The organism is Amycolatopsis sp. QT-25, from assembly GCF_029369745.1.
Classification (GTDB): Bacteria; Actinomycetota; Actinomycetes; order Mycobacteriales; family Pseudonocardiaceae; genus Amycolatopsis.
The window spans coordinates 7143886-7199693 of record NZ_CP120210.1; the positions used below are offsets into that span (position 1 = coordinate 7143886).

56 protein-coding genes, 1 pseudogene and 2 riboswitches (2 of these 59 only partly in view) are annotated in these 55808 nt (G+C 69.1%); of the genes and pseudogenes, 26 read left to right on the forward strand and 31 right to left on the reverse strand.

The genetic code is table 11. From position 1 onward, the window contains the following. Together P3102_RS33460 and P3102_RS33465 are read right to left on the reverse strand one after the other, a co-directional pair. Positions 1-67: the start of an MFS transporter gene (locus tag P3102_RS33460; RefSeq protein ID WP_276364655.1), read on the reverse strand. Its footprint begins 1169 nt before the window's first position; only the first 67 of its 1236 coding nucleotides appear in the window; it begins with the start codon at positions 65-67; its stop codon lies beyond the left edge, outside the window. After that, positions 64-627 carry a helix-turn-helix domain-containing protein gene (locus P3102_RS33465; protein WP_276364656.1) on the reverse strand — a complete coding sequence of 188 codons (564 nt, stop codon included), beginning with the start codon at positions 625-627 and terminating at the stop codon, positions 64-66. The genes P3102_RS33460 and P3102_RS33465 overlap by 4 nt, the downstream gene beginning before the upstream one ends. A gap of 168 nt (positions 628-795) precedes the next feature. On the opposite strand from P3102_RS33465, the gene P3102_RS33470 reads away from it, so the two are divergent. From P3102_RS33470 to P3102_RS33485, 4 genes are all read left to right on the forward strand, one after another. After that, the gene (locus tag P3102_RS33470) at positions 796-1077 is read left to right on the forward strand and encodes a GlsB/YeaQ/YmgE family stress response membrane protein (RefSeq protein ID WP_276364657.1); all 282 of its coding nucleotides are present in this window, start codon (positions 796-798) and stop codon (positions 1075-1077) included. A 474-nt stretch (positions 1078-1551) separates the two neighbouring features. Then, a complete protein-coding gene (locus P3102_RS33475) occupies positions 1552-2280 on the forward strand; it encodes a phosphatidylserine decarboxylase (RefSeq protein ID WP_276364658.1) in 729 nt (242 codons plus the stop codon). Positions 2281-2283: 3 nt separating this feature from the next. Beyond that, positions 2284-3264, forward strand: a complete 981-nt coding sequence (pssA, locus tag P3102_RS33480; RefSeq protein ID WP_276364659.1) for a CDP-diacylglycerol--serine O-phosphatidyltransferase — start codon at positions 2284-2286, stop codon at positions 3262-3264. A 276-nt stretch (positions 3265-3540) separates the two neighbouring features. Further along, the gene (locus P3102_RS33485) at positions 3541-5820 is read left to right on the forward strand and encodes an AAA family ATPase (protein WP_276364660.1); all 2280 of its coding nucleotides are present in this window, start codon (positions 3541-3543) and stop codon (positions 5818-5820) included. A gap of 51 nt (positions 5821-5871) precedes the next feature. Here P3102_RS33485 and P3102_RS33490 read toward each other — a convergent pair whose 3' ends face one another. Beyond that, positions 5872-6534, reverse strand: coding sequence for a LytR C-terminal domain-containing protein (locus tag P3102_RS33490; protein WP_276364661.1), 663 nt, complete (start codon positions 6532-6534; stop codon positions 5872-5874). Further along, positions 6531-6842, reverse strand: coding sequence for a DUF3263 domain-containing protein (locus P3102_RS33495; protein WP_276364662.1), 312 nt, complete (start codon positions 6840-6842; stop codon positions 6531-6533). Before P3102_RS33495 ends, P3102_RS33490 begins: the two co-directional genes overlap by 4 nt. A 158-nt stretch (positions 6843-7000) precedes the next feature. On the opposite strand from P3102_RS33495, the gene P3102_RS33500 reads away from it, so the two are divergent. Beyond that, complete coding sequence (locus P3102_RS33500; protein WP_276364663.1) at positions 7001-7573, forward strand: peptide deformylase; 573 nt, start codon at positions 7001-7003, stop codon at positions 7571-7573. Between the two features lie 111 nt (positions 7574-7684). Here the strand turns inward: P3102_RS33500 and P3102_RS33505 are convergent, their stop codons facing one another. Further along, positions 7685-9853, reverse strand: coding sequence for a glycoside hydrolase family 15 protein (locus P3102_RS33505; RefSeq protein ID WP_346660208.1), 2169 nt, complete (start codon positions 9851-9853; stop codon positions 7685-7687). 243 nt (positions 9854-10096) lie between these two features. After that, a riboswitch (TPP riboswitch) is annotated at positions 10097-10227 on the forward strand. Between P3102_RS33505 and thiC the strand changes: the two genes are divergently transcribed. The 4 genes from thiC to P3102_RS33525 all read left to right on the forward strand — a co-directional run bounded on the left by thiC (position 10221) and on the right by P3102_RS33525 (position 14467). Continuing rightward, entirely contained in the window at positions 10221-11864 is a 1644-nt protein-coding gene (thiC, locus tag P3102_RS33510; protein WP_276364664.1) for a phosphomethylpyrimidine synthase ThiC, read from the forward strand. (Overlaps the previous riboswitch by 7 nt.) Continuing rightward, entirely contained in the window at positions 11861-12682 is an 822-nt protein-coding gene (thiD, locus tag P3102_RS33515) for a bifunctional hydroxymethylpyrimidine kinase/phosphomethylpyrimidine kinase (protein ID WP_276364665.1), read from the forward strand. The genes thiC and thiD (P3102_RS33515) overlap by 4 nt, the downstream gene beginning before the upstream one ends. Positions 12683-12803: 121 nt before the next feature. Beyond that, a complete protein-coding gene (thiD, locus tag P3102_RS33520; RefSeq protein WP_276364666.1) occupies positions 12804-13634 on the forward strand; it encodes a bifunctional hydroxymethylpyrimidine kinase/phosphomethylpyrimidine kinase in 831 nt (276 codons plus the stop codon). A 26-nt stretch (positions 13635-13660) separates the two neighbouring features. Beyond that, the gene (locus P3102_RS33525) at positions 13661-14467 is read left to right on the forward strand and encodes an ion transporter (protein WP_276364667.1); all 807 of its coding nucleotides are present in this window, start codon (positions 13661-13663) and stop codon (positions 14465-14467) included. Here the strand turns inward: P3102_RS33525 and P3102_RS33530 are convergent. The 4 genes from P3102_RS33530 to thiO all read right to left on the reverse strand — a co-directional run bounded on the left by P3102_RS33530 (position 14445) and on the right by thiO (position 17025). Then, positions 14445-14879, reverse strand: coding sequence for a MarR family transcriptional regulator (locus P3102_RS33530; protein WP_125683770.1), 435 nt, complete (start codon positions 14877-14879; stop codon positions 14445-14447). The two genes, P3102_RS33525 and P3102_RS33530, sit on opposite strands and share 23 nt — an antisense overlap. Before the next feature lie 109 nt (positions 14880-14988). Further along, positions 14989-15747, reverse strand: coding sequence for a thiazole synthase (locus tag P3102_RS33535; RefSeq protein ID WP_276364668.1), 759 nt, complete (start codon positions 15745-15747; stop codon positions 14989-14991). A gap of 1 nt (position 15748) precedes the next feature. Beyond that, a complete protein-coding gene (gene thiS, locus P3102_RS33540) occupies positions 15749-15949 on the reverse strand; it encodes a sulfur carrier protein ThiS (RefSeq protein ID WP_276364669.1) in 201 nt (66 codons plus the stop codon). After that, on the reverse strand, positions 15949-17025 hold the full coding sequence (gene thiO / locus P3102_RS33545; protein ID WP_276364670.1) for a glycine oxidase ThiO: 1077 nt from the start codon (positions 17023-17025) through the stop codon (positions 15949-15951). The genes thiS and thiO overlap by 1 nt, the downstream gene beginning before the upstream one ends. After that, positions 17021-17128, reverse strand: a riboswitch (TPP riboswitch). Its footprint overlaps the gene before it by 5 nt. Positions 17129-17158: 30 nt before the next feature. Between thiO and thiE the strand changes: the two genes are divergently transcribed. Further along, the gene (thiE, locus tag P3102_RS33550) at positions 17159-17824 is read left to right on the forward strand and encodes a thiamine phosphate synthase (protein WP_276364671.1); all 666 of its coding nucleotides are present in this window, start codon (positions 17159-17161) and stop codon (positions 17822-17824) included. Positions 17825-17895: 71 nt separating this feature from the next. Here the strand turns inward: thiE and P3102_RS33555 are convergent, their stop codons facing one another. Next, positions 17896-18618 (reverse strand): hypothetical protein, encoded by a 723-nt coding sequence (locus P3102_RS33555; protein WP_276364672.1) that lies wholly within the window; start codon positions 18616-18618, stop codon positions 17896-17898. A 150-nt stretch (positions 18619-18768) separates the two neighbouring features. On the opposite strand from P3102_RS33555, the gene P3102_RS33560 reads away from it, so the two are divergent. Continuing rightward, positions 18769-19707, forward strand: coding sequence for a threonine/serine dehydratase (locus P3102_RS33560; protein ID WP_276364673.1), 939 nt, complete (start codon positions 18769-18771; stop codon positions 19705-19707). Positions 19708-19871: 164 nt separating this feature from the next. On the opposite strand, the gene P3102_RS33565 is transcribed toward P3102_RS33560, so the two are convergent. Together P3102_RS33565 and P3102_RS33570 are read right to left on the reverse strand one after the other, a co-directional pair. Further along, positions 19872-21386 carry an MFS transporter gene (locus P3102_RS33565; protein ID WP_276364674.1) on the reverse strand — a complete coding sequence of 505 codons (1515 nt, stop codon included), beginning with the start codon at positions 21384-21386 and terminating at the stop codon, positions 19872-19874. A gap of 120 nt (positions 21387-21506) precedes the next feature. Beyond that, a complete protein-coding gene (locus tag P3102_RS33570) occupies positions 21507-22271 on the reverse strand; it encodes a GntR family transcriptional regulator (RefSeq protein ID WP_276364675.1) in 765 nt (254 codons plus the stop codon). 140 nt (positions 22272-22411) lie between these two features. Between P3102_RS33570 and P3102_RS33575 the strand changes: the two genes are divergently transcribed. Beyond that, complete coding sequence (locus P3102_RS33575) at positions 22412-23455, forward strand: SIS domain-containing protein (protein WP_276364676.1); 1044 nt, start codon at positions 22412-22414, stop codon at positions 23453-23455. A gap of 53 nt (positions 23456-23508) precedes the next feature. Further along, positions 23509-24441, forward strand: coding sequence for a BadF/BadG/BcrA/BcrD ATPase family protein (locus P3102_RS33580; protein ID WP_276364677.1), 933 nt, complete (start codon positions 23509-23511; stop codon positions 24439-24441). 107 nt (positions 24442-24548) lie between these two features. Here P3102_RS33580 and P3102_RS33585 read toward each other — a convergent pair whose 3' ends face one another. Beyond that, positions 24549-25232: a DUF3159 domain-containing protein gene (locus tag P3102_RS33585; RefSeq protein WP_276364678.1), complete on the reverse strand. Its 684-nt coding sequence runs from the start codon at positions 25230-25232 to the stop codon at positions 24549-24551. Between the two features lie 270 nt (positions 25233-25502). Here P3102_RS33585 and P3102_RS33590 point away from each other — a divergent pair, with 270 nt between their 5' ends. The 6 genes from P3102_RS33590 to P3102_RS33615 all read left to right on the forward strand — a co-directional run bounded on the left by P3102_RS33590 (position 25503) and on the right by P3102_RS33615 (position 29941). Next, positions 25503-26342 (forward strand): SGNH/GDSL hydrolase family protein, encoded by an 840-nt coding sequence (locus tag P3102_RS33590; protein WP_276364679.1) that lies wholly within the window; start codon positions 25503-25505, stop codon positions 26340-26342. Between the two features lie 170 nt (positions 26343-26512). Continuing rightward, the gene (locus P3102_RS33595; protein WP_276364680.1) at positions 26513-27238 is read left to right on the forward strand and encodes a cell envelope biogenesis protein OmpA; all 726 of its coding nucleotides are present in this window, start codon (positions 26513-26515) and stop codon (positions 27236-27238) included. Between the two features lie 7 nt (positions 27239-27245). Further along, complete coding sequence (locus P3102_RS33600) at positions 27246-27680, forward strand: hypothetical protein (protein WP_276364681.1); 435 nt, start codon at positions 27246-27248, stop codon at positions 27678-27680. A gap of 92 nt (positions 27681-27772) precedes the next feature. Next, positions 27773-28249, forward strand: coding sequence for a hypothetical protein (locus P3102_RS33605; RefSeq protein ID WP_276364682.1), 477 nt, complete (start codon positions 27773-27775; stop codon positions 28247-28249). Beyond that, positions 28246-29130, forward strand: coding sequence for a hypothetical protein (locus P3102_RS33610; protein ID WP_276364683.1), 885 nt, complete (start codon positions 28246-28248; stop codon positions 29128-29130). The genes P3102_RS33605 and P3102_RS33610 overlap by 4 nt, the downstream gene beginning before the upstream one ends. Before the next feature lie 160 nt (positions 29131-29290). Next, positions 29291-29941, forward strand: a complete 651-nt coding sequence (locus P3102_RS33615) for a DUF4190 domain-containing protein (RefSeq protein WP_276364684.1) — start codon at positions 29291-29293, stop codon at positions 29939-29941. 280 nt (positions 29942-30221) lie between these two features. Here P3102_RS33615 and P3102_RS33620 read toward each other — a convergent pair whose 3' ends face one another. The 8 genes from P3102_RS33620 to P3102_RS33655 all read right to left on the reverse strand — a co-directional run bounded on the left by P3102_RS33620 (position 30222) and on the right by P3102_RS33655 (position 42051). Next, a complete protein-coding gene (locus P3102_RS33620; RefSeq protein WP_276364685.1) occupies positions 30222-33011 on the reverse strand; it encodes a BTAD domain-containing putative transcriptional regulator in 2790 nt (929 codons plus the stop codon). Between the two features lie 500 nt (positions 33012-33511). Next, a complete protein-coding gene (gene thpD, locus P3102_RS33625; protein ID WP_276364686.1) occupies positions 33512-34411 on the reverse strand; it encodes an ectoine hydroxylase in 900 nt (299 codons plus the stop codon). Positions 34412-34436: 25 nt separating this feature from the next. Then, on the reverse strand, positions 34437-34826 hold the full coding sequence (locus P3102_RS33630; RefSeq protein ID WP_276364687.1) for an ectoine synthase: 390 nt from the start codon (positions 34824-34826) through the stop codon (positions 34437-34439). 31 nt (positions 34827-34857) lie between these two features. Beyond that, complete coding sequence (ectB, locus tag P3102_RS33635) at positions 34858-36108, reverse strand: diaminobutyrate--2-oxoglutarate transaminase (RefSeq protein ID WP_276364688.1); 1251 nt, start codon at positions 36106-36108, stop codon at positions 34858-34860. Beyond that, a complete protein-coding gene (ectA, locus tag P3102_RS33640; RefSeq protein ID WP_276364689.1) occupies positions 36108-36638 on the reverse strand; it encodes a diaminobutyrate acetyltransferase in 531 nt (176 codons plus the stop codon). Before ectA ends, ectB begins: the two co-directional genes overlap by 1 nt. 235 nt (positions 36639-36873) lie before the next feature. Next, the gene (locus P3102_RS33645; RefSeq protein ID WP_276364690.1) at positions 36874-39846 is read right to left on the reverse strand and encodes a patatin-like protein; all 2973 of its coding nucleotides are present in this window, start codon (positions 39844-39846) and stop codon (positions 36874-36876) included. A 170-nt stretch (positions 39847-40016) separates the two neighbouring features. Then, positions 40017-41261 (reverse strand): DUF445 domain-containing protein, encoded by a 1245-nt coding sequence (locus P3102_RS33650; RefSeq protein ID WP_276364691.1) that lies wholly within the window; start codon positions 41259-41261, stop codon positions 40017-40019. 7 nt (positions 41262-41268) lie between these two features. Beyond that, positions 41269-42051 (reverse strand): Abi-alpha family protein, encoded by a 783-nt coding sequence (locus tag P3102_RS33655; protein WP_276364692.1) that lies wholly within the window; start codon positions 42049-42051, stop codon positions 41269-41271. Between the two features lie 81 nt (positions 42052-42132). On the opposite strand from P3102_RS33655, the gene P3102_RS33660 reads away from it, so the two are divergent. Beyond that, positions 42133-43002 (forward strand): maleylpyruvate isomerase family mycothiol-dependent enzyme, encoded by an 870-nt coding sequence (locus P3102_RS33660; RefSeq protein ID WP_276364693.1) that lies wholly within the window; start codon positions 42133-42135, stop codon positions 43000-43002. Here the strand turns inward: P3102_RS33660 and P3102_RS33665 are convergent. Beyond that, entirely contained in the window at positions 42965-43372 is a 408-nt protein-coding gene (locus P3102_RS33665) for a pyridoxamine 5'-phosphate oxidase family protein (RefSeq protein ID WP_276364694.1), read from the reverse strand. The two genes, P3102_RS33660 and P3102_RS33665, sit on opposite strands and share 38 nt — an antisense overlap. Before the next feature lie 82 nt (positions 43373-43454). Here P3102_RS33665 and P3102_RS33670 point away from each other — a divergent pair, with 82 nt between their 5' ends. Next, positions 43455-44384, forward strand: a complete 930-nt coding sequence (locus P3102_RS33670) for an AraC family transcriptional regulator (RefSeq protein ID WP_276364695.1) — start codon at positions 43455-43457, stop codon at positions 44382-44384. Here P3102_RS33670 and P3102_RS33675 read toward each other — a convergent pair. The 4 genes from P3102_RS33675 to P3102_RS33690 are packed head-to-tail and all read right to left on the reverse strand — an operon-like array spanning position 44372 to position 47522. After that, the gene (locus tag P3102_RS33675; RefSeq protein WP_276364696.1) at positions 44372-44728 is read right to left on the reverse strand and encodes a lipopolysaccharide assembly protein LapA domain-containing protein; all 357 of its coding nucleotides are present in this window, start codon (positions 44726-44728) and stop codon (positions 44372-44374) included. The genes P3102_RS33670 and P3102_RS33675 overlap by 13 nt on opposite strands. A gap of 38 nt (positions 44729-44766) precedes the next feature. Further along, the gene (locus P3102_RS33680) at positions 44767-45915 is read right to left on the reverse strand and encodes a dipeptidase (RefSeq protein WP_276364697.1); all 1149 of its coding nucleotides are present in this window, start codon (positions 45913-45915) and stop codon (positions 44767-44769) included. 9 nt (positions 45916-45924) lie between these two features. After that, positions 45925-46566 carry an alpha/beta hydrolase gene (locus P3102_RS33685; RefSeq protein WP_276364698.1) on the reverse strand — a complete coding sequence of 214 codons (642 nt, stop codon included), beginning with the start codon at positions 46564-46566 and terminating at the stop codon, positions 45925-45927. Beyond that, positions 46563-47522 carry a ring-cleaving dioxygenase gene (locus P3102_RS33690; protein ID WP_276364699.1) on the reverse strand — a complete coding sequence of 320 codons (960 nt, stop codon included), beginning with the start codon at positions 47520-47522 and terminating at the stop codon, positions 46563-46565. Before P3102_RS33690 ends, P3102_RS33685 begins: the two co-directional genes overlap by 4 nt. A gap of 101 nt (positions 47523-47623) precedes the next feature. Here P3102_RS33690 and P3102_RS33695 point away from each other — a divergent pair, with 101 nt between their 5' ends. Further along, a complete protein-coding gene (locus tag P3102_RS33695; RefSeq protein ID WP_276364700.1) occupies positions 47624-48085 on the forward strand; it encodes a MarR family transcriptional regulator in 462 nt (153 codons plus the stop codon). Between the two features lie 75 nt (positions 48086-48160). Here P3102_RS33695 and P3102_RS33700 read toward each other — a convergent pair whose 3' ends face one another. From P3102_RS33700 to P3102_RS33715, 4 genes are all read right to left on the reverse strand, one after another. Continuing rightward, a complete protein-coding gene (locus P3102_RS33700; protein WP_276364701.1) occupies positions 48161-49768 on the reverse strand; it encodes a benzoate-CoA ligase family protein in 1608 nt (535 codons plus the stop codon). Between the two features lie 18 nt (positions 49769-49786). Continuing rightward, on the reverse strand, positions 49787-51208 hold the full coding sequence (gene boxB / locus P3102_RS33705) for a benzoyl-CoA 2,3-epoxidase subunit BoxB (RefSeq protein WP_276364702.1): 1422 nt from the start codon (positions 51206-51208) through the stop codon (positions 49787-49789). Between the two features lie 5 nt (positions 51209-51213). Next, positions 51214-52806, reverse strand: a complete 1593-nt coding sequence (boxC, locus tag P3102_RS33710) for a 2,3-epoxybenzoyl-CoA dihydrolase (RefSeq protein WP_276364703.1) — start codon at positions 52804-52806, stop codon at positions 51214-51216. 79 nt (positions 52807-52885) lie between these two features. After that, entirely contained in the window at positions 52886-53305 is a 420-nt protein-coding gene (locus tag P3102_RS33715) for a hypothetical protein (protein WP_276364704.1), read from the reverse strand. 197 nt (positions 53306-53502) lie between these two features. Between P3102_RS33715 and P3102_RS33720 the strand changes: the two genes are divergently transcribed. Together P3102_RS33720 and P3102_RS33725 are read left to right on the forward strand one after the other, a co-directional pair. Next, on the forward strand, positions 53503-53694 hold the full coding sequence (locus tag P3102_RS33720) for a hypothetical protein (protein ID WP_276364705.1): 192 nt from the start codon (positions 53503-53505) through the stop codon (positions 53692-53694). 32 nt (positions 53695-53726) lie between these two features. After that, complete coding sequence (locus P3102_RS33725) at positions 53727-54611, forward strand: alpha/beta hydrolase (RefSeq protein ID WP_276364706.1); 885 nt, start codon at positions 53727-53729, stop codon at positions 54609-54611. Here the strand turns inward: P3102_RS33725 and P3102_RS33730 are convergent. Then, a pseudogene (locus P3102_RS33730) lies at positions 54592-54825 on the reverse strand (4-oxalocrotonate decarboxylase); the annotation flags it as partial. The gene P3102_RS33725 and the pseudogene P3102_RS33730 sit on opposite strands and share 20 nt — an antisense overlap. Before the next feature lie 120 nt (positions 54826-54945). On the opposite strand from P3102_RS33730, the gene P3102_RS33735 reads away from it, so the two are divergent. Then, positions 54946-55518: a hypothetical protein gene (locus tag P3102_RS33735; RefSeq protein ID WP_276364707.1), complete on the forward strand. Its 573-nt coding sequence runs from the start codon at positions 54946-54948 to the stop codon at positions 55516-55518. A gap of 48 nt (positions 55519-55566) precedes the next feature. After that, on the forward strand, positions 55567-55808 hold the 5' portion of the coding sequence (locus P3102_RS33740; RefSeq protein WP_276364708.1) for a CoA-binding protein. The gene runs 166 nt beyond the window's last position; only the first 242 of its 408 coding nucleotides appear in the window; the start codon lies at positions 55567-55569; its stop codon lies beyond the right edge, outside the window.

Here is a 55808-nt window from a genome sequence, read left to right on the forward strand (position 1 = left end):
TCTCACCGGTCCACAGCAGCCGGAAATCGCGTGAGCGCAGCAATCCGCCGCGTTCGCGGGTGGTCACGGGCGGGCCGGGACGGCGCGGGTGGCGATGAAGACGGGGCGGCGTTCCTGGCCGTCGTCCGGGAGCTCGCGGCCACTGTAGGACTTGATCAGCTCGTTGACCTTCTGTTCGAGTTCGGCCAGTTCGGCGACCGACATTCTCGCCCAGCTGTCGGTGGCGAACGCGGCACGATGCCATTCCTCGGGATAGCTCTCGCGTTCGGCGAACCACTGGCGCGCCATGGAAACCTGGCGTTCGAGGGCGAGGGATTCGGCGGCGGCCGCGACCGGGTCGTCGGGGAAGTCCGACGGCGACCAGGAGACCGCGTAACCCACTCGGCGCCACCAGCGCTCGCGCCGGTCGCGGGCGAGTTCCGGCGCTTCCTCGACCAGCTCGCCGGCGGCGAGCACCTTCAGGTGGTGACTGACGTTCCCGACCGCCTGCCCCGTCCGTTCGGCGAGCACGGACGCGGTGCACGGGCCGTCGAGGCGCAGGACGTCGAGCAGGCGGCGCCGCAACGGATGCGACATCGCGGCGAGCACCTTCGAATCGTGGACTTCATGTACGTCACGGTCGGCCATGACACACAACAGTAGTTGCGCAAGGTTAGTTGTACAAGTTCTCTTGTTCGTTTGGTCCGCCCACCGGCAGCAGGCACCTGGGAGACGGTCGGCCCCGACAACCCTGAGCACTCACGACGCAACGCGACCACCGGGTTCGCTTCGCGCACTCCGCGTAACCTCGGCGGCATGGGTTTCTTCTCGTGGATCGTGTTCGGCGCCATCGCCGGATGGCTGGCCAACGTCGTGGTGGGCGGCCGGGACCGGCGGAGTGGCTGCCTGTTCAGCATCCTGATCGGCGTGCTCGGGGCGGCGCTGGGCGGTTTCCTCTACCGGCTCGCGACGGGCACCGAGCGGAGCTTCGAGTTCGACTTCCCCAGCTTCGGCGTCGCCATTCTCGGTTCGATCGTGCTGCTCGCCCTGTTGCGCCTGGTGCGCGGCTCGGGGCGAAGCGACTCCGAACGCCGATGATCAGTGGAGTGACCGTTGGTAACGGTTGTCTCGTGACGGGTGATCACCGGCGTCCGGCGAACTAGAGTGGGACGTTCGCTCAGTTTCCTTGGCCGCGTCCGGGTGCATGTGCCGTCGGGGGGCATATGCACCCGGACGCGCGCGCCTCGGCGATGACCGAGGCGGCGTGGACGGGGTCGACGAGCGAAGGCATCGGCGCCGCCGAAATGTCCCTCTTCCAGGCTCTGAACAGCTCGGCGAGTCGCTCGCCTATGGGGTCCGGGCTGGCGGGCATTCGCGGGTCCTCAAGGTCGGCGATCAGCTTCAATCACCTAGAGTTATCGCTCTCTTCGACCGACCGTTACCGGGATGTGGTGCCGCCCACCCGCGCCGGGGAAACCCTTGCGGGGGAGGCACGGCCCGGCCCCGGACAGGGCGGTAGCGTGGTGGCTCTTCATACCCGACCCCCGACACGAACTGCGGTGAACCCGACCAATGAGCGGCAACCGGCCGGAATCCACTGGAAACCCACTCACGCACGCCGTGCAGCTGGCCCGCGAGACCGTTCCGCCGATGCACCCGGCCGGCAGGCCGTTCGTGTTCGGCGGTCTCGCCGCGACGCTGGCGTTGCGGAAGTTCTCCAAGCCCCTCGGCGTCCTCGGCGCGCTCGCGACGGCCGCGACGGCCGCGTTCTTCCGTGAGCCCAAGCGTGTTCCGCCCGCCCGGTCCGGCCTCGCGGTCGCGTCGGCGGACGGCCTGGTCTCGCTGATCGAGGAGGCCGTGCCACCGGCCGAGCTGGGATTGCCCGCCGAACCGCGGACGCGGGTGAGCGTGTTCCTGTCGGTGTTCGACGTGCACGTCCAGCGGATCCCGGCGTCGGGCGTGATCGAACGGGTCGCCTACCGGCCGGGGAAGTTCCTGTCCGCGGACCTGGACAAGGCGAGCGACGACAACGAGCGCAACTCCGTGCTCATGCGCACCGAAGACGGTCACGAGCTCGTCGTGGTGCAGATCGCCGGGCTGGTGGCGCGGCGCATCCTCTGTGAGATCCGCGAGGGCGACAAGGTCGGCGTCGGTGCTACGTACGGCATCATCCGCTTCGGCTCGCGAGTCGACCTGTACCTGCCGCCGGGCAGCAAGGTCCTGGTCTCGAAGGGCCAGCGCACGATCGGCGGCGAGACGCCGATCGCCGAGCTGCCCACGGCGCCGCACCCGGAAGGCTGATCCATGGTCCGCGTGACCACGACAACTCCCGGCGTCCGGCTGTTGCCGAACGCCATCACGGTGCTCGCCCTGTGCGCCGGTCTGTCGTCGGTGCAGTTCGCGCTGATCGGCAATTACCCGATGGCGATCGCGTCGATCGGGATCGCCGCGGTGCTCGACAGTCTCGACGGCCGGATCGCGCGGCTGCTGGACGCGACGTCGAAGATGGGGCAGGAGCTCGACTCGCTGTCCGACGGCATCTCGTTCGGTGTCGCACCCGCGCTGGTGCTGTACGTGTGGCACGCCGAAGGCGAGCGGATCGGCTGGGTGGCGTCGCTGATCTTCGCGGTCTGCATGATCCTGCGGCTGGCCCGGTTCAACACGCTGATCGAGGACACCGAGCAGCCGCCGTACGCGGGTGAGTTCTTCGTCGGTGTGCCCGCGCCCGCCGGTGGTCTGCTGGCGATGCTGCCGCTGATCCTGGAGCTGCAGTTCGGGCAGGGCTGGTGGTCGCACCAGTACACGGTGTGGGTGTGGACGATCGCCGTGGCCGCGCTGCTGATCAGCCGGATCCCGACGCTTTCGCTGAAGACGGTGAAGGCGCCGCCGAAGGCGATCGCGCCGCTGCTGGTCGGCGTGGGCCTGCTGGCCGCCGCGATCATCCAGTTCCCGCTGGTGGCGCTGGCGATCGCGCTGATCCTGTACCTGGCGCACATCCCGTACTCGATGTACCGGCAACGCTGGCTGGCGAAGCATCCGGAGGCGTGGATGGCGCCACCGAGGGAACGGCGCGCGATCCGGCGCTCTTCGAGCCGCCGCCGTCTGGGCCTGCGCCGCCCGCCGCTGCGGCGCGTGGTGGCCGGGGCCGCGCAGCGCGTCCGGCTCCAGCGAGGCGAACAGCACGTCGCCCGCGCTCCGCGCACCATCAGCACCGACAAGGATCGCGACAACGGCCGAGGCCCACGGCGCCGCTCGTGGCGCCGGATCGGCCTCCGGAAGCGCTGATCCGCGCCACCCCAGCCCCCCACCCGTCCCTGGGGGACGGCCCCGCGCCCAGCGTATCGGTGCCCCCGGACGGGAAGGGGGGAAACGGCAGCCGGAGGCGGTAGTTGTCCACAAGTGGGTGAGTCTGTGGACAACTCGGTCGAGGTACATGAAGGCCCCCTTCCTTGCGTCTGGCGCAAGGAAGGGGGCCTTCATGTACTCGAAGACGGACGCGGAGACGGACGCCGTCGGCGCGCGGCATCGGCTGGGCGGCGCGCGGCTGGATAGGGTGACGGGGTGAGCGCACCCCAGATCACGCTGACCGTCCGGCACACCCCGTCCGCCCTGGACTCCCGCCGCGGCGTCGTCCGGCTGCACCCCGAAGTCCTCGACGCGCTCGGCCTGATGGCGTGGGACGCCGTCCGCGTCACCGGCGCCCGCGTCAGCTCGGCGCTGGCCGCCCCGTCGGACGCCGAGGGGATTCCGGGCGTGATCCTCCTCGACGACGTCACGATGTCGAACCTCGGCGTGACCGAGGGAGCGGAAGTGGTCGTGGCGCCGGCGGAGGTGTCGGCCGCGAAGACGGTCACCGTGTCGGGTTCGAAGATGGCGAGCGTCTCGCTCTCCCCGCACACCTTGAGGCTCGCTCTGATCGGCAAGATCCTCACCGTCGGCGACGCCGTTTCCCTCCTCCCCCAGGATCTCGCGCCCGCGCCGGGCTCCGACGTCTCCGCGGTCCGCGGCCAGCTTTCCCGCGCCATCGGCATGACGTGGACGAACGAACTGCTCACCGTCACCGCCACCGAGCCGCTGGGACCGGTCGCCGTCGGACCGTCCACTGTGGTCAGCTGGCGCGACGGCGCCCGCACCGGCGAGGCCGCGCCCGACGCCGCCCCGGCCCGTGCCGGCACGACGCTGGTGCGCAGCAAGCCCGCCACGCCACACGAGGATTTCATCGACGCCGAGATCGTCGAAGACGAACGGGTCGAGGAAGTGGCCGGGGAGTCCGTGCCTCCCCTGTCGGATCTCGCCGGCTCCGAATCGGCCGCGCGTAAACTCGCCGAATGGTTCGACCTGGCCTTCCACCGGCCGGAACTGCTGGCGAAACTCGGGACGTCGGCGCATCTCGGGGTCCTGCTTTCCGGGCCGGAAGGCGTCGGGAAGGCGACGCTGGTCCGCGCCGTGGCGCAGGCCGAGAAGGTGCGGGTGGTGTCGCTCGCGGCGCCGAGCATCGCCGTCCTCGATCCGAACGTGGCCGCCGCGCGGCTGCGTGAGGCGATCGAACGGGCCACCCGCGACGAAGACCCCGCCGTCCTGCTGATCACCGACATCGACGCGCTGCTGCCCGCGTCCCAGCCGCCGCCGCTCGCGACGGTGGTCCTTGACGACCTGCGCAATGCTTTGCGCAACAAGGGTTTCGCGGTCATCGCCACCACCGGGCGGGCCGAGTCCGCCGATCCAAGGCTGCGGGCCGCGGACCTGCTCGACCGCGAGCTCGGCCTGCCGCTCCCGGACGCGAAGACCCGCACGGAACTGCTGCGCGTGCTCCTGCGCGAAGCCCCGCTGGAGTCCGGCGTCGACGTCGGCCCGATCGCCGAGCGCACGCCCGGCTTCGTCGCCGCGGACCTCGTCGCGCTCCGCCGCGACGCCGCCCTCCGCGCCGCGCTTCGACAACGTGACGCCGACGAGCCGCGGATCTCCCAGCAGGACCTGCTCGACGCGCTCACCACCGTCCGCCCCATCTCGATGTCCACTTCGGACAATCTGGCCACGGGCGGACTGACCCTCGACGACGTCGGCAACATGACCGACGTCAAGCAGTCGCTCACCGAGGCGGTGCTGTGGCCGCTGCGCTACCCGGACTCGTTCGCCCGTCTCGGCGTCGACCCGCCGCGCGGCGTGCTCCTGTACGGCCCGCCGGGTGGCGGGAAGACGTTCCTGGTCCGCGCGCTCGCGGGCACCGGCGCGCTGAACGTCTTCGCGGTCAAGGGCGCCGAACTGATGGACAAATGGGTCGGCGAGTCCGAACGTGCGGTGCGGGAACTCTTCCGCCGCGCCGCCGAGGCCGCGCCGTCGCTGATCTTCCTCGACGAGATCGACGCGCTCGCCCCGCGCCGCGGCCAGTCGTCGGACTCGGGCGTGTCGGACCGGGTCGTCGCGGCCTTGCTGACCGAACTGGACGGGGTCGAGCCGATGCGCGAGGTCGTCGTCCTCGGTGCGACGAACCGGCCGGAGCTGGTCGACCCGGCCCTGCTGCGGCCGGGCAGACTGGAGCGCCGCGTCTACGTCCCGCCGCCGGACGCGCACGCGCGCGAGGCGATCCTGGCCGCCAGCGCCAAGAACACGCCGCTCGCGTCCGATGTGGACCTTGCGGCGTATGCGGCCACTTTGGACGGTTACTCGGCGGCGGACTGCGCGGCGCTGATCCGGGAGGCCGCGCTGACCGCGATGCGCGAGTCGCTGGAGGCCAAGGAGGTCACCGCCGCGCATTTGACGAGGGCGGCCGAAGCCGTCCGGCCGTCGCTCGACCCTGCCCAGCTCGCCGCGCTGGAGGCGTACGCGCAGAACCAGGCCTGAGTACGGAAAGGGCCCTCTTCCCCGTGCGGGAGAGGGCCCTTTCCGTACTCGCTAGGAGCCGTCTTTGTCGTTGGTCTCGTAGTCCTTGGTGAGGATGACGATCACGCCGGGGCCGATGTTCTCGATCTCCTTGAACCTGGGCTCGGCGCGGAAACCGAACTCCAGCGCCAGCGCCTTCGCGGCCGCTTCCTCGTCGGTGCCCGGGCGGTAGTAGACCACGGTCTCGGGCAGCCTGCCCTGATAGCCCTTGACCTCGGAGACGTTCCAGCCGGAGGCACGGAAGTCCTTCGCGGCCTGCTCACCGAGTCCTTGGATCGTGCTGTTGTTGTAGACCCGCACGGTCACCCACTTGTGGGATGCCTGCTGATCGCCACCGGGCTGCCCCGGACCGGGCTGACCCGGCTGACCCGGTTGCCCTGGCTGACCGGTCTGCCCTGGTTGGCCCGCCGGCGGCGCGGAGCTCGCGGGCGCGCTCGACGGCGGGGCCGAGGAGGCGGGCGGCGTGCCGGCCGGAGGTGAACCCGGCGCCGGAGACGAGGGCGGGGTCGCCCCGTCCGAGGTGGTGGGCGTGGCGCCGGGCGGCGTGGCGATGTCCGAATCACCGCCGCCGCCGGTCAAGGTGATTCCGCCGATCACGGCGGCGATCACGGCGACACCGACCAAGGCCAGTCCGGCGGCCTTCATCGGCCGGGACAGCCCCGAAAAAAGACTCATGAGAGATCGATCCCCAGTCGCCGGGCCGCGCGATTGCGCTGCCGGGCCGCTCGCGTCTTTCGCAGGCGCTTCACCAGCATCGGGTCGGCCTGCATGGCTTCGGTCTTCTCGAGCAGCCGGTTCAGCAACTGGTAATAGCGCGTCGACGACATAGAGAAGCGTTCGCGGATCGCCTGTTCCTTCGCGCCGGCGTATCTCCACCACTGACGTTCGAACGCGAGCATGTCCAGCTCGCGTTCGCTGAGGCCGTCCACGGTCTCCGACGGGGACGGCTGGTCGGGCTCAGCCATCGACTCCGCGGCGTCCATCCGACTCCTCGCAATCAGGTCAGTGCTCGGCGGGCGTGAAACCACAGGCTTGTCTTTCCGCGGCGCCATTAGACCACGGATGCGGCGCACGGCCTCGCTAACGACGTCGGCGCGTCACGGGTAAGGGTCTACCAGAAGGGTCCGACTAAACTGCGCGCGTGACCGTCCATCCCATCGTCATCGCCGGCGAGCCAGTGCTGCACAACCCGACTCGGGAGATCACCGAGTTCGACGACAAGCTGCGCGTCCTCGTCGACGACATGTTCGAGACCATGTACGCCGCCGAAGGGGTGGGCCTCGCGGCCAACCAGATAGGCCTCGACCTGCGCGTGTTCGTCTACGACTGCCCCGACGACGAGGGCACGCGCCACAAGGGCGTCGTGGTGAACCCGAAGCTCGAGACGTCGGAGATCCCGGAGACGATGCCGGATCCGGACGACGACTGGGAAGGCTGCCTGTCGGCACCCGGGGAGTCGTACCCGACCGGCCGCGCCTCGTGGGCGAAGGTCACCGGCTCCGACGTCGACGGTAGTCCGATCGAGGTCGAAGGAACCGGTTACTTCGCGCGCTGCCTGCAGCACGAGACCGACCACCTGGACGGCTTCCTCTACCTCGACCGGCTGGTCGGCCGCCACGCTCGGGCGGCGAAGAAAATGCTCAAATCGAACAAATGGGGCGTTCCGGGCAACTCGTGGCTGCCTGAGGCGCGGCCCGAGGCTGCCGACGACTGAGCCCCTCCAGAGCGGAACGAACCTGCTCGAACCCGCCCCACGCGCAATGAAGGAGCCTTTCCTTGCAAATTTTGCAAGGAAAGGCTCCTTCATTGCACTAGCGAGCCGCCGTCAGCAGCCCAGGAAGTGGCATCGCACCACCCGCGGCTGCTCGATCACCTTCCCGGCCTGCACCGACCACGCCAGCCGCAGGTACTGGGCGTGCGTCCAGGCCAGCGGAGTCGCGGACGCGGTCGGGGTGCCCGCCGGGAAGCCGGGCTGTCCCGAAGGCGCGTTCTCGTCCCAGACCTGCTCCGGCATCGTGTCCCCGGAGCTGCTGACACGCCCCAGGTCGCGAAGGCGCTTCGCGGCTGTACCGCGGTCACCGGCGGCGAGGTCGTACTCACCGCGTTCACCTGCGAGCAGCGGCCACAGTCGCCCGAAGGTGGTCCGGCTTTCGGCCGGGAACGTGTAGTCCCACGGCGCCCCGTCGGCCTTCTCGCCGTAGCCGTCCTTCGTGTATCGGTGCCAGAACTGACCCGTCGGAGTGGTGAAGGCGATGTCCGCGTCGGTGACCTCGATGCTGTTTTCGATCACCGGATCGTCGGCGCGGTAGATGCCCAGCCGCACCAGTTCGAGGAAACCGGCGTCGGTCACGGCACGCTGGTCCATGGTCACACTCGAATTGCCGAGGTTGTACTTCGTGCCGTTGTTCGCGTTGCCGTCCTTGGTCAGCCGGACGAAGTACGGGTCCTTCGACAGCGGACCGTTCGTGGTCACCGTCCAGTGGGCCAGCTTCGCCTTGAACGCGTCGGCGGTGCCGAGGTAGCGCTTCGCGTCGGCGGCGGCGCCGTTCGCCTTGGCGATGTCCGCCGCGCAGACCAGTCCGGCGATCACCGCGGCGATCGTCGAAGGCGAGTAACCGTCCTGTTCCTCCCAGCGTTCCTGCTGGCTGTACGGCGACGCGTGCCCGTTGTCCGCCTTGTAGGACAACAGGAATTCCGCCGCCTTGCGCACCCCACGCCAGGTCTTGGCGTCGGTACGGCCGAGCTGCTGGGCGAGCACGATCGGCAGCGCGGTCTCGTCCAGCTGGATGGATTTCCAGTACGGCGTGCCGTCGACGTGGCTGTTCTGCGGCAGATGCCCGTCCGGCAGTTGCTGTGTCCCGAACATGTAGTCGACCGACCGGTTGGCCGCGTCGCGGTCGCCGGCGGCGAGGAGACCGGTCGCGATCTGGTAGAGGTCACGCGGCCAGACGAGGTGGTAGGTGCCCGACGGTGACCATTCCGGGTCGTTGTTCCCGAACCGCCACGGCATACTCGGTGACGCGATGAGCGCCCCCTGGTGGATCTTGTCCTCGCTCGCCGCGAGCATGAGCACGGACGCCTGGTAGAGGTCCCGTTCCTGCCTGGTCTTGAGCGACGACGGCGCGTCCTTCACCTGGCGGAGGTACTGCTTCCAGCCGCGGTCGTACGCGCGGGCGGCGTCGGCGAACCCGCGCCGTAGCGAAGCTTTCGCCGCGGCGAGCGCGTCAGCGTCCTTGGCGCCCATGCCGAGCGAAAGCGTGAAGTCCCGTGAGCGGACGCCGTCCGCGGACGTCTGCCCGGTGAGCAGCACGTTGCCCTTGGCCGCGGTCGCGTAGTCCTTGAGGGTGAAGGATTTCGTCAGCTGCGTGACGCCGTCGGAGGAACCGGCGTACCCCACGGACGTGCGCGAGAAAGCCGGTTCCGCGGCCAGTGCGGCCGCGGTCTTCGCGTCGGACGCGACCGCGTTCATTCCACCGGCGCGTGCGGAGTCGTCGGATCCTTCGTTCGTGAGATCAGGGTCCGCGACCGCGTACACCTGGTACGGGCGGCCGGTCAGCGAAACGAAATCGACGTCGATCAGCACACTCGTCCGTGCCGGGTCGGTGACGTAGGTCTTGCGGAGCTTCCAGCGGCGCTGGTCGTCGGTGATGGTCTGTTCGTAGGTGAGGCCGTCGGTACGCCGCACCCGCTGCGCCTTGGCGGAGGAATCGACGGTGGCGAAGCTCCTCCCGTCGGTGACGACGAGGTCGAGCGCGCGGACGCTCGGCGTGGACAGATCCGGGTAGTAGACCTCGGACATCCGGCCACCTTGCAGGGTGAACCAGACATTGCTCGCGCGTTCGCGGGCGGTGCCGAACCCGGTCTTGTCCGCCGGGAGCCAGCTCGGATGGGCGCCGGGCGCACCGGGCGCCTCACCGCCCTGTGCCGCGGCCACCGCCGGGACCAGTCCCGCGATCAGCACGCCTGCCAATGCCGGAAGTATGAGTCTTCGCATATCCACCCCAGAATTCTGTAACAGTGCAGAACCTCCGGGATTCTTTCGTGAATCCCCCGCGCGCACATGCTCCAAACCGGTGAACTGCTAACGCTGTCGACATGTCGATCACGCAAGGAGGTGACTGGTTGCGCTGGAGACATCCGCATGGACCGCAACCAGTCGCCTACTTGCGGCTTCTTCAGTGACCGATCCCCCGGAGGGTTGATTGTCCGAGCCCCGGCGTGGCATGGTCGGGACACAACCAAACAACGCGGGAGCTCGCGCCATGGCGGGCTGAGAGGGCGGCTGGAGTCTTTCTAGGGGACCCGGCGCCGCCGACCGCATGAACCTGACCGGGTAATGCCGGCGTAGGGAGTGAACGTCGTTGACGACGCTTGAGAATGCCCAGGGCATCACGCCGACCGTGACCACCGGGCCGATCACCGGTTCCCGCAAGATTTATCACCGGACGGAATCCGGTCTCCGGGTCCCCGCGCGGCGGATCGATCTTTCGAACGGCGAGCATTTCGACGTTTACGACACCTCCGGCCCGTACACCGACGACGACGCGCAGATCGACGTCCACAGTGGACTGCATCGGCTGCGCGCCGGCTGGGCCGACGGTCGTGCGCACCACACCCAGCTGGGCTGGGCGAAACAGGGTGTCATCACCCGCGAGATGGAGTACGTCGCGGCACGCGAGCGCTGCTCGCCGGAATTCGTGCGGGACGAGGTCGCGCGCGGTCGCGCGGTGATCCCCGCCAACCGCAGGCACCCGGAGACCGAGCCGATGATCATCGGCAAGAACTTCCTGATGAAGATCAACGCCAACATGGGCAACTCGGCCGTCTGGTCCTCCGTGGAGGAAGAGGTCGACAAGATGGTGTGGGCCACCCGCTGGGGCGCCGACACGATCATGGACCTCTCCACCGGCAAGCGGATCCACGAGACCCGCGAGTGGATCATCCGCAACTCGCCGGTGCCGGTGGGCACCGTGCCGATCTACCAAGCGCTGGAAAAGGTCGACGGGGAGCCGGAAAAACTGTCTTGGGAGATCTACCGCGACACCATCATCGAACAGTGCGAGCAGGGTGTCGACTACGTCACCGTGCACGCCGGGGTGCTGCTGCGGTACATCCCGCTGACCGCGCGCCGGGTCACCGGCATCGTCTCGCGCGGCGGCTCGATCATGGCGGCCTGGTGCCTCGCGCACCACAAGGAATCGTTCCTGTACACCAATTTCGCCGAACTCTGCGAGATCCTGCGCGAGTACGACGTCACCTTCTCGCTCGGTGACGGCCTGCGGCCCGGCTCGATCGCCGACGCCAACGACCGCGCGCAGTTCGCCGAACTGGAGACGCTGGGCGAGCTCACGCACATCGCCCGCGAACACGACGTCCAGGTGATGATCGAGGGCCCCGGCCACGTGCCGATGCACAAGATCAAGGAGAACGTCGAACTCGAGGAGAAGCTCACCGGCGAGGCGCCGTTCTACACCCTCGGCCCGCTCACGACCGACATCGCGCCGGCGTACGACCACATCACCTCGGCCATCGGCGCGGCGCAGATCGGCTGGTACGGCACGGCGATGCTCTGTTACGTCACGCCGAAGGAGCACCTCGGCCTGCCGAACCGCGACGACGTGAAGACCGGCGTCATCACCTACAAGATCGCCGCGCACGCCGCCGACCTCGCCAAGGGGCATCAGTACGCGCAGGAGTGGGACGACGAGCTTTCCAAGGCCCGCTTCGAATTCCGCTGGAACGACCAGTTCAACCTGTCGCTGGACCCGGACACCGCCCGCGCGTACCACGACGAGACGCTGCCCGCGGAACCGGCGAAGACGGCGCACTTCTGCTCGATGTGCGGGCCGAAGTTCTGCTCGATGCGCATCACCCAGGACGTCCGCAAGTACGCCGAGGAACACGGACTGTCCACTGTGGAAGCGATCGAAGCGGGCATGGAGGAGAAGTCGAACGAGTTCGCCGAGCAGGGCAACAAGGTCTACCTGCCGGTGATCGATCGGTGACGGGAACTCCTCGGACCGCCCTCACCATCGCCGGATCGGATTCCGGCGGTGGTGCGGGCATCCAGGCCGATCTGCGCACCTTCTTCGCCAACGGGGTGCACGGGATGGTCGCGCTCACCGCGGTCACCGTGCAGAACTCGCTGGGAGTGCAGGGGTTCAGCGAGGTCCCGGTCGACGTCGTCACCGGGCAGATCAAGGCCGTCGCCACGGACATGGGCGTCGACGCGGCGAAGACCGGGATGCTCGCGACGGCCGAGATCATCAACGCCGTCGCGAAGACGCTCGACGAAGTCCACATCGGACGCTCGACGGACACGCCGTTCGTCGTGGATCCCGTGGCGGCTTCGATGACCGGGCACGCGTTGCTGCGGGAGGAGGCTCTGGAGGCGATCCGCACCGAACTCTTCCCGCGGGCCACGCTGATCACGCCGAACCTGGACGAGGTGCGGCTGCTGACCGGCGTTCCCGTGACCGGGCCGTCGACTCAGCGCGAAGCAGCGGAAGCACTGCTGGAGTTCGGGTCCGAGTGGGTGCTGGTGAAGGGCGGGCACCTCGACGCGGCTCAGGACTGCGTGGACCTGTTGTCCGACGGCGAATCCTGGGTGGAGCTGAGCGGGCCTCGGTTCGACACCCGGAACACCCACGGCGGCGGGGACACCATGGCTTCGGCGATCACGTCTTCGCTGGCGAAGGGGGCGGACGTGCCGACCGCCGTCGCCGAAGGGAAGCGGTTCATCGAGCGGTGTGTGGCGGAGTCGTATCCGCTGGGGGCCGGGGTGGGGCCGGTCTCCCCCTTCTGGTGCCTCGGTGAGGTCTGAAACGGGCGTACGGGGCCACCGAACCGGACGAGATCGGTCTCCTGGCGTCGACCGGCCCGCCCGAAAAGGGTGAAGCGCGCATCCACCTGACCCGTCGAGAACGCACGTGGAAAATGAACCCATGAGCGAGAACCCGAGCCCGCCGTCGGCGCTGACCATCGCGGGGTCCGATTCCGGCGGTGCCGCCGGCCTCCAGGCGGACCTGCGCACCTTCCTCACCTGTGGCGTGCACGGGCTGGTCGCGGTCACCGCCGTGACCGTCCAGAACACCCTCGGCGTGCACGACCGCACCGACCTCCCGGCGCATATCGTCGCGGGCCAGATCGAGGCCGTCGCGGCCGACATGGGCGTCAACGCGGCCAAGACCGGGATGCTCGCCTCGGCCGAGATCATCCACGCCGTCGCCGCGGCGTGCGACAAGGCCGACATCGGCCGCGACGCCAAGGTGCCGTTCGTGGTCGATCCGGTCGCGGCGTCGATGCACGGCCATCCGCTGTTCGACGACGCCGGGCTGGCCGCGCTGCGGGAGGAGCTCCTGCCGCGCGCCACCGTCCTCACGCCGAACCTCGACGAGGTCCGCCTGCTGACCGGCATGACCGTGACCACCCGCGAACAAATGCATCAGGCGGCCGTCGTCCTGCATCGGCTCGGGCCGAAGTACGTGCTCGTGAAGAGCGGTCACCTCGTCTCCGACCCGGAATGCGTCGACGTGCTCTTCGACGGTTCCACCTTCGTCGAACTGCCGGGCGAGCGGTTCGCGACCCGGCACACGCACGGCGCCGGGGACACCATGGCGTCGGCGCTGACGGCCGGTCTCGCGAAGGGGATGTCCGTCGTGGAGGCCGCCCGCTACGGCAAGTGGTTCGTTTCACACGCGGTCGAAAACGCCTATCCGATGGGCGCGAAGGTCGGCCCGGTTTCGGCGTTCTGGCGGCTTGCGCCGGAGCACTGAGCACACGTCCGGTTACGATCTGCGCCGTGACGGGACGCGAAACGGTGGCCAGGGTCGTCGAAGACCGCCGCTTCCAGAACTTCATCATCGCGGTGATCGTCTTCAACGCCGTCACTCTCGGCCTGGAGACCTCCACGAGAATGGTCGCGGAGTACGGGCCGCTGCTGCACACGGTCGACTACCTCGCGCTCGGGATCTTCGTCCTCGAACTGGGCGCGAAGCTCTACGCCTACCGCGGGAGGTTCTTCCGCGACCCGTGGAACATCTTCGACCTGGTCGTCGTCGGTATCGCGGTGATCCCCACGACCGGCCCGTTCGCGGTGCTGCGGGCGTTGCGGGTCCTGCGGGTGCTCCGGCTGATCTCGGTCGTGCCGTCGATGCGGAAGGTCGTCACCGGCCTGCTCGCGGCGATTCCCGGCATGGCGTCGATCGCCGCGCTCCTCGCGCTGATCATCTTCGTCGCGGGTGTGATGGCCACGAAGCTGTTCGGCGCGATCTCGCCGGAGAACTTCGGCGACCTCGGCACTTCGCTGTTCACGCTGTTCCAGGTGATGACCGGCGAGGCCTGGCCGGACATCGCCAAGGAGATCATGAAGGAAGCGCCCATGGCCTGGGTGTTCTTCGTGGTTTACATCCTCGTGTCCAGCTTCGCGGTGCTGAACCTCTTCATCGCCGTCGTGGTGAGCGGGATGGAGGACGAGCTTCGCCAGGACATCCGCGAGGAGGAGGCGAAGCAGACTGAAACCCAGGCCGAGGCGAACCAGGAGATCCTCGACGAGCTTCGCGCCCTTCGCGCCGAAGTCGCGGAGCTCAGCGCTCTTCGTCGGCGATAAGCGCTTCGAGCGCGGGGAGAGCCGCCGCCAGGGCCGCCTGATGCTCCGGAGTCAGCCGTTCGAGGCGTTTGCCCAGCTCGTTCACCCGGGTCGAGCGGACGCCGGAAACCAGCCTCTCGCCTTCTTCGGTGGCCTCCGCGAGCCAGGCACGCCTGTCGATCGGGTCCGATTCACGGCTGACGTAGCCCGCTTCGACCAGCGAAGCGACGATCCTCGACATGGTGGCCGCGGCGACGCCCTCCTTCGCCGCGAGATCACCCAGGCGGAGCTGGCCGTAGTGCACGAGCGTGGCGAGCGCCGAGATCGCGCCGTGGCCGGGTCCGGGCACGCCCGCCTGACGCAGGGACCGGGACAACCGGCCGACCGCCAGGAACAACCTGCCTGAAACGTCCTGGACCGCTGACGTGGTCACCACTGGCTCCTCTGGGTACACGGCGGCGGATGCGCCCCCGGAAAGTGCCGTCAACCATACGGGCATCCGGAGTGCGCTCGGTGTCAAGGCCGTGAACCGTACGAAAGGGTTATCGAGGCGGGCTCGAAGCGTGGGCCCAGAACCGCTGGGGAATCCGTCCCGCACCGGCGGCGAGCCGCCCGGCGGTGACCGCCGCCCGCATCGCCGACGCCATCCGTTCCGGGTCCGCGGCCCTGGTCACGGCGGTGGAAAGCAGGACGGCGTCGCAGCCGAGCTCCATCGCCAGCGTCGCGTCCGAGGCCGTGCCGATACCGGCGTCGAGGATCACCGGAACTCCCGCGCGCGACACGATCAGCTCGATGTTGTGCGGGTTCCGGATGCCGAGACCGGTGCCGATGGGCGCGCCGAGCGGCATCACGGCCGCGCAGCCCGCCTCCTCCAACCGCAGTGCCAGCACCGGGTCGTCGTTGGTGTACGCCAGCACGGTGAAGCCGTCCGCGGAGAGCTGTTCGGCCGCTTCGACGGTCTCGAACGGGTCCGGCAGCAGCGTGCGGTCGTCGGCGTGGACCTCCAGCTTGACGAGGTCGGTTTCGAGCGCTTCGCGGGCGAGCTGGGCGGTGAGGACCGCTTCGGCGGCCGTCCGGCACCCGGCGGTGTTGGGCAGCAGCCGGATGCCGAGCCGTCGAAGCAGTTCGAGGACGCCGGAGCCGCCTTCGGCGTCGGCTTTGCGCATCGCGACCGTGGTCAGCTCCGTACCGGACGCCACCAGCGCGCGTTCCAGGACGGCGAGGTTCGACGCGCCGCCGGTGCCGATGATCAGCCGCGACGAGAGCTTGTGCTCGCCGAGGACGAGGTCGTCGCCGGTCATGTCAGCCTCCTTGCACAGCGGTGAGGATGTCGACGCTGGCGCCCTTGCGCACCACCGCTTCCGGCCATTCGCCGCGCCGGACGACCACGCCGTCCACCGCGACCGCGACGCCTTTCGTCGTCGTCCCCAGTGCCTCCAGTACGCCTTCGACGGTGGTCCCGTCGGGGAATTCACGCCACTGGCCGTTGACCTGGATCTCCATCACACCCGCTCCTCGCTTCGCCGTGACGGCGCTGCCGCCGCGACCTCGTCCGGCACCGGCCCACCGTCCAGCCAGGCGACCGCCGCGTCCGCGGTGACCGGGGCCATCAGGAGACCGTTGCGATGGTGACCTGTCGCGGCGAAGACGCCTTCGCCCAGCTCACCGATGAAGGGCATCGTGTCGACGCTCGCCGCGCGAAGGCCGGCGGCGGTCTCGACGAGTTCGTACTCGGTGATGCCCGGAAAGACGCGCTCCGCACCTTCGAGCAGCTCACGAACGCCCCGGACGGTGACGGTCTCGTCGAAGCCCGCCTCGTACTGGGTCGCGCCGAGCACGAGCTGGCCGTCGTCACGCGGGACGAGGTAGATCGGGCGGCCCTCGACCATCGCGCGCACGGTCCTCTTCGGGGGCGGCAGGCAGCCGCGCCGCGGCCGCAGGCGGAGGATCTCACCCTTCAGCGGGCGGACGGCGCCGGCGAGCGCGGGGTGCAGGCGGCCGGTCCAGGCGCCCGCGGCGAGGACGACGCTGCCGCCACCGAGAGCTCCGAGCTCCGCGACCGTTTCGTAGCGGAATTCGACCCCGTGCCTGCCGCAGCCGTGCCGGAGCGCGTGCAGCAGCCTTCTGTTGTCCACCGCCAGATCACCCGGCACCAGCAGTCCACTTCGGACGGACCCGGCGAGACCGGGCTCGGCGCGGCGGGCCTCGCGGCCGGTCAGCCGCTCGACCTCGCGGCCGAGGCCGGCGAGGTACGCGGCGAGCATCTCGAGGTTGCCCGCGTCGGCGCCGTCCAGCGCGACGACGAGCGTGCCGTGCGGCGAAAGGCCCGGGTCGATACCCTCTTCGGCCAGGTCACGGGCGAAGTCGGGCCAGCGCCGAAGCGACGTTTCACCGAGGGTGAGGACGTCCTCCTCGCCGGGCCAGGCCTCGGTGACCGGGGCGAGCATGCCGCCCGCCAGCCACGACGCGCCGCGCCCCGGCTCGGGGTCGTACACGGTGACGCGATGGCCCCGCGCGGACGCGCGCCAAGCGACCGAGAGGCCGATGACCCCGCCGCCGACCACCGAAAGTTCCTTCATGTGCGATCACGCTCCCTGCGCCGGCATGACCCGGATCAGGTTCCACGGTCGGAGCGGTCCCGGCTCCCTCTCAGCCCGTCCTCGGGCTCCCGTGCGGACCACCCCACCGTAGCGCGCGGGTACCGTCGCCGCCATGCCCACCCTGTCTGGTTCGCTGATCCGCGCCCGGCTCGCGGACGCCCGCCTGTACCTCTGCACCGATGCCCGGTCCGGCCGCGGCGACCTCGCCGGATTCGCCGACGCGGCGTTGGCGGGCGGGGTCGACATCATCCAGCTGAGGGACAAGACCGGCGGTGCCCCGATCGAGGCGAAACACGAGATCGCCGCATTGGAAGTGCTGGCCGAGGCGTGCGAGAAGCACGACAAGCTGCTGGCGGTGAACGACCGCGCGGATGTCGCGCTCGCCGTCGGCGCGCACGTGCTGCACCTGGGCCAGGACGACATCCCGGTGTCACTCGCCCGCCGGGTCCTCGGCGACGACGTCGTGATCGGCCGGTCCACCCATTCGGCCGAACAGGCCGAGGCCGCGGCCGGGGAGCCCGGCGTGGACTATTTCTGCACCGGCCCCTGCTGGCCGACCCCGACGAAACCGGGCCGGTCCGCGCCGGGGCTCGGCCTGGTGCGCTCGACGGCGGGACTGGGGACGTCGCGACCGTGGTTCGCGATCGGCGGGATCGACGCCGATCGGCTGCCCGAAGTCCTGGACGCCGGCGCGTCGCGGATCGTCGTCGTCCGGGCGATCACCGAGGCCGAAGACCCCGAAGCGGCGGCTCGCACGCTTCGCTCCGCCCTCCCCTGACGCAATTCGGCACCAGCTTGCGATAGTCGGGGAGGCGAACTATCGCAAGCTGGTGCCGAATTGCCAGGGGGTCAGGGGGCGGGGGTGTTCGAAGCGGGGGCCGAGGGCGGCGCCTGGGAGGTCGAAGGCGTCGTGGACGGCGCCCGTGTGGTCGTCGAAGGCGCCTGGGTGGTCGTGGGAGCCGTCGGTGTCGTGGACGTGTTCGGCGTGGTCGACGGCGTTTTCCCGGGCTGCTTGCCCGCCGTTTCCGAAGGTGACGTCGCCGGCGGGGTGTCGGGCTCGTCCCGGCGTTCCTGGGCCTGGCCACCGCCGATGATCTTTCCGATGGTCGTCCCGGTGCCGCCGCCGACGGTCTTGCCGGTCGCCCCCTCGAAGCCGGTGATCGCGACGAGCGCCACCGCGAACGCCACCGCGCTGACCCCGGCGATCACCGCCCAGCGCGGTTTGAACTTCCGCCCCGCCGGTTTCTCTTCGTCGTCGGACGGCTTCAACCGGACGGTTTCCTGCTCGGCCGGGTCGAGCACCCGGCGACGTCCCGGCACGGTCAGCACCACCCGCGCCTTCAGCGCCGCGTCCTTCGTCCGCTGGAGCGAACGCAGGTACAGCTCGCCACCGAGGGTGGTGATCACACTCGCCAGCCCGGCACCCGTCACCGTTCCGGCGACACCGAGCGTGGAACCCAGCATGGCCGCGGTGATCGCGGCCATCGCGGCCGCCGTCACCTGGACGATCCGCCCCTGCTTTTCCGTCTTTTCGGTCTTTTCGGTGTCCTTCTCGGAAGTCTCCTTGGTCATGATCCCGTTCTGTAGCTAGTCGGTCCTCATCCGGTCCCAACGAACAAGGCGTGCGGGATGCTCCCTTCGTTGTCCACACGTGAGGAGCGCCACGCCGTCCGTCCAAAATGGACTGTCCATGATACACGACTCCTTGGCATGATCGGCCGTATGGACTTGGTATCGATCGAGGAAATCCGCGACGCGGCGAGCCGTGTCGAAGGCGTCGCGGTACGCACACCGTTACTGGAACAGTCGTGGGCGCCGCTGTGGCTCAAACCGGAAAGCCTGCAACCGATCGGTGCGTTCAAGGTGCGCGGCGCGTACAACGCGATCGCCGCGCTCGACGAAGCCCAGCGCGCCCGCGGTGTCGTGGCCTTCTCCAGCGGCAACCACGCGCAAGCGGTGGCCTACTCGGCGAAGCGGTTCGGGATCCACGCGGTGATCCTCATTCCGGACGTCGCGCCGCGCGCCAAGATCGAAGCCACCAAGGCGCTCGGCGCCGAGGTCATCGAGGTCCCGATCGACGCTCAGGAGTCTTCGGCGCTCACCGTCGCCGAAGAACGGGGACTCACCATGATCCCGCCGTTCGACCACCACGACGTCATCGCCGGGCAAGGCACCGTCGGCCTGGAGATCGCCGAAGACCTGCCGGACGCCGGCGTGGTGCTCGTCCCGCTCAGCGGTGGCGGGCTGGCCTCGGGGGTCGGCACGGCGATCAAGGAACTGCTCCCCGGCGCGAAGGTCGTCGGCGTCGAACCGGAACTGGCGGCCGACACCGCCGAGGGCCTCCGCGCGGGCAGGCGCGTCGAGTGGCCGATGGACCTGCGAGCGCGGACCAGCGCCGACGGCCTGCGCGCCCAGCCGTCGGACCTGACCTTCGCCCATCTCCAGGCGGTGCTCGACGACGTCGTCACCGTTTCCGAGGAGGAGATCCGGCAGGCCGTCCGGACACTGGCGCACCGCGCCCGCCTGATCGCCGAGCCGAGCGGCGCCACCGCGACCGCGGCGTTCCTCTCGCACCGCGACGCGCTACCGCCGGGCAAGGTCGTTTCGGTCGTTTCGGGCGGCAACCTGGACCCGGCGACGCTGGCCACGCTGCTCGCGTAACTCGCGTGACCGGCGCCGTAACTCGCGTGATCACAGGCGTAACTCGCGTGACCGGCGCCGTAACTCGCGTGATCACAGGCGTAACTCAAGAGATACGCCTGCGATCACGCGAGATACGCCTCTGATCACGCGAGATGCGGCTGCGATCACGCGAGTTACGCTGATCACGCGTGTCCGGCGGGGCGGACGTGGGTCGGGGGCGAGTCGACCCCGCAGTGGAGACATTCGCCCGGATGCGGTGACTCGCCGGCTTCCGCGGCCGCTTCGGGGGAAGGCGTGTCGAGGACGCCGTTGTGGATGCCGAGCGCGATCAGGCCGCCGCCGATCGCCAGCGCCGCGCAGACGAGCAACGCCGTCCGCCAGCCCGCGGTCAGCGCCACCGGATCGGTGTAGGCGGCGCCGGACAGTCCGGCGACGGCGGGCAGCACGGCGATCGCGAGCAGGCCACCGGACCGGGCGATGGCGTTGTTGACCCCGGAGGCGACACCGGCGTACCGGTCCGGCGCGGCGGCCAGCACCGTCGCGGTCACCGGCGCGACGACCGTCGCCAGTCCGGCGCCGAACACCACGACGGCGGGCAGCACCGAACCGAGGTACGAAGACCCCGGCCCGACCCGCATCAGCAGCAGCATGCCGACGCCGACCAGGATCGGGCCGGCGACCAGTTGGGTACGCGGCCCGATCTTCTGCGCGAGCGCGCCGGACCGGCCGGAGAACAGCAGCATGATGACGGTGATCGGCAACCCGGCGAGTCCGGCCGCGGTCGGCGAATAGCCCAGCGACACCTGCAACTGCATGACCATCAGCATCATCACCCCGCCGAGTGCCGCGTAGACGACGAAGGTCAGCGCGTTGGCGAGGCTGAACGTCCGGTCCCGGAACAGGTTCGGCGGCACCAGCGGATCGGCCGAGCGGTGCTGGATCACCAGGAACGCCCCCAGCCCCGCGACACCGAGCACGATGGCCACCAGGACGACGACGTCGCCGATTCCGCGTCCGGGCGCCTCGACCAGCGCGCCGGTCAGCCCGGCCAGCCCGATCGCGCCGACGGCGGCGGCGAGGAAATCGGGATGCCCGGTCGCCTCCTCGTCGCGGGACTCGGGCACGTAGCGCCGGGCGAGCAGGACGCAGACGGCGGCCAGCGGCAGGTTGATCAGGAACGCCAGCCGCCACGACCACACCTGGACGAGCACGCCGCCGACCAGCGGGCCGATCGCGGCCGCGATGCCGCCGAGCCCGGACCAGGCGCCGATCGCACGGGCCCGGTCTTCGTGGGCGAAGGACGCTTGGAGGATCGCGAGCGAACCGGGCGTGAGCAAAGCTCCCCCGATGCCCTGGAGGATCCGGGTGGCGACGAGCATCTCGGTCGTCGTCGCGGCGGCGCACAGTCCGGAGGCGATGCCGAACCAGACGACGCCGACGAGGAACACGCGGCGGCGGCCGTAGCGGTCGCCGAGTGAACCGGCGACGAGGATCAGGGCCGCGAGGGCGAGCAGGTAGCCGTCGAGGATCCATTGAAGACCGGCGACGGACGCCTTGAGTTCTTCGCCGATCCTCGGCAGGGCGACGTTGATGATCGTCCCGTCGAGCATCGCCATGCCCGAGCCGACGATGGTCGTGGCGAGTACGCCGCGCGCCACCGGCGTCCCCCACCGGATTCCCGCCACCGTGTCAGTCATAGGACGACTGAAACACGCAACCACGCGCATGGCCAACGAAACCCGTCAATTCTCTGACGTGTCAGAGAAAAGGGAGCCGAAACCACGGGAACCGGCGGACCCGACTTCCGAACGTTCGCGTCAGCGCGCCTCGGGAAGGAGCGTGGTGACGAATTTGTAACGGTCACCCCGGTAGATCGCGCGCGCGAACTCGACCGGTTTTCCGTCGGTGGCGAAGGAATGCCTCGAAAGGAGCAACATCGGCATTCCGACGTCGGCGCCGAGCATCTCCGCCTCGTGCGGGCCGGCAAGGGCGGTCTCGATGGTTTCCTCCGCCCTTTCGAGCTCGACGCCGTAATGCTCCCTCAGCACGGCATACAGCGAGCCACCTGCGGAAACGTGTTTGCGCAAACCGCGAAAGCGGCCGAGTGGGAGATGTGTGGTCTCGAGTGCCATGGGCTGCGAATCGGCCAGCCGGAGACGGCGAAGGCGAAGGATCTTCGCCCCGACCCGGATTCCGAGGAGTTTCGCGAGATCGGCTTCGACCGGCACTTCGTCGATCTCCAGGAGCTTCGACGACGGCCTGAGGCCTTGCTTGTGCATGTCCTCGGTGTAGGACGACAACTGGAGACGCTGCGCGAGTTTCGGCTCGGCGGCGAAGGTGCCCTTGCCCTGTACGCGGTGGAGCCTGCCTTCGGCGGTCAGGTCGGCGAGGGCCTGCCGGACCGTGGTGCGCGAAACGGTGAATTCCCCCGCGAGCGCCCGTTCCGTCGGAATCGGCGAACCGGGGGGCAACGCGTCGAGCAGGTCGAGCAGATGCTGTTTCAACGCCCAGTACTTGGGTTCGCGTTGCCCGCGTATCCCTGCCGTAGCGCCCGCCTCACTCGCGGTGGTTGTCTCCAACATGACCGATTCCCTAAGCCTTCCCACTCGAACGCGCACCGTCCCCGCTAGGAAACGTACCCTTCACCACAAACGTCCATTCGGGCTAGCATTGGTCTAGACCTACTCGGGGGACGAAGTACGTCCCGGTCGAAGGGAACGAGATGACCGAACAGCGCCCCGGCGAGCACATGGCCGCGGAGATCTCCCAGCAACCCGCCATTCTGGCAGGAATCGTGGAGCGGCAGGCCGAAATCGCCGAGGTGGCCGAAGCCATCTCAAAGCGCCCGCCCAGGTTCGCACTGCTCGCCGCCCGCGGCTCCAGCGACCACGCCGCCCTGTATGCGAAGTACCTGATCGAAGTACTCCTCGGTCTCCCCTGCGGTCTCGTCTCGCCCTCGACCGCGACTTTGTACGGCGCCCGTCCCGATCTGCGGGACGTTCTCTTCATCACAGTAAGCCAAAGCGGTGGTTCTCCGGATCTCATCGAGGTCACCGAAACGGCGCGTCGTCAGGGAGCGCTGACCGTCTCGGTCACCAACACCCCGTCCTCGCCGCTGCGCGCCGCCGCCGAACTCGGTGTCGACATCGGCGCTGGCCTCGAAAAGGCCGTCGCCGCCACGAAGACGTACTCGGCCACCTTGCTTTCGCTTTACCTTCTGATCGACGCGGTCCGCGGCGGCAAGGGCGCCGACGCGGAGAAGCTCGGTGAGTTGGCACAGGCCACCCTCGACGCCTCCGAAGAAGGCGTGCAGCGCGCGGTGGACCGCTACCGCTTCGTCGACCGGGTGCTCACCACGGGCCGCGGTTACTCCTACGCCACGGCGTTGGAAGGTTCCTTGAAGCTGGCCGAAACCAGCTACCTCGCGGCGCGCGCGTACAGCGGCGCGGACCTGTTGCACGGTCCGGTCGCCGCGGTCGACGGCGAGACCGCCGTGCTGGCCGTGACGAGCCAGGGGCACGGGGTGGGCGCGATGCAGGAGGTCCTCGAAGCCGTCGGCAAACGCGGCGCGGACGTGCTCGCGGTCGGTTCCGCTTCGGCCGACGTCCCCGCGGCGCTGCGGATCGGTGTCGCGCCGTCCGCCGAAGAGGTCGCCCCGATCCTGGAGATCCTGCCCATCCAGCGGATCGCGCTCGGCCTCTCGCTGGCACGGGGCGGTGACCCGGACAGCCCGCGCGGGCTGCTCAAGGTGACCAAGACCCGGTGACACACCGCCGACGTACTTCCTCCCGCGGAGGCGGCGGGGGGCACTGTGTCGGTGTGGACGCCGGAGGCACGTCGACGCGAGCGATCGCGGTCGACGCCTCCGGCGCCGTCCTCGGGAGCGGGCGCGCGGCCGGGGCGAATCCCAACTCCCATTCGCCGTCGGAGGCCGCCGCGCGGATCGCGAGCGCGATCGGCGGCGCGCTGGACGGGCTGGATCCGGCCGCGACCGAGGCGTGCGTCGTCGGCATGGCGGGTGTCAGCAAGCTGAGCGATCCGGCGATCGCGACGATCTTCGAAGCCGCTTGGAGAGACCTCGGGCTCAGTTCGGTGCGGACGGTCCCCGACCCCGAAGTCGCCTACGCGTCGGCCACTTCCGCGCCGGACGGTTCGGTTCTCGTGGCGGGCACCGGGTCGATCGCCTGCCGGATCCGCGGCAGGCGGACGGTCTCGACCGTGGGCGGCTACGGCTGGCTGCTCGGCGACGAGGGCTCCGCGTACTGGCTCGGCCGGGAAGCAGTTCGCTCCACTTTGGATGTGCTGAGCCGCGGCGGCGAACTCGGCCCGCTCGCGCGCTCCGTGCTCACCGAAGCGCTCGGACCGTCCGCAGTGGACCCGGTGGGTGACCGGGCCCCGCTGTGGCGCGCGCTCGTCACGAGCGCCAATTCCGAGGCGCCGGTCCGGCTCGCCAGGTTCGCCCCGTTCGTCAGCGAGGCCGACCGCGAAGGCGACCCCGCGGCGGACGGGATCACCAGCAGGGCGGCCGCCCTGCTGGTGACGAACGTCATGGCCGCACGCGATCCCGGGGAGACCACCCCGATCGTGCTGGTGGGCGGTGTGCTGTCGCCGTCTGGCCCGGTGGGGGCGAAAGTGCGCGCCCGACTGACCGGGATCGAGGTCTTGACCAGCACAGACGGGGTGCTCGGTGCCGCTTGGCTCGCCGCCGTCGATGCGTACGGGGAGGACGCACCGCGACCGGTGTCCTCCTGAAAAACACCCAAAACCAGCCCGAAAAGACCAAACCATCGACTCCGGGGCCGAACTCCGGGTACCGTAGGACCCGGCCCCCGGACCCTCCCCCCTCGCCGGGGGCCGCCTTATGTCCTGGGCAGCCCGTCGGGCTCGGCATCCGAGGGATCCCCGTTCTCCTCCACCACTCGCAGACCGGGATGTTCCGGCGGCAGCGTGCGGTACAGCACCCACCCGCTCACGGCGACCGTCACCGCGACCAGTGGCCAGGACAGCACCGTCCGCGCGATGCCGAGCGGGACCACCTGCCCGCTCCACCACAGCGAGCCGTACACCGCCACCCGCAGCGTGTACTGCAGGAACACCCACACCCAGCTCGCCCGCGAATACGCGCGCAGCAGCGCGGGATCCCGGCGCCAGCGGGTCTTCTGCCCGATGACGAGCCCGACCACGACGCCGAGCAACGGCCACCGCACCACGATGCTGGCCGCCCACAGCAGCGCGCTGGCCACATTGGACAGCAGCTGGATGAGGAAGAAGTCTTCGGCGCGGCCGGTGTGCAGGGCGATGAGAGCGGCGGCGATCACCGCGGCGAGGCTCACCACGACCGCACGGGCCTTGTCGCCGCGCGCCACCCGGTACACCCCGAGCAGCACCGCCACCCCGATGGCCACCCCGGCACCCCAGGCGATCGACTGATCCGCGATCAGCCAGCCCAGGACGAAGGCCGCGGGCGGGATGCTCGCGTCGATGGCGCCACGCCGCCCGCCGAGGATCTGGGCGAGCGACTCGCGCGGGGGTCGTGAGGTCACCCTTACAGCCTGCCGGATCCGTCACCCCGAACACCCGCGCGGGGAGATGTTCGCCACACACCCTGTCCGGTTTACACCGACTTGAGGGGAATCTGCGTGGCGCAGGTGTACATCCCGGTAAAGGGGATGCAGGGAGCTCCGCCAAGATAAGAGACTGTGTCGACGGCCTGAACCACGGGTTTCGCGCGGCGGGGATTGCAGGGGCGCTCCCGGCTGTTAGTTGTGGTGTACAAGTACCACCGGGGGCACACGGACGGAAGGGGACCCAACGTGTACGGATTCGACAGCTACGTGGCGATCGGTGACAGCTTCACCGAAGGACTCAACGACGATCTGCCCGACGGCACCTTCAGGGGCTGGGCGGACAGGCTGGCGGAGATCCTCGCCGAAGGCAGGTCCGATTTCCAGTACGCGAACCTCGCCCTCCGCGGCAAAATGCTCGACGAGATCCTGGAAGAGCAGTTGCCGATCGCGCTGGCGGTGAAGCCCGACCTGGTCACCCTGTGCGCGGGCGGCAACGACATCATCGTGCCCGGCGCGGACGTGGACGCCGTCGCCGCGCGGCTCGAGGCGGGGGTCGCCAAGCTGCGCCAGGCCGGGATCCCGGTGCTCATCTTCAACGGGCCGGACACCAAGTACCTGTCCGTGATGCACGTGCTGCGGGGGAAGGTCGGCATCTACAACGCGCATCTGTGGGCGATCGCCGACCGGCACGGCGCCAAGATGGTCGACATGTGGGCGATGGCCCCCCTGCACGACCGCCGCGCCTGGAGCGACGACCGGCTGCACTTCACCCCCGAGGCCCACCGGCGGATCGCGCTGCGCGCGGCCGAGGTCCTCGGCGTCCCGGTCGCCGACGACTGGCGTGAGCCGTGGCCGGCGTCCGATCAGCCGAGTACCTGGATCACTTCGCGCCGCTCCGACCTCGAGTGGACGAAGGCGCACCTGCTGCCGTGGATCCGGCGTCAGCTCAAGGGCGAGTCCATGGGCGACGGCCTGTCCCCGAAGCGCCCCCAGCTCGCGCCGCTGCTCCCGTTGGAGCAGATCGACTCGACGGGCGTCTCGATCCCGGCCAACGACCTGCGGGAAATCCACCACCACGCGAGCTGAAGCGCGCCGGTACAGATGAGTCGTGAGTGGCGATTCGGGTCGGAGCCCGAATCGCCACTCACGACCCACCTGACCCCCGCGGCACCGGCACCACTCCATCGGTGTCACCCGGAAGGGTCGGTGACGAAAGCCGGTTCGCCAACCGGTCGGAGGCGGCCTACAGTCCCTTCATGCCCGGTACCCGCTGGAGCCGCTTGCCGCCTACAGCGCTGCTGGTCACGCTCGTCTTGACGGTGATCACCGTCTGGTCGACCTCGGCCGACGTCGAGGCCGAGCTGACGGCGCGCGCGAAGTACGCGCTCGCCGACGTCGGTGTCTCCGGCGGCCAGGTGAGCTTCTCCGGCCGCGACGCCGTCCTCGCCGGCTTCCCGCCGAACGAGGCCGCGCAGGCGATGGACGCCATCCAGCGGATCGACGGGGTCCGGACGGTCGAGATCTCCGGTGACACCGCCCCGCCCGCCGGTCCGGTGACGACCAGCGGCGAACCGTCGAGCCCGCCGCCGACGCCGACGCCGAGCCCGTCACCCAGCCCGACGCCGACTTCGGCCAAGCCGACGGACAAGGCGGGGTTCCAGGCCGAGCTCGACCGGCTGCTGACGGCCACGCCGATCACGTTCGAACCGGACGGCACCGAACTCACCGCGGAAGGCGAACGCGGCGCGCTGGAGATCGCGAAGCTGCTCACGGACGCCCCCGCCGGGCTGCGGTTCCGGATCACCGGGCAGGTGGCGACCGGTTCGGACCGGCGGCTCGCGCTGAACCGGGCGCTGACGGTGGAGCGGTTGCTGGAGCGCAACGGGGTCGACCACGATCAGGCGTACTCCATCCAGCGCAGGAACCCCGACGGCGCGAGCGGCGAGGGCCGCCGCGTCGACATCACGGCAGAACAGAGGTGATGGCTGAATGCTCTGGCTTTTCGGACAGATCTGGCTTTGGCTGCTCATCTCCTTCGCCCTCGGCTGCGGGGTCACCTGGCTGCTGATGCGCGGCGAACGACGTGAGCGTCCGGTCGTCGAACCGGTGGTCCACGAGCCGGTACCCGCCGTCGCGCCCGAACCGGAACCCGAGCCGGTACCCGACCTGCTGTCCACCGAACGGACGCAGTTCATCCCGCCCGCGCGGATCCACGACGACGAGGAGCCGTTCGACCAGGAGGCGGAGGGCCACCGCGAGGGGCAGCTGTCCCCGGAACTGGTGCGGGCCCACCTGCCGGAGCAGCCGGAACCGGCCGCCAAGAACGGCGGGAGCGGGCGCGAACCCGAACCGGTCTGGCCGAGCGACGAGGACTGGCCGCCCGCCGGGCGCGTGCCCGAGCACCGGCCGGGGCAGGGCGGCTGACACCCGCCTGGTAAATTCGGCTACGCACTGTGAGCGTGACGCCGGGTACGTTTCTTCGATCGGGAGCTCCGGCACACGAAGGAGGCTCCGATTTGGCGCTCCCCTATTGGACGCCGCACAACCTGCTGCCTCCGGGCCGCCATCCCGCCGATCTGGCCGACGTCTACGAGCGGCTGGTCTTCGACGCGCCGCATCAGAACGACCGCGAGATCCTGTTCAGCGCGCTGAACAGCTACCTGGGGGTCGCCCGGCGGATCATGCCCACCGGCCGCGCGTGGATCGGCGGCGATCTGACCGCCAGGACCCCGCACGCCCCGGTCGGGCTCGACGTGGTGCTGATCCCGGACGAATGGGGCGCGCTGAAACGGCTCGACGACGCCGGCCGCTCGGCGCTGTACGGGCTGCTGACCTTGCGCGGGGTCATCGTCGGCCAGCCTGCCATGTATCTGGACCAGATCCAGCCCGTCGGCGGGATGCTCGACGGTTTCCTGTGCCGCCCCGGCGACGAGGAGATCTGGGAGGAAGTATGGGCATCGGGTGGCAGGGGTATTCCGGAAGTGATCTGGTGAGGAACGAATTCCGGCGTATCGCCGACGAGATCCCCGGCGGCACCTGGCTCGACGACCTCGCCCGCGCGTCGGCGATGGCCGCGTACGCGAAGTTCGAGCGGACGTCGCGTTCACCGCTGCTTCGCGTGTCCGTGCTCGGCGAGTCGCATCTGGACGCGTACACCTTCTCCGACATCAGCCGCGCGTTGCAGGACGCGACGGCGAAGATCGGGCACATCATCCGCAATCCGTCGGGCGAGGTGACCTTCGTCCAGCCCGCCGACCGGGAGAAGGCCCCGCTGATCCAGCGCGGCCAGGCGGGGAACGCGATCTTCTTCGGTTTCCCCGAACCGGCGTTCGACGACGCGCTCATCCACGACGGGCTCGAGTCGCTGTCCGAACGCGCGGTCAAGGAGCTGTGCGACTTCCTGCCGGCCAACGGCTCCGACGACGGCGCGCTGGACGCGGTGCTGCTGCAGCGCGACACCGTCCGCAACGCGGTCAGCGACATCGTCAACGCGGTCAGCAAACACGCCGGGATCGGCATGGCGCTGACCCCGACCGCCGGCGACGAACTGACCCGCAGCATGACCACCGAGCAGGCGAGGATCCTGTCCGGGAGCCTGCGCGAGTCGCGGGAGGCCGTCGGCTACGAGACGGTCAGCGGCAGGCTGGACGGCGTCCGCACCCGGCGCCGGATCTTCTATCTCGAACGCGAATCGGGCGGCACGATCCAGGGCGCGGTCGCGCCGGATCTGCTCGACGAGATCAAGGAGAACCTGGACCGCCCGGTGACCGCGCGGCTGCGCGTCGTGCGCACGACGACCATCGACGGCCGCCGCGGCCGACCGGTGCACGAACTGCTGGAGATCACTCCGGAAGTGAACCTGTTCGATCAGTGATCGGGTTTCGACATTCAGCGATACCGCAATTCTCGTCAAAAAATATCGGCAATCGCTTGATCATCGTTGAATGCTGACTTTTTCCGGCAGGTAACAATTTCGGCCATTACCCCGAACGATGGGTTAACGTCTTCGGACGGAAGCCTCCGAAAGGGCATGTATGCCGACCGATCCACCACTCCCGCACCCGCCAGCCACCCGCTACGGCCCCGGGTTCGCCGCGCACGGCACACGGCACCGCAAACCCAAGAACGGCCTGGTCATCGCGGGTTTCCTGGTCGGCATGGCAGCGCTCGGGGTCGCCTTCGTCCCGGTCGCCGGGATCGCCGCTTGGCCGCTCGCCGTGATCGGGATGATTCTTTCCGTGATCGGTTTGACCAAAATCAAGAAGGGCGAAGCGGACAAGAAGGGAATGGGGATCGCGGGACTCGCGCTTTCCATCGCCGGCTTGGTGGCCGCGATCGGGTTACTGGTCTACACCAGTTTCTTCGCTACTGGCCAGTCGGGGCTGCACATCCCGGCCGTCGCCGGGGACAAGAACACCGTCGAGTTCGTCGTCAGCGCTTCGGGCGGCGCGACCGTCCGGTTCGGCGCGCTCAACGATCAGCGCACCGAAAAGACCCCCGCGAGCACCGACGAATGGCGCGGCACGGCGTCCTTCAACTCGGGCGAATACCTGCTCACCGTCACCGCGGACACCCGGAACTCGTCGGTCAGCAACCAGATCGCCTGCTCGATCCTGGTCAACGGCCGAAAGGTCGCGGAGAACAAGGGCCAGACCATCGCCCTGTGCACCGCCAGCACCGGCTGACCCGCGCAATTCGGCACCTGATTGCGGTGGTTGCGCACGCAACCCAGCGCAATCAGGTGCCGAATTGCGCGGGTGCCGCCTGGCGGCCGGCCGGTATCGCCCCCACCTCCACCGGCCGGACCGCCACGAGCCGCTCCTGGCGGCTCTCCGAACGGGCCGCGAAAGTGGCCCGTCCGAGCGCCGATCCTTACCGCGTGCCCCTCCCCTAGGGCTCGATCGACGCTGAACCGGACCCTACGCGGGCGGGTGGCGAGGTCACTAAGAATCCGCTAAGGATCACTCACGGACCTTCGCCGAGGTCCGTGAGTTCCGCACGGACCAGTCCGGCGAGTTTCGGATTGGCGTCGGAGAGGATCTTCAGCGCGATCGCGAATTGCTCGCGGGCACCGTCCACATCCGACCCGGCCCGCAGCACCCGGCCCAGGGTCAGCCGCAGCACGCCTTCCTGGAGGACGAACCGCCTGCTGATCGTCAAGTCCACGGCCTCCCAGACATACCGTTCGGCGGCGGCGAGTTCGCCGATCCGCATGCTCAATTCGGCGAGATTGTTCAGCGAAACGACGACGTAGCTTTCGTCCCCGAGCGTCCGGTCGATCTCCAGGGACGCGACCTGGTGCCCGATCGCCTCGATGAACCGCCCCGCCCGTTTTTCCGCCTCGGCGCAATTGTTGAGCGCCTGCCCGCGCAGTTCGAGGTCGCCGGTCCGGTCGGTCTCCTCGACCGCCCACCGCAGCGTCCTGATCGCCTCGTCGTACCGGCCAAGCAAGGTCAGCGCGGAGCCGAGGTGGATGTTCGCGGAGATCATCAGCCGGTTGTCGCCGATCGCGGTCGCGAGTTCCATGGCACGTTCGGCGTCGGCGAGACAGCCTTGCGGCAGTTCGAAGGTGAGCGCGATGGCGCAGCGCGAGATCAGCATCCAGCACTGGCCGAGGACGTCACCGGACCGCTCGGCGGCCTCCAGCCCGATCTCGACCAGCCGCCGCCACTCGTCCAGCAGCGGATACACCGCGCGATAGGTGTGGGCGACCCTGGCCAGCCGCCAGACGTCGTCGTGGCGGCCGGCGGCGCGGGCGGCTTCGAGGACCTCGATCAGGTTCTCCCATTCCGCGGTGAACCAGTCCTGCGCTTCGTCGAAGGAACCGATCGGCGGCGTCCGCGCGTCGCTGAGCACGCCGGTGAAGTCGAGCGGGTCGACGATCCGCAGCATCTTGCGCCGGGCCCGGTCGGCGACGGCCTGATAGAACCGCACCGATCGCGACAGGACGTCTTCCCGGTCGGCCTCGTCGAGTTCGTTCTCCGCCAGTTCGCGCAGGAACAGGCGGACGAGGTCGTGCGGGACGAAGGAGTCGCGGCCGGTTTCGGCGAGCAGGTTGTGCGCGGCGAGCACCCGCAGATGCCGTCGCGCCTCGGCGACGCTGATCCCGCCGATCGCGGCCGTCAGCTGCGAGCCGGCCGAGACGACCTGAACCACGCCGAGCCGCAGGAACGTGTTGGCGACCTCGGCCGGCAGTCCCCGGAACGAGACGTCGAACGCGGCGCGGACCCCGTCGTCCGGGCCCTCGACGTCGAGCGCGGCCAGCCTGGTGCGTTCGTTGCCGAGTTCGTCGACCAGCTCCTGCGCGGACCACTGCGCGCTCGCGGCGAGCCGGGCGCCGGCGATCCGCAGCGCGAGCGGGAGGTAACCGCAGAGCCGGGCGAGCGCGTGGTTGAGGTCGAATCCGGCCGGACCGGCGAGTTCTTCGATCAGCCGGACGGCGTCGCCGGGCGCGAGCGTGCCGAGCACGCGCACTTTGGCGGCGTTGGACACCGCGAGCCCGTCGAGCCGGGAGCGGCTGGTCACCAGCGTCATCGACCGCGAACCGGGCGGCAGCAGCGGCCGGACCTGCTCGGCGGAGCGGGCGTTGTCGAGGATCACCAGCATCCGCCGGCCGGCGATCATCGACCGGTAGAGCGCGATGCGCTCGTGGACCCGCTCGGGCACCCCCTCGGCCGGAACACCCAGCCCGAGCAGGAACTGGGTGAGCAGATCGGCGGGCTCCAGCGGCGGATGATGCGGATCGAAACCCCGCAGCGAGGCGAAGAGGATGCCGTCGGGGAACCGGCGGCCCGCGCGATGCGCCCACCACACCACGAGACTGCTCTTGCCGATTCCGGCGGTCCCGGTGACCACGCCGACCGCCGTCTCGCCGGCTTCGGCCCGCTCGGCGAGCTCGTCGAGCCAGGCCAGATCGGCCTCGCGCCCGGCGAGGTTCGGCACGGCGGGCGGCAACTGCTGGACGGGTGCCGCCTCGGCCTTCGGTTCCACGACGACCTTGACCGGCAGGTCGTCGTTGAGGACGCGTTCGTGCAGCCAGCGCAGCTCCGCGCCGGGTTCGACGCCGAGGGTGCGCAGGGTCGCCCGGGACACCGTGCGGTAGAGCTCGAGCGCGTCGCCGCGGCGCCCGGCGTGATAGAGCGCGCGCATCAGCTGGCCTGCCGTGCGTTCGGCGAGCGGGTTCGCGCGGACCAGCGGGCTGAGCTCGACGATCAGTTCCGCGTGCCTGCCGAGTTCGAGGTCCGCGTCGACCCTGGCGCCGTGGACGGCGAGCCGCAGATCCTCCAGCTCGGGAGCGCGGACCGAACTCGGCACCCCGGCCAGCGTCGGCCCCCGCCAGAGCGCGAGGGCCTCGGCGAGCAGCTCCGACGCCTTCTCCGGCTCCTCCGCCGAAGCCCGCTCCAGCAGCGACCGAGCCCGGTGGACGTCGATCCGGCCGGGTTCGACGGTGAGCTGGTAACCGGGCGGGGCGGTGAGGATCCGGGCGCCGCGCGGATGGTCGCCCTGGATGTCGCGCAGCACCCGCCGCAGATGCGAGACGTTGCCGTGGACGATCGTGCGGGCCGTGGCCGGCGGATCGTGGCCCCAGAGCGCGTCGATGATCTCATCGAGCGCGACGACCTTGTCGACCTTCAGCGCCAGCAGCGCGAGCAGACCGCGGACGCCGGGACCGCCGACCGCGACCGGCCGATCGCCGTCGAGGAGCCGCACGGGACCGAGGAGCTGGAAACGGGCAGGGGAACCGCTTTCGCCCATGACAAACCCACCTCCTCCGATCTCTCCCCTTACCGGAGTAGCCAACCTACCGCGCGAAGACGCCACCAACCAGAACGCTCGAGGTAGCGAAGGCCTCTTTGTCCACTTTCAGGGTAGGAAAGGAGACTTCCCCACCTCGGCGATACGGACAAAAAGCGCCAAGCGGACCCGTCAGGGTCCACTGTGGACTCCCGCGGTGAGTGACTCGCGGGACATTCACGTGGGACCGCGGTTCAGCACTCACGAGATGGAAAAAGGCTCCGTGCCATCAGTCCCGATCTGATGGCACGGAGCCGGGGGGGCCGCCTGGGGGCGCGACCCACACCGGACATCGGCGTCCACGTCCGGCCGGGGGGCTCACCCCGAGCGAAGAACCCGTTCGGTCGTCGACAACACCTACGTGAGCGAGCCCACTGGCCCGCTCACGTGCCGACAACGTAACAGGGCGCACACCAACGGCTACAAGCGCCCCGTCGTGGCCTTCGCTACCTGCGGTTTCGTCAGCGCGACAGCGGAGTCGAGTCGCGGCCGGCGATGAACGCCGGACGCGGTTCGATCGCGGCGAACGGCTCCCGCAGCGCGTTTTCGACGCTGTTGAACACGAGGAAGATGTTCGAACGCGGGTACGGGGTGATGTTGTTCGACGAACCGTGCATCACGTTCGAATCGAACCAGAGCGCCGAACCGGCCTGCCCGGTGAACTGGTCGATTCCGTATTCGGCGGCGAGTTCGGTGATGTCCTCCTCGGCGGGGACACCGACCCGCTGCTCTTTCAGCGAACTCTTGTAGTTGTCCGCCGGGGTCTCCCCGGCGCACTGCACGAAGGTCCGCTGCGAACCCGGCATCACCATCAGCCCGCCGTTGAACGGGTAGTTGTCGGTGAGCGCGATGGAGCAGCTGACCGCCCGCGGCACGGGCATGCCGTCCTCGGCGTGCCAGGTCTCGAAGTCCGAATGCCAGTAGAACCCGGTGCCCTTGAAGCCGGGCATGTAGTTCACGCGGCTCTGGTGGATGTAGACCTCGGAGCCGAGGATCTGCCGGGCCCGGTCGAGGACGCGCGGGTCGCGGACGAGTTCCGCGATCAGCTCGTCGGTCTCGTGGACGTCGAAGATGGAGCGGACTTCACCGGTCTTGGCCTCGGTGATGACGCGCTCGTCGCCGCTGTGGTCCCCGGAGGACAGGCGGACGAGTTCCTGCCAGTACGTCTGGACCTCGCCAGGCGACAGCAACTGGTCGACGACGGTGTAACCACGCGCTTCGTGGTTGGCGAGGGTGGCCGCGTCCCAGGGACCGTCGGCCTCCGTGCCCCAGACGGTGGGGTGGGCCCTGGGCAGGTGTGCGGGCTTACCCGTGATGCGGGTCGGGTAACTGTCGTCGACTCGGGTGTCGGTCAGCGTCACTGCAGTCGCCTCCTCCAGCGATTTCCTACGGTTCGGTGACGAGCGGGTACACGCCGTTTTCGTCGTGGACCTCGCGGCCGGTGACAGGTGGGTTGAACACGCAGACGCACTTGATCTCGGTCTTGGGCCGGACCTGGTGCTTGTCGTGCTCGTCGAGCAGGTACAACGTGCCCGGCTTCAGCGGGAAGACCTCGCCGGTCGCGGTGTTCTCGAGCTCGCCTTCACCGGAGGTGATGAACACCGCTTCGATGTGGTTGGCGTACCAGAAGTCGTTGACCGTCCCGGCGTACAGCGTGGTCTCGTGCACCGAAAAGCCGACGCCCTCCTTGGCCAGCACGATGCGTTTGCTGCGCCAGTTCGGGGTCTTGATGTCGGCGTCGGTGTCGGTGACCTCGTCGAGTGTTCTGACAAGCAACGGAAAACTCCTTCTCGTTCTTGATCGGTGGTCAGTTCAGGACGGTGGCGACGGCCTCGGCGATGATCGAAAGGCCCTTCGTGACCTCGTCATCGGTCAGTGTGAGCGGCGGGAGCACCTTCATGACCTCGCCGTCGGGGCCGGAGGTCTCCATCAGGAGGCCGCGCTCGAAGGCGGCGGCGCAGACCTTGCCCGCGAGGTCGCCGTCGGCGAACTCGATACCACGGGCGAGGCCGCGGCCCTTCGCGAACAGGTTCGCGTCCGGGTACGCCTCGACGATGCCCTGGAAGGCGGTGGCGATGCGCTCCCCCTTGGCCTTGGTCGACTTCTCCAGCTCGTCGTCGCTCCAGTAGACGCGCAGCGCCTCGGTCGCGGTGACGAACGCCGGGCTGATACCGCGGAAGGTGCCGTTGTGCTCACCCGGCTCCCAGACGTCGAGGTCCGGGCGGATCAGCGTCAGCGCCATCGGGATGCCGTAGCCGCCGATGGACTTCGACAGGCAGACGATGTCGGGTTTGATGCCCGCGTCCTCGAAGCTGAAGAACGGTCCGGTGCGGCCGCAGCCCATCTGGACGTCGTCGAGGATCAGCAGGATGCCGTGCTTCTTGCACAGGTCGTCCAGCGCCTTGAGCCACTCGATGCGGGCGGCGTTGATGCCGCCCTCGCCCTGCACGCCTTCGACGATGACGGCGGCGGGCTCGTTCAGGCCACTGCCGGAGTCCCCGAGCAGCTTCTCGAAGTACAGGAAGTCCGGGATGGACCCGTCGAAGTAGTTGTCGTACGGCATCGGGGTGGCGTGCACCAGCGGGACACCGGCGCCGCCGCGCTTCATCGAGTTGCCGGTCACCGACAGGGCGCCCAGCGTCATCCCGTGGAAGGCGTTGGTGAAGTTGATGACCGATTCCTTGCCGGTCACCTTGCGCGCGAGCTTCAACGCGGCCTCGACGGCGTTCGCGCCACCGGGGCCGGGGAAGACGACCTTGTAGTCGAGGTCGCGCGGCTGGAGGATCTTTTCCTTGAACGTCTGGAGGAAGTCCCGCTTGGCCACGGTGAACATGTCGAGCGCGTGCGTCACGCCGTCACGGGCGATGTAGTCGATCAGCGCCCGCTTCAGCGCGGGGTTGTTGTGCCCGTAGTTGAGGGCGCCGGCGCCGGCGAAGAAGTCGAGATAGGCCTTGCCGTCCTCGTCGTACAGGTAGCTCCCCTGCGCCCTGTCGAAGACCACGGGCCAGCCGCGGCTGTAACTGCGGACTTCGGATTCGAGTTCCTCGAAAATGCTCATCACGTTTTCTTTCTCCCTGAGATCCCCGGTTTTACGTTCTGGTCACTGCCGAGCGGACCGATTCGGTACAGGTCCTCCTGCTCGTGCGTTCCTTCCTCGGCCGGGAAATCCGTCGCGGAGAACAGATCCTGGCGTTCCACGGTGGCATCCCACCGCTTGGCGAACGAGGCGAACAACCGGATCGAAGCCTCGTTGTCCGGTGTGATCGTCGTTTCGAGGTATCGCACACCCTGCGCGGTCAGCCGGTCGAACAACTCGTCGAGCAGGGCTCCGGCCAGGCCTTTTCCCTGCTGGGACGGGTCGACCGCGACCTGCCAGACAAACCCGGTGTCCTGCTTCCGATATCCGATCACGAAGCCGACCGGGGTTCCGTCGACTTTCGCGACGACCGAGGTGTCGGCGAAATCGTGGCACCACAGCAAATAGGCGTAAGGTGTGTTGAGGTCGAGCTTCTTCGAATCGCGGGCGATTCTCCAGAGCGCGGCACCGTCCGCCTTGGTCGGACTTTCGATCAAGCGCTTTCCGGACATGTTCAAGAAACGTACCGGAGGATTCGGGCGCGGTCAGACGAGCGCGGCGGCGACAACGCGGCTACCTGCAACAACCCTGAAACACACGTGACAAAGGTAACGGTAACGTTTGAAGCGCAGCACTGGTGGGTAAGGCCGCCCCGCTGCGGTCTCACCGGATGTGACGATACCAACCGTTACCACTTCGTCGCAGGGTCAGAGCGCGTTTTAGTCCCCGGATACCGCAAGAAGACGGTCACTTACGGCGCGCAAGCCCCCGGAAGAAGGAACCGAGCGGCGTCCAGACGGCGGGCAGCACGAGCAGCAGGCAGACGGCCAGCCACCAGACGGGCGCCTCGCCGCGCCGCCAGCCCGCCACGACGTCGCCGAGCCGGCCGAACAGCGGTTCGCGGACCGGTGGCAGGAACGCCGCGAACAGCAGCGCGGCTCCCACCAGCACGCCGAGCACCGTGAGCACCATCCGCCACGTCTTGCGCAACGTCATCAGGCTGACCACCAGGAACACGATGGCGCCCGCGGCCACTGGGACACCGACCCACTGCAGGACGGGGCCGCCCTGCCCGCCGAGCACGAAGCCGGCGAGCACGGTGATCAGCGCGGCGAGCACGTTCCACGGTGACGGCAGGGTGGCCGCACCGCGGGTGATCCACCACGCGCTCCGCCCGGCGGCCTTGGCGAAGGTCGCGGCGGGCTGGACCGACTTCGGCATCCTGGTCGCGCCCGCGGCCGCGTTGAGCCCGGCGGCACCGGCCTTGACCAGCGTCTTCGTCAGCAGCATCGTGCCACGTTCGTGGTCGAACCGTTCACCGGAGACCTGGCACGCCTGAAACGCGCGCTGGGTCTGCTCGTCGGTTTCCGGCTCGTTCTCGATCAGTTTCCTGAACCGTTCCGACGGCTTCCCGTTCCCCTTGGCCGTTTTCACGTCGTGTCCACAGTGGAGGCCGACGCACGGCAGCTCCTCTCGCGCGATCTCCAGCTGCCGGACCCTGGCGAGCACCATCGCCGTCATCGGCATGCCGGTCGGCGGGGTGGCTTCGGTCTCCACGTCGGCGAGTTCACCGTCGAGGCCGAGGAAGGCCAGCTCCCCGGCCAATTGCCCGCGCAGCGCCTCCACCTCCTCCTGGGACAACCCGTCTTCCGTCACCGGTGGCCGCCAGCCGATCCTGCCGAAGGTGTCCCGCACCCGGGTCCGGAACGCCTCCCGCCCGACGACGTCACGCAGCGATCGAAGGCGGTTCGGATCGAGCAGGCACTGCACCAGCCAGCCCGCGCCGTCGACCCGGCCCCACATCCAGTCGTTCGCACGCCAGGAAGCCTTGTAGAAAGCGCCGAAGTAGTCGGCCTGCATGCCGGTGAGCTTGTCCCACGAACGGCGTCGCTTCATGTCCAGGAGCGTCCGCGAATCCGCGCTCACCTGGACGAGATCCACGCGCTGGTCGACCGACGGCGGCTGCGAGAGCAGTCCCCTGGTCGCGATGTGCAGGCGCACCAGCCGTGAAGTGACGACGGCGTCACCGGCGCTCGTGTCGTCCGAGGTGAGTCCGGTCCACGCCAGCAGCGTGCTGACCGTGTCGGCGGCTTCGGTGCCGGGCTTCGCCCGTGCCAACGGCAACAGGATCGGTGTCGCCTGCCGGAGCGCGGCGACCACGAGCGGCCACGCCTCCTTCAGCGTGTCCGAGCGGCCGAGCGCGGCCCATTCCTTGGCGAGGCCTTCGATCCAGGCGGCCAGCGTGACGTCGGCCGTCGGCGGATCCTGTTCGGCGACCCAGCCCGTGAGCCGCTTTCCCCGTGCGGCCCGGTGCCGCGCCTCGTGCAGCAGCACGCGGCATCGGTTGAGCTGGACCGCGTGCTCGGGCGCCGGGTCGAGCCGGAAACCCGCGTTCACCAGTTGCAGCCCGGTGGCCACCGAATCGTCGAGCGCGGTGGTGCGGAAGGCGATCAGGTCGTCGAGTTCACAGGTGTCCTCCGGCGGTTCGGCGGGCAGGCCGTCGCGCAGTCCCGCCGCCGCGGCCGCGCGCAGCTGCGCCGCCGTACCGGACGCCCACTGACGTCCCTGATCCTCCACATCGGACACCGAGAGCCTGCGGGTCGCGTCGCGGACCAGCGCGGTGGCGTCCTCCTGCACCCGCCTGTCCCGGTAGTCGTTCATCAGCCGCTGGTCGACCAGCGTGTCCGGACCGCCGCGAAGCCCCATCGCGGCAAGGGAAACCCGGGTCCCCCTGGTACGGACCACGGCGTCGTTGTGCCGCGTCAGGTCCTCCAGTTCGGCGCTGATCGTCTGGCTCAGCACGGTACCGACGACCTTGCTCATCGCGGTGCCCAGCAGCGGCGGCCGCTCCGGGTCGACCGCGACCCGCTCCGCTTCGCGTTCCGCCGTCGGCACCACGTACAGCAGCAGCCGCCGGACGTCCGAATGCGACTGCCGTTCGAAGATCTCCCGCAGCGCCGGGCGCAACGGCTTGTTCAGCAGCACGCCGCCGTCGGTGAGCCAATGCGACCGCGTGACGTCGGTGTACCGGGTCATGTCCGGATGCAACGGGCCGGTCCGTTCGCCGATCGGCATCCGGGAGAGCTCGAAGGCGCCGGGGAACGACGCCGTGGACCGGGCCGCGAGCGCGAGCGGGCCGACCACGTCGTCTGTCCACAAAGGACCATCGAAGCGGAACAGGAGACGATGTTCGGTGTCCCGCACCAGGTTGCCGAGCGCGTCGTCGAACCTGGTCGTCTCGCCGTCGATCATCGTGCCGGTGAGCAGAACGGTGATGTCCGGGCAGTCGGGTTTCACCGTCGCCTTGTCGGTGATGCGGTGCAGCGCGTCCTTCAGATCCCCGAGCAGCACCTTGTCGCCGTCGAGCAGCGAACGCGGCTCCTTCTCGCCGGGGTCGCGGATCAGGTTGTCGAGCGAGCCCGTGCTGATCCAGGTGTCCCGCAGCACCTGCGGACTCGACCGGAACGCCTCGGCCAGCCCGAGACACGCCGCGTTGATGCCGCCCGCGCTCGTGCCGGTGAGCACGTCGAGCGAGACGGTGGCGTGGAGCAGATCGAGCAGGGCACGGTACGGCCCCTCGGCTTCCGGCGTCCTCGACGCCTGGAGCAGATGCGAGGTCTCGGTGGCGACCCCGCCCATCCAGACCGCGAGACTCGCCCCGCCCACCATGGTCATCGCCAGCCGGATCTCCTGCGGCCACGGACTCCCCGCGTCGGCCATGTGCGCCCTCCCCAAGGCTCAGTGCAGGGGGCACTCTAGACCGGATGGCGGACCCGGTGTACCGCCGATGAGGCAGCCATCCGCGCCATTCGTCACCTGCTTGCGATGGCCGCGAACGCGAGATCCCGCGAGTAGGTGACGAATTGCGAGGGGGATGGGGCGTCGGGGCCTCAGGCGGCGAAGTGCTCCAGCAGCAGGACCTGCGCCTCACCGACGGCGAAGCCGAGGACGGCGCCGGTCGCGATCAGGATCCATTCGTCCTGCTGGAAGGCGGGCCGCAGCAATCCCTCGAATTCCCGCGGCGACAGCTCCTTCATCTTGGTCACCAGCACGTTCCGGATGTCCATCGCGTCGTTCGCGTAGTCCTCGATGTACCGCATGGTCTCCGGCAGTCTGTCCATGATCTTCTCGGCGATGTTCAGCTTCAGGTCCTGATACCGCCTGCTGCCGACGGCGAACACCACCAGCGGTTTCCCGACGCCGACGCGGCGCCCGAGCTGCTCGTCGAGCTGGCGCTGGATCAGACCGAGTACCCGGTCCGACAGCGGGCCGTGCAGCACCGCCTCGATCACGTTGTGCGGGGTGATGATCTCCTGCGCGATCAGTCCGCCGTACGCCTCCGCGACCTCACCTCGCCGCTTCAGGAACAGGCCTTGCCAGCGCACGCCGAAGTACCGGCGTTCCTCGATCGGGTAGAAGATCATCCGCAGCGCCAGCCAGTCGGTGAACCAGCCGGTGAAGAGCCCGAACAGCGGCATGATCGGCGGGAACTTGAACAGGACCCACGCGATCATCTGGATCACGCCGATCAGCCCGCCGAAGAAGATGCCGGAGCGGGCGATGAACTTGAACTCCTTGTCACCCGCCTCCTGGAAGATCCGGTTCAGCAGCCGTTTGTCCTTGACCAGTGCGGTGACCACCATGCCCTTGAGGTCGAACACACTGTCCACATCGGATTTGATCAGTTCCAGTACGGCCGCGACCATACGCGGTGTCTCGGCCTGCACGCGCTGGATCACCAGCCGCCGCATCCCCACCGGCAGGGATTCCCACAGCCCCGGCCGATAGTGGGCCGCGACGTCGCGCACGATGTCCTCGACGGCGGCCTGGAGCGGTTTTTCGATCTCCTTGGCGATTCTCCGTGAATCGAGCCGGGCGACGACCTCCGCCGGTTCGATGAGCTGCTCGGTCATCGTGTCGCAGGCGATGCTCGCCATCCGCGCGGCGCGTTTGGGCACGATGCCCTGCCAGCCGAGGAACGGCTTGATCCCGACGAACTCGACCGGCTGGAACATCATCCGGATCGCGACGAGTTTGGTGGTGTAGCCGATCAGGGCGGCCACGATCGGGATGGAGACGTAAATCGGCCAGTGCCTCCCGAAGTCGGCGAGGATCCCGTCGAGGAACGCATCCATGCCGAGGTCAGCCGGCGCTCGGGTCGCAGGCCTGCCAGAACTGGGCGCCGAGCCGGGAGACGTGCACCGTGTGTTTGACGAACTTGGCCCGTCTCACCGACTTCTCCGCCTCGCGGACGGTCTCGTCGGTCAGCAGGATCTCGTACTGGGTCTCGAGCGCGGGCACCTCTTCGTCCAGCTCGACCAGGCCGAGCCCGATCAGCCTGGTGAGGTAACCGGGCACCTGATCGGGCAGCGACACCCCGGCCGCCTTGCCGACGGTGGAGGCGTTGCGCAGCACGAACCGCCCGGCACCACCGAGGTTGGTCCGCTCGGCGACGTCGACGGCGGGGAACGGTGAGCCGTCGGAAAGCGCGGAAAGGATGCGGGCCTCGTCCGGCGTGAGCTGCCGCAGGATGATCGCGTAGAGATACTCCCGTGCCCGTTCGCGGCCGAAGCCGATGGAGTGGTTGAGCAGTTCCGCCATCGCCGCGCGGAGCGGTTCGAGCCGGTCGCGGGTGTGCACGAGGGTGATGGTCGCTTCGACCGGGCGCGCGCCGTTGGCGGCGGGCCGGTTCATCGCCGACGCGGCGGTCAGCGCGGCGTGGTACGGATCGTCGACCTCGTCGAGACGGCGGCGCAGCTCCAAGAAAAGCTGCCGTTCGCCCTGTTTGACGACCTGCTCCGCGATTTCGACGCCGGGGAGTCTGCGGGTGAACTCGAAACCCGTGCGGGCGGCCCAGCCGGCCAGCCGTCCCGCGCGTTGGGCGAAAGCGGCCAGGTCGGCACCGGCGGGTCGTTCGTTGCTCACGGGCACTCCCCTCGCGTTCGGGGCTGATGCTACCCGCGAGTAGGCCGAAGGACCGGAATGGTGCTCGACACAGGTGTTTGGATGGTCACCATGAGCTTCACGCGCTGGGGTCCGCCGATCGACGTCCTCCCGCTGTTCGCGCGTGAGGAGCAGGCGTTGCTGGACGTCCTGACCGGCTTGGACGCGGCACGGTGGGCGGCCCCGACGGTGTGCACGGGCTGGACGGTGCACGATCTCGCCGCCCACATCCTCGGCGGCAAACTGGGCAGGCTCTCCCGCGACCGCGACGACTACCGGGCGACGGCGCCGCGTGCGGGCGAACGGTTCGAGGACTTCATCGACCGGATCAACGACGAATGGGTGGTCGCGTGCCGCCGGCTGTCCCCCGAAGTGCTGTTCGCGATGCTGGTGGACAGCACCTCGCAGCTCGCCGAGATGTGGGGCCGCGCCGAGCTCGACGCCGTCGGCGAGCCGGTGAGCTGGGCCGGGGACGAACCGGCGCCGATCTGGCTCGACGTCGCGCGGGAGTACACCGAGTTCTGGGTGCACCAGCAGCAGATCCGCGAGGCCGTCGGCGCGCGGACACTGGACGAGGAAGAGTTCCGCGGGCCGGTGGTCGACACCTTCATGCGGGCACTGCCGCACACGCTGCGTGACGTCGAGGCGCGCGTCGGCAGGCAGATCGGCTACACCGTGACGGGTCGGGGCGGTGGGAAGTGGACGGCCGAGCGGACCGCCGACGGCTGGACGCTCGACCGTGTCGCGCCCACGTCGCGCTCGCCGCTGGCCTCGGTGACAACGGACGCGGACGCCTTCTGGCGGCTGTGCACCCGGAACCCGGCGGACCGCGACCGGGTCACCGCCAAGGGTGACGAAAGCGTTTGCGCCACCCTGCTCGGAATGACCTCGATCATCACATCGAGTAACGGCTCACCTTCTCCGGCCGGATGACGAGCCGCACGAGATCCAGACTCTGGATCCCGGCGAGTTCGCCGGCGTGGGCCGGGTCTTCGAGGTTCCAGTAGCGCTCGGCGAGGCGGGCGGCCAGCTCGTGCGCCCCGTCGTGCTCCACCGTGACGCGGCCGGTGACCGACACCCAGTGCTCGCGTTCGCCCACCGGCGCGGCCACGATGATCGAGGCACGCGAATCGTCGTCCAGCCGCCGGACCTTGGGTGAGTCACGCGGGGTGAACAGCTGGAGCGCGCCTTCTCCGGTGGCCTCGAACCACACCGGCCGGACCGGACCGCCGGCCACGGTCAGGAAGCCGTGCAGGGGGCGGCGGAGGAATTCGAGGTCGTCAGTGGTCAGCGAGGTGCTCATGCCGCCAGTCGATCACGGCGGACTCGGACGTGCCCATAGGTGAAAGGCCGGTTCGCCTGCGTATTCGTCTAGCCTCACCGGGGTGGACGTCTTCAGTGAGCTGATTCGCGGTGTGCGGTCCCACGGCTCGTTGTTCGGCAGTTCGACCCTGTGCCCGCCCTGGTCGCTGCACTTCGTGGACGGCGCGCCCCTCACCCTGTGCGCCGTGCTCACCGGGGCGGGCTGGATCGTGCCGGAAGTCGGTCCGCCCGAGTGGCTTCGCGCGGGCGAGTCGGCCATCGTGCGCGGGCCTTCCACCTTCACCTTCGTCGACGAAGTCGGCACCTCGGCCGAGCCGATCGCGTGCGGCGAGCACTGCGCGACGCCCGAGCAGGGCGGGACGCGGCACCGTCTCGGCTGGGTCGACGATCCCGGCGGCGAGACGACCCTGATCGTCGGCGCGTACCCGGTGCGCGGCGAGATCGGCCGTCCGCTGCTGGACGCGCTACCCGTCGTGCTGCGGGTGGACGCCGGGGGCGCGGGTGATCCCGTGCTGGAGCACCTCGCCGCCGAGGTCGCCATCGACGCGCCGGGGCAGCAAGTGGTCCTCGACCGGCTGCTGGACTGGTTGCTGGTCTGCTCACTGCGCGAATGGTTCGACCGGCCCGGCGGCAGGCCCCCGGCGTGGTGGGCGGCGCAGCGGGATCCCGTGGTCGGCCACGCGCTGCGCCTGCTGCACGCGGATCCGGCGGCGCCGTGGACGGTGGGCGCGCTGGCCGGGCGGACCGGCGTGTCGCGGTCCACGCTGGCGAAGCGGTTCGCCGACCTGGTCGGGGAACCGCCGCTGACCTACCTCACCCGCTGGCGGATGACGCTCGCGGCGGATCTCCTTGCCGGTCCGGGGTCCGCGACCCTCTCCGACATCGCCCGCACCGTGGGTTACTCCGATCCGTTCGGGTTCAGCGCGGCGTTCAAACGCGTGCGCGGGGTCAACCCGAGCGAGTTCCGGCGCGGCACGCTTCAGCGCGGTTGATGCCGGGACTGCTTGGCCTGCTTGCGCAGTTGCAGGATCCGGGCGCCGCCGACGAGCCCGACCAGTGCCCCGCCGGCGATCACGGAGAACAGCATCGCGACCGCCAGCGGCATGCTGCCGGACATGCCGAGGAAGTGGACCGTGGCCGTGTCCTGGTTCTGCAGGATGAACACGAGCAGGAACACCAGCACGATCAGCGCCACGATGACGGCGATCCAGGTGCCGCTGACCCGGGTTCGGCCGAGTTTCGGGGTGGCGTCGAGTTCACCGCCGTGGCGTCCGCCGCCCGCGGTGCCGGACGGGTCGACCGGAACCTCGGCGGCACTCTCCTGCGGCTGCGTCATACCCGATAGTGTCCGCCGAACCGGGCTTGATCGCGCTCTCAAGCGTCCGAACGGGTGACCTCGTCCGCCGCGCGCAGCACGCGCAAGGTGTTCTTCCCGGCCAGTTTCGCGCAGTCCTCTTCGCTCCAGCCGCGTTCCAGCAGCGCGGCGAACAGTACGGGGTACTTCGAAACGTCTTCGAGGCCTTCGGGCAGCGTCGCGACTCCGTCGTAGTCGCCGCCGAGTCCGATGTGGTCCACCCCGGCCACTTCGCGCGCGTGCTCGATGTGCGCGACGACATCGTCGATGCCCGCCTTCGGCTTCTCGGGCCCGCCTCGCTCCGCGGTGAACTTCGTGCGCTGGTCGATGTTCCGGTAGTCCTTGCCCGCGGCTTCCATGTCCCGGCGCAACCGGTCGTCCCATTCCGCGACCTTCGGCGAGACGAATCCCGGCACGAACGTCACCATCGCGACGCCGTCCTTGGCGGCCAGGGTCTCCAGGACGTCGTCGGGGATGTTGCGGGGATGGTCGTTGACCGCGACACACGAGGAGTGGCTGAAGATCACCGGCGCGGAACTGACCTCCAGCGCGGCGCGCATCGTGCTCGGCGCGACGTGCGAGAGGTCGACCAGCATGCCGATCTTGTTCATCTCGCGGACCACGTCCCGGCCGAAGTCGGTGAGCCCGCCGTGCGCCGGTTCGTCGGTGCCGGAATCGGCCCAGGTGGTGTTGTAGTTGTGCGTCAGCGTCAGGTAACGGACGCCGAGGCGGCGCAAGATCCTGAGCACGCCAAGGGATTCCGCGATGCTGTGGCCGCCCTCGGCGCCGAGGAGCGACGCGATCTTGCCGTCGCGGAAGGCGGCTTCGGCCGCATCGGCGGTGTCCACGAGGGCGAGGCGATCGGGGTAGCGCTCGGCCATCTGGTGCACGATCTCGATCTGTTCGAGCACCGCCGTCACCGCGCTGTGCCCCTCGAACTGGCAAGGCACGTAGACGGACCAGAACTGCATCCCGAGCCTGCCTTCGGCGAGCTTCGGGAAGTCGGTGTGCAGATGCGGCTGACGGACCGTGAGGTCCGTGCCTGCCACGGCCGCGACCGGATCCGGCCCGGTCGTGACCCGCAGCTCCCACGGCAGATCGTTGTGCCCGTCCGCGAGGAGCACCCGCTCGAGCAGGGCCTGGGCGCGGACGAGGTCCCCGTTAGTCATCCGACGATGTTACGTAGACTTGCTTTGCTCGCCCAGCCGCCCGTTGAGCCATCCCGCGGCCGCCACCGAACCGTTGCCGGTGACCTGGTGCCCGCCGGGATGGCGGTGGGTGACGACGTCCGCGGAACGCTCCCGGAGATCGCGGACGAGCGCGTCCGCCGAAACCAGCGGCGCCATCGGATCCTGCTCGCCGTTCGACAGGAACACCCGTGTACCGGACAGGTCGTGGCGTGGCGGCGAAGGAAGCGGAGACATCGACGCGAACAGCGCGGCTTCCCTGACCGCGTCCGGGCGGAGCAGGGTCACCGCGGCGGCGATGTTGGCACCGTTGGAGAACCCGATCGCGACCAGCCGCCGATCGCCGAGGCCGTATTCCTCGCGCGAGGCGAGGACGAAGTCGGCAAGCTGGTTCGCGCGGAAGACGACGTCTTCGTGGTCGAAAACGCCCTCCGCCAGCCTGCGGAACCACCGGGCCGCGCCATGTTCCGGGACCGGCCCGGCCGGGGCCAGCAGCGCCGACGCCGGGCTCAGCCGCCGGGCGAGCGGCACGAGGTCGTCCGGCCCGCCGCCGGTGCCGTGCAGGAGCAGCAACACCGGCTCGTCGGGCGCCCCTTCGACGTACTTGTGCGTCAGGTGTTCCCTCGCCGTCATCGCGGGTTGTTTTCGCTCGGGAGGTCGAGCTTCGGCAGCATCGCTTCGATGTCCTCGCGCCGGGGCTCGAGCCACGGCGGCAGTTTGAGCGCGCGGCCGAGTTCGAGCAGCGGCTCGTCGATCGCGAAGCCGGGCTCGTCGGTCGCGACCTCGAGCAGGGTGCCGCCCGGCTCACGGAAGTAGATCGAACGGAAGTACTGACGGTCCAAAATGGACGTCACGCTCACGCCGTCGTCGATCAGTTCGTCGCGCCAGGCGGCCTGGGTCCGCTCGTCCGGCGCGCGCCAGGCGACGTGGTGCACGGTGCCCGCCGCCACCAGTCCGCGTGGGGCGTCCGGCGTGACGAGGACGTCGACGAGCGCGCCGGGACCCCCTTCACCGGCGGAGAATCGCAAGCGATTGCCCTCCTGGTGTGCGAAGGTCAGGCCGAGCCCGTCGGTCAGCATCCCGGCGGTCGCGTTCTCTTCGGACACCGACAGCGTGACGGAGTGCAGCCCGCGAATGGCGTGCTCGGCGGGCACGAGCTTCGTGTCCCACGGGTCACGCGGGTCGCCCTGCGGATGCGCGACGAGCGCGAGCTTCAGGCCGTCCGGGTCGGCGAAGGTGAGCGTCTCCTCGCCGTCGGAGTTGCGGATCCGGCCGGTCTCGACCCGGCTTTCGGCGAGGTGCTGCTTCCACCAGCCGAGCGACGCTTCCGGTACGGAGAACGACGTCGTGGTCGCCTGGCCCGTGCCGTGACGGCCCTTCGGCGCGTCTCGCCACGGGAAGAACGTCATCAGCGAGCCGGGCTTGCCCGCCCCGTCGCCGTAGTAGAGGTGGAAGGTGCCGTGATCGTCGAAATTCACCGTGGTCTTCACCAGCCGCAGGCCGAGGGCCCGGGTGTAGAAGTCCACGTTGCGCTGGGGATCGCCACCGATGGCGGTGACGTGGTGCAGGCCCGAGGTCTTGATCGACATGGTGGCCCCTTCCTCCGGTAGCCGGTGAACTCAAGCTAACCCGATAACCTCTCGCGCGCAAGATATATTCCGGAAAGGCTTCCGGGTGTACCCTCGCTCGCGTGACGGTGGGGAAATCGCAGGAACCGAACGACGACGAAGTGGTCACGTGGTGGGGTCTGGTGATCGAGGGCTACCTGGCCACGCAGCACCGGCTGATGGGCGAGATCGCCGAACGGTTCGGCCTGGCGCCGGCGTCGTTCGACATCCTGCTGCGGCTCGTCCGGTCACCCGAGCACCGGATGCCGATGACCCGGCTGGCCGTCGAGGCGGCGCTGTCCAGCGGCGGGTTCACGAAGGTCGCGGACAGGCTGGTGGCCGCGGACCTGATCTGCCGCGTGCCCAGCCCGGACGACCGCCGCGTCACCTTCGCGGCCCTGACCGAACACGGCCTCGACGTCGCGGAAAAAGCCAGGGAGGCGTGCGCGGAAATCCTGCGGCGCATCGTCCTGACCCCGCTGGGCGACGACGCGCACGCCCTGGCCGAGGCCATGCGAACCCTCCGGACCGTCAACGGCGCCTGACATTCCCGCGATTCGGCACCTGCTTGCGATGCTTGCACGCGCAAGTACCGCAAGCAGGTGCCTAATTGCGGGGGGTCAGCCAGGGAGGGGCGAGGCGGGGTCGGGTTGGTAGGCCCGGACCTCGTCCAGGTCCCGCACCAGTTCGCGGATGACGTCGCGCCGGATCTTGCCGGTCGCCGTCTTGGGCAGTTCGCCCAGCTCGACGACGCTCCGCGGCCGCTTGAACGACGCGAGCCCGGCCCGGCAGAACTCGATCAGCTCGCCCGCGTCCAGCCGGTGCCCCGGCACGCCGACCACGCACGCGACCGGCTTCTCGATGCCATCGGCGTCGAAGGCGGCCACCACGGCGACCTCGGCGACGGCCGGATGTTTCAGCAGCCTGTCCTCGACCTCGGCGGGCGACACCCAGATCCCGCCCGGTTTCAGCATGTCGTTGAACCGCCCGAGGCAGGTGTACGTGCCGTCGGCGTTGCGCACGAAGCTGTCCCCCGTCCGCAGCCATTCGCCCTGGAAGACCTGCTTCGTCGTCTCGTACCGCGCCCAATACCCGGTCGCTGTCGACGGCCCGGCGACGAACAGCTCGCCGGGCTCCCCGTCCGGCACGGGCCGGCCGTGCTCGTCGCGCAGCGCGATCTCGTATCCGGGCACGGGAACCCCGGTGCTGCCGGGACGGACCTGACGCGGCCGATTGGACAGGAAGATGTGCAACGCCTCCGTCGAGCCGATGCCGTCGAGGATTTCGACGCCGAACCGGTCGCGGAATCGTTCGTACAGCACGGCGGGCAGCGGTTCCCCCGCCGAAACCGCTTGGCGCACCGAGGAGAACGTGTCGTCGGGGATGTCACTGCCGAGCAGCGCGGCATAGAAGGTGGGGACGGCGAAGAACAACGTCGGCCGCTCCTCGCGGACCCTGGCGGCGATCAGTACCGGGGACGGCTTCGCCGGTTCGAGCAGCGCCGTCCCGCCGGCCGCCAGCGGGAAGAACGCCGAATTTCCCAGTCCGTAGGCGAAGAACAGCTTCGGAACGGACAGGAACCGGTCGTTCGGCCCGATGTCCAGCACGCCGCGCGCATACGTCTCGCATACCGCGCGGATTCCCGCGTGCCGGTGCATCGCGCCCTTCGGTTTGCCCGTCGTGCCCGAGGTGTAAAGCCAGAGGGCGGGCGAATCCTCCCAGGTCGGCGACGGCACGAAACCGGCGTCATCCACTGTGGACAGGTCACTCCACTGATGCGCGCGGACCCCGGACGGCAGTTCGGCCGCCTTCGCCCGGTCCAGCACGACGTCGGTGACCTCCGGCGCCAGCCCCAGCGCGATCGTCGCCTGCGCGGCGAACTCGCCGGAAACGCACAGGACCCTGGCCCGCGAATCGGCGAGCAGCTTGCCGAGGTCGAGCCCGGTGACCATGGTGGAGACCGGCACCGCGACCGCTCCGGCCAGCATCGCGCCGAGGATCCCGGTGAGCAGCTCGACGTCGTCGACCATGCAGAACAGCACCCGCTCCTCCGGGCGGACGCCGATCGCCTTCAGCCCGGCCGCGACCCGGCGGGTCTCGGCCGCGAGCTCCGGGTACGTGAGACTTCGCCGCGGGGAAACGACCGCTTGCTTGGCCGGAGGCCCTTCCGCCCGGTGCCGGTCGAGCAGGTAGCTCACCGCGTTGAACCCGGTGGCAGCAGCGGTCACGGACGCACCTTCTATCGCTCAGCTCAGGTGAACGTATTCGTAGTCGAACGGCTTCCCGTTGATGCCCTGGCGTGGCGGTGCCACCCAGCTCGCGATCTTTCCTCGCTCGTACACCGGATGCATCAGCGATCGGACGAAGGTCAGGTCTTCGGGAGTGGGCAGCCACTTGCGTTTGCCGGCCAGCCAGGTCCGCTCGTCGACAACGGTGCCGTCGGGCGTCACATGGTGGCCGGAGTTTATGCCGACTTCGCGATTGAATCCAGGGTGCGGGAGGACGAATCGGAAATCGATGCCCGCCTCGTCGAGGATCCTGTTCCAGCGGTTGACCCCGGTCTGGCAGTCGGCTCGGTACTCCTCCCGCAGGTCGAGGTTCAGCAGCAGGATGGCCGGGAGTTCTTCGGTCTCCCAGGTGCCGTCGGCCCTCGGCTTGGACAGCGTTCCGGCGGCGTCGGTGAGCTTGTGGTCGTCCTTGCGGCGGGCCTCCTGCCAGCGGCCTTTCAGCCCGGCGGTGTAGTAGTTCGCCGCGTTGGTCGAGGTCTCGCCGCCGAACAGGTCGAGCGAGACGGTGTAGTGGAAGTTGAGGTAGCGCTGGACGACCTCCAGCGGGATCCCGCCGTGCCCGGCGATGTCGAAGGTGTCGTGCTCGCGGATCAGTTCGGCACTGCGGGTGACCACCCGGTCGACACCGGTGGTGCCGACGAACATGTGGTGCGCCTCTTCCTTGAGCATGAATTCACAAGTGCGGGAAAGCGGGTCGAAACCGCTTTCCTTGAGGGTGCCGAGCTGGTATTTGCCATCGCGATCGGTGAAATAGGTGAACATGTAGAACGCGAGCCAATCCGCGGTCTCCTCGTTGAAGGCACCGAGGATCCGCGGGGCGTCCGGACTTCCGGAGTTCCGGAGCAGCAACCCTTCCGCCTCGTCCCGGCCTTCACGGCCGAAGTAGGCGTGCAGCAGGTACACCATCGCCCACAGATGGCGGCCTTCTTCGACATTGACCTGGAAAAGGTTCCGCAGGTCGTAGAGGCTCGGCGCGGTGAGCCCCAGCGATTTCTGCTGCTCGACCGACGCGGGTTCGGTGTCCCCCTGGATGACGATGAGCCGCTGCAGATCGGCGCGGTACTCCCCGGGGACCTGCTGCCAGGCGCGTTCGCCCTGGTGCTCGCCGAAGGTGATGACCCGGTCCGGATCCGGCTCCGCGAGGAAGATCCCCCACCGGTAGTCGGGCACGTTGACGTGGTCGAAATGCGCCCACCCGTCCCGTCCGACGCTGACCGCGGTGCGCAGGTACACGCCCCGGGTCCGCAGTGCGGGGCCCATTTCGCCCCACCAGTCCAGGAATTTCGGCTGCCAGCCCTCCAGCGCCCGCTGGAGCCGCCGATCACCGGAGAGGTCGACGTTGTTGGGGATGCGTGCGTCGTAATCGATCTTGGTGGGCATGGGTTTCAGACCCGCTTCCTGTCGAAGACGGCCTTCTGACCAGTACCGTAGCGACGCAACGCGCCCTCGGGACCGGATGCGTTCGGACGAGTGAAGATCCAGTTCTGCCAAGCGGCCAGCCTGCCGAAGATCTTGCTTTCCGGCGTTTCGGGGCCGACGAACCGGTGGTTCGCCTCCATTCCGGTCAAGGCGTCCGGGCTGAGCGAAGCCCGTCCTTCCAGCGCGATCCGGATCTCGTCCTCCCAGTCGAGGTCGTCCGGAGCGTCGGTGACCAGGCCGAAGGCGTGGGCCTCCGCCGGGCTCAGCGGCCGGTCGCGTACTTCCGCGAGCCGCGGGACGTGATCCGGGTCGCCGAAGAACCGGGACTCGAGACGGGTCAGGCCGTTGCCCATCGGAAAGCGGCCGAAGTTGGCCTCGGACAACGTGATCGAGGCACGTTCTTCACTGTCTTCGGCTTCGAGCGGCGGACCGTCCAAGATGTACTGCCGGTCGGCGGCGAGCGCGAGTTCCAGCAGAAGACCCGCGAAGCAGCTACCAGGTTCGATGAGCGCGATCAGACTGCGGCTGGTGACATCGAGGCGTTTCAGCGTCCGTTTGAAATAGTGGACGATTTCGTTGCTCAGACAGTCTTTCGCGTCGAACACGGCCCGCTCTCGTTCGAGCACCTTCACAGGATCGCCCTCCGTGCGGAGTATCCAGGTGCCGGCTTCGGATTCGTTGGTGCGCAGGCGAAGGATCGCGTCGTCCAGTTCTCGGGTGACGTCCAGCAGCCAGCCGTCGTCGTCCTCGGGTCCCTTGACGGTGATCGTCGCTTCGGCCGCGCTGAGCGAAATGTCGACGTAACGATGCTGGAGTGGCTTCAGTTCGACGCCTTCGCCGTCGAGCCGCTCGCTCGTCCGCGCGAACTCCTTCGCCCTGGCCAGCACGGCTTCCCGGAATCCCTGCCGCGGCACGAGTTCGTCGACGAGCCGCCAGTCGACGGCCGTCCGCCCCTTCACCCCGTCGGGGCGGGTGGCGAAGACGTCGGCGAGGTCCCGCCGCACGCCGCGTTTGTCGACCACCCTGGTGAGCCCGCCGGTGCCGGGGAGGACGCCGAGAAGGGGCACCTCCGGCAGCGCCACGGTCGACGAGTTGTCGTCGACCAGCAGGATCTTTTCGCAGGCGAGCGCGATTTCGTACCCGCCACCGGCGCAGGTGCCGTTGACCGCCGCGACGTAGCTCTGCCCGGAGTGCGCGGCGGCGTCCTCCATGGCGTTACGGGTCTCGTTGGTGAACTTGCAGAAGTTCACCTTCCACTCGTGCGACGACGACGCCAGCATCCGGATGTTCGCGCCGGCGCAGAAGACGTTGTCCTTCGCGCTGGTCACGATGACTACGCGGACTTCGGGATGTTCGAACCGCAGCCGCTGCGTCGCGTCGTACAACTCGATGTCGACGCCGAGGTCGTACGAGTTGAGTTTGAGTTCGTACCCCGGTACGAGACCCCCGTCGACGTCGACATCGAGTTCGAGCCACGCGACGTCACCGTCGGTGGACAGTTTCCAGTGCCGGTAGCCGCCGGGATGACGTTCGAACGTCACCGATGTGGTCCGCGTCACCCCTCCGATTGTCTACATGGCACAGATTACCGTCAATGTCGTGTAGAAAGTTGGTCACGAACGGACGGCGGTTCGCTCGTCAGGCGGGCACGGGCGCCCGGTCGAGCTTCGTCGCCGCCCAGGTCACGAACGCCCACAAGGCCAGCGCGGCGGCCGTGTCGGTGTAGATCGTGGCGAACCAGAAGGCCGGAATCCGCGGCACGTCGATCAAGAAGTGCTCGAGGCTCGCGAGGCCGGACAGCGAATAGATCATCAGGAACGCGAGCGCCCGCCAGTGACGTCCGCGCAAGTAGTCGCGGTAACCGAGCACACCGAAGACGGTGAAGAGGACGTACGCGACGACGACCAAGGCGGCGGTGAGTTCCACCGAGACCCCCTCGGCCTGCGGATAGTCCGCCGCCCTGAGCCCGTTGTGCGCGTAGTGCAACGTGGTGGACAGCAAGGTGGAGGCCAGGATCAGCCGCAACGCGGTGAGTCCGCGACCTTGAAGAGCTTCCATGTGCGCCCCTTGATGATTTGATAGATCGCTCTAGCGAGAGCGTAATCCAGGGTCCGGGTGAGGTGAAGGGGACTTTCGTCCTGTGCGAGGGCTTTGAGGCCTCTACCACGAGCTTTACGAGATCCAGGCCCCGTGCGTATCGCGGCGAGTGAGCGGGTAACCGGTCGGTGAGAAGGCTTCGATCCGACGGAGGAACCATGTCCGAGCAGGAAGACCGCGAAGCAGCCGACGGCCCCAGCCCCGCCGACGCATCCGAGGAGGCCATCCAGCTCAGGGCGCCCGACGGCGGTGAACCGGGGGACACCGAGCCGGAGGAGATCGCCGAAGAGGCGGGCACCCAGCGGACCGCCGGGCCGGAGAGCCAGGCCGTGCACATCGAGGACGCGTAGCCCTTTTCGCCGTCGCCGGTCAGACTGTGCCGATGCCGGAGATGATCGCCGAAGTGAACGGTGTCGAGCTGTGCCATGAGACGTTCGGTTCGCCGGACGGCAGGCCGTTGCTGATGATCATGGGCCTGGCCTCGCAGATGATCTGGTGGGACGACGGGCTCTGCGCGCGTCTCGCGGCCGAGGGGTTCTTCGTCATCCGCTACGACAACCGGGACGCCGGCCGGTCCAGCCGGATGTCCGGGCGGGCGAACCTGCCGCTCGCGTACGCCCTGCGCACGGCGCCGTACTCCCTGGCGGACATGGCGGGCGACGCCGCCGGACTGCTGACGGAACTCGGCATCGGGAGCGCGCACGTCGTGGGCGCGTCGATGGGCGGGATGGTCGCGCAGACCCTGGCCATCGAGTATCCGTCACGGGTGCGCTCGCTGACGTCGATCATGTCGACCACCGGCAACCGGTTCGTCGGGCGGCCGAGCGCCAAGGCGATGGCGATGTTGCTTTCGGCGCCTCCACGTGATCGTGCGCGGTACGTCGATTCCCTGGTGCGCACGTTCCGCGTCATCGGCTCGCCCGGTTATCCCTTCGACGAGGCACGGATGCGGGAGCGCGCGGAGCGTTCCTTCGATCGCGGCGTCGATCCCGGCGGGAGCGCGCGGCAGCTGGCGGCGATCGTTTCGAGCCGGGATCGCTTCCGCGCGTTGCGGAAACTCGACGTGCCCGCGCTCGTCGTGCACGGTGCGAAGGATCCGCTCGTGCACGTCTCCGGCGGCCGGGCGACGGCCCGCGCGCTGCGGGAGTCCGAAATGGACATCGTGCCGGGGATGGGGCACGACCTCCCGCGGGCGATCTGGCCGCGGTTGACGTGCGGCCTGGTCCGCACGGCCGACCGCGCCGACGTCAGGGCCCGGCGAGCGTGATCGAGCCCAGCCGGGAGAAATGCGTCGCCACCCGTGCACCCTGGCGCACCTCGACGGTGCCGGTCACCCCGCCGGTGAGCACGATCCAGCCGGACTCCAGCGCGAGCCCTCGGGCGCCGAGGGTGTTGGCCGCCAGCGCCAGTGCTTCCGCCGGATGGCCTCGCACGGCCGCGCCGGTGGCGGTGTCGACGATGGCGCCGTCGACCTCCACCAGTACAGCCGGACTCCGCCCCCGGCACCGGTGCCCGCCCAAGACGGCCGTTCCACTGGCCGGTGCGCGGAGATTAGGCCGAAAGTGGCTTGTGCGCCCGCGATCATCACTTAGCCTGCTCCCATGTCCGATTGGGCGCTCTCCCGGGCGAAGGCCAGGATCGACCGGCGTGAGGAGCTCGACGAGCTCACCGCGCGCATCCGTTACGAGGTGCGGGTGCACCTCAACGAGCCCACCGCGCACAACGCCTACGACGAGCTGACCGACATCTTCGCCATCGGGCACGCGGAGTGCTCGGCGCTGCTCAAGCACCGCCGGGTCCTGCCGCTGTGGGAGCGGCTGCTGCTCCAGCGCTACACCCGCCGTCTCTACGGCAAGGCCGTCTCCTCGACCGTCGGTGACCTCCCCGCCGACGCGGGGCCCGCGCCCGCGGCCGCGTTCGGTCCGGAAATCGCCTCGCTGACCCCCGATTCCGGGGACACCGGCGCGAAGTTCGACCTGCAGGGCCGCGGCCTGGTCAACGTCTTCCGGATCGCCGCCGGACGGCACGGCGAGAGCTGGCCGGACCGCCACGACGTCGCGACGACGTCCGCGCGCAGCGTCCTGACCTGTTCGACGGTGTTCCTGCGGCGCCGCGCCTGGCACGTCGCCTGGCCGGTGTACCGGGTGCGCGGCTTGCGACTCTGGAAGCTTTAGCGCGAGTGAGGCAGGAATGCCCGGCCACTCGCCGTGGTTGAACCCGATATGACCGATCGCGCCACCGAAATCCTCGCCGGATCGAAGACGATCGCCGTCGTGGGGTTGAGCCGCGATCCGGCCAAACCCTCGCACGGAGTCGCCGCGGTACTGCAGGAACACGGCTTCCGCATCATCCCCGTCCATCCTTCCGCCGACGAGTTGCTGGGCGAAAAGGTCTACCGCTCGCTCACCGACATCCCGGAACCGGTCGACCTGGTCGACGTCTTCCGGCCGTCGGAGGACACCCC

What these genes read in the sequence shown, in the direction of transcription:
- P3102_RS33465 (WP_276364656.1), bottom strand. Translation starts at nt 627, where the DNA reads ATGGCCGACCGTGACGTACATGAAGTCCACGATTCGAAGGTGCTCGCC.
- P3102_RS33470 (WP_276364657.1), top strand. Translation starts at nt 796, where the DNA reads ATGGGTTTCTTCTCGTGGATCGTGTTCGGCGCCATCGCCGGATGGCTG.
- P3102_RS33475 (WP_276364658.1), top strand. Translation starts at nt 1,552, where the DNA reads ATGAGCGGCAACCGGCCGGAATCCACTGGAAACCCACTCACGCACGCC.
- pssA (WP_276364659.1), top strand. Translation starts at nt 2,284, where the DNA reads ATGGTCCGCGTGACCACGACAACTCCCGGCGTCCGGCTGTTGCCGAAC.
- P3102_RS33490 (WP_276364661.1), bottom strand. Translation starts at nt 6,534, where the DNA reads ATGAGTCTTTTTTCGGGGCTGTCCCGGCCGATGAAGGCCGCCGGACTG.
- P3102_RS33495 (WP_276364662.1), bottom strand. Translation starts at nt 6,842, where the DNA reads ATGGACGCCGCGGAGTCGATGGCTGAGCCCGACCAGCCGTCCCCGTCG.
- P3102_RS33505 (WP_346660208.1), bottom strand. Translation starts at nt 9,853, where the DNA reads ATGCGAAGACTCATACTTCCGGCATTGGCAGGCGTGCTGATCGCGGGA.
- thiD (WP_276364666.1), top strand. Translation starts at nt 12,804, where the DNA reads ATGAGCGAGAACCCGAGCCCGCCGTCGGCGCTGACCATCGCGGGGTCC.
- P3102_RS33535 (WP_276364668.1), bottom strand. Translation starts at nt 15,747, where the DNA reads ATGACCGGCGACGACCTCGTCCTCGGCGAGCACAAGCTCTCGTCGCGG.
- thiS (WP_276364669.1), bottom strand. Translation starts at nt 15,949, where the DNA reads ATGGAGATCCAGGTCAACGGCCAGTGGCGTGAATTCCCCGACGGGACC.
- thiO (WP_276364670.1), bottom strand. Translation starts at nt 17,025, where the DNA reads ATGAAGGAACTTTCGGTGGTCGGCGGCGGGGTCATCGGCCTCTCGGTC.
- thiE (WP_276364671.1), top strand. Translation starts at nt 17,159, where the DNA reads ATGCCCACCCTGTCTGGTTCGCTGATCCGCGCCCGGCTCGCGGACGCC.
- P3102_RS33555 (WP_276364672.1), bottom strand. Translation starts at nt 18,618, where the DNA reads ATGACCAAGGAGACTTCCGAGAAGGACACCGAAAAGACCGAAAAGACG.
- P3102_RS33560 (WP_276364673.1), top strand. Translation starts at nt 18,769, where the DNA reads ATGGACTTGGTATCGATCGAGGAAATCCGCGACGCGGCGAGCCGTGTC.
- P3102_RS33565 (WP_276364674.1), bottom strand. Translation starts at nt 21,386, where the DNA reads ATGACTGACACGGTGGCGGGAATCCGGTGGGGGACGCCGGTGGCGCGC.
- P3102_RS33570 (WP_276364675.1), bottom strand. Translation starts at nt 22,271, where the DNA reads ATGTTGGAGACAACCACCGCGAGTGAGGCGGGCGCTACGGCAGGGATA.
- P3102_RS33575 (WP_276364676.1), top strand. Translation starts at nt 22,412, where the DNA reads ATGACCGAACAGCGCCCCGGCGAGCACATGGCCGCGGAGATCTCCCAG.
- P3102_RS33595 (WP_276364680.1), top strand. Translation starts at nt 26,513, where the DNA reads ATGCCCGGTACCCGCTGGAGCCGCTTGCCGCCTACAGCGCTGCTGGTC.
- P3102_RS33600 (WP_276364681.1), top strand. Translation starts at nt 27,246, where the DNA reads ATGCTCTGGCTTTTCGGACAGATCTGGCTTTGGCTGCTCATCTCCTTC.
- P3102_RS33615 (WP_276364684.1), top strand. Translation starts at nt 29,291, where the DNA reads ATGCCGACCGATCCACCACTCCCGCACCCGCCAGCCACCCGCTACGGC.
- P3102_RS33620 (WP_276364685.1), bottom strand. Translation starts at nt 33,011, where the DNA reads ATGGGCGAAAGCGGTTCCCCTGCCCGTTTCCAGCTCCTCGGTCCCGTG.
- ectB (WP_276364688.1), bottom strand. Translation starts at nt 36,108, where the DNA reads ATGAGCATTTTCGAGGAACTCGAATCCGAAGTCCGCAGTTACAGCCGC.
- ectA (WP_276364689.1), bottom strand. Translation starts at nt 36,638, where the DNA reads ATGTCCGGAAAGCGCTTGATCGAAAGTCCGACCAAGGCGGACGGTGCC.
- P3102_RS33645 (WP_276364690.1), bottom strand. Translation starts at nt 39,846, where the DNA reads ATGGCCGACGCGGGGAGTCCGTGGCCGCAGGAGATCCGGCTGGCGATG.
- P3102_RS33650 (WP_276364691.1), bottom strand. Translation starts at nt 41,261, where the DNA reads ATGGATGCGTTCCTCGACGGGATCCTCGCCGACTTCGGGAGGCACTGG.
- P3102_RS33660 (WP_276364693.1), top strand. Translation starts at nt 42,133, where the DNA reads ATGGTCACCATGAGCTTCACGCGCTGGGGTCCGCCGATCGACGTCCTC.
- P3102_RS33665 (WP_276364694.1), bottom strand. Translation starts at nt 43,372, where the DNA reads ATGAGCACCTCGCTGACCACTGACGACCTCGAATTCCTCCGCCGCCCC.
- P3102_RS33675 (WP_276364696.1), bottom strand. Translation starts at nt 44,728, where the DNA reads ATGACGCAGCCGCAGGAGAGTGCCGCCGAGGTTCCGGTCGACCCGTCC.
- P3102_RS33680 (WP_276364697.1), bottom strand. Translation starts at nt 45,915, where the DNA reads ATGACTAACGGGGACCTCGTCCGCGCCCAGGCCCTGCTCGAGCGGGTG.
- P3102_RS33685 (WP_276364698.1), bottom strand. Translation starts at nt 46,566, where the DNA reads ATGACGGCGAGGGAACACCTGACGCACAAGTACGTCGAAGGGGCGCCC.
- P3102_RS33690 (WP_276364699.1), bottom strand. Translation starts at nt 47,522, where the DNA reads ATGTCGATCAAGACCTCGGGCCTGCACCACGTCACCGCCATCGGTGGC.
- boxB (WP_276364702.1), bottom strand. Translation starts at nt 51,208, where the DNA reads ATGCCCACCAAGATCGATTACGACGCACGCATCCCCAACAACGTCGAC.
- P3102_RS33715 (WP_276364704.1), bottom strand. Translation starts at nt 53,305, where the DNA reads ATGGAAGCTCTTCAAGGTCGCGGACTCACCGCGTTGCGGCTGATCCTG.
- P3102_RS33720 (WP_276364705.1), top strand. Translation starts at nt 53,503, where the DNA reads ATGTCCGAGCAGGAAGACCGCGAAGCAGCCGACGGCCCCAGCCCCGCC.
- P3102_RS33725 (WP_276364706.1), top strand. Translation starts at nt 53,727, where the DNA reads ATGCCGGAGATGATCGCCGAAGTGAACGGTGTCGAGCTGTGCCATGAG.
- P3102_RS33735 (WP_276364707.1), top strand. Translation starts at nt 54,946, where the DNA reads ATGTCCGATTGGGCGCTCTCCCGGGCGAAGGCCAGGATCGACCGGCGT.